General features: G+C 44.4%; 45 protein-coding genes and 1 riboswitch (1 of these 46 cut by a window edge). Of the genes, 7 read left to right on the top strand and 38 right to left on the bottom strand.

Annotated features, from left to right (window positions below):
• Window positions 1–663: 663 nt before the first annotated feature.
• The 28 genes from AB4027_RS05425 to AB4027_RS05290 all read right to left on the bottom strand — a co-directional run bounded on the left by AB4027_RS05425 (window position 664) and on the right by AB4027_RS05290 (window position 32822).
• Window positions 664–993: a YtxH domain-containing protein gene (locus tag AB4027_RS05425; protein WP_091487805.1), complete on the bottom strand. Its 330-nt coding sequence runs from the start codon at window positions 991–993 to the stop codon at window positions 664–666.
• 12 nt (window positions 994–1005) lie between these two features.
• Window positions 1006–2262, bottom strand: coding sequence for an aminotransferase (locus tag AB4027_RS05420; RefSeq protein WP_368646319.1), 1257 nt, complete (start codon window positions 2260–2262; stop codon window positions 1006–1008).
• A gap of 85 nt (window positions 2263–2347) precedes the next feature.
• Window positions 2348–3016: an endonuclease III gene (nth, locus tag AB4027_RS05415; RefSeq protein ID WP_368646318.1), complete on the bottom strand. Its 669-nt coding sequence runs from the start codon at window positions 3014–3016 to the stop codon at window positions 2348–2350.
• A gap of 23 nt (window positions 3017–3039) precedes the next feature.
• A complete protein-coding gene (locus AB4027_RS05410) occupies window positions 3040–3756 on the bottom strand; it encodes a DnaD domain-containing protein (protein ID WP_368646317.1) in 717 nt (238 codons plus the stop codon).
• A gap of 731 nt (window positions 3757–4487) precedes the next feature.
• The gene (gene asnS, locus AB4027_RS05405) at window positions 4488–5783 is read right to left on the bottom strand and encodes an asparagine--tRNA ligase (RefSeq protein ID WP_368646316.1); all 1296 of its coding nucleotides are present in this window, start codon (window positions 5781–5783) and stop codon (window positions 4488–4490) included.
• Between the two features lie 31 nt (window positions 5784–5814).
• A complete protein-coding gene (locus tag AB4027_RS05400; protein WP_091487798.1) occupies window positions 5815–6288 on the bottom strand; it encodes a DUF5590 domain-containing protein in 474 nt (157 codons plus the stop codon).
• A 77-nt stretch (window positions 6289–6365) separates the two neighbouring features.
• The gene (locus tag AB4027_RS05395) at window positions 6366–9254 is read right to left on the bottom strand and encodes a helicase C-terminal domain-containing protein (protein ID WP_368646315.1); all 2889 of its coding nucleotides are present in this window, start codon (window positions 9252–9254) and stop codon (window positions 6366–6368) included.
• A 21-nt stretch (window positions 9255–9275) separates the two neighbouring features.
• Window positions 9276–10484 (bottom strand): CCA tRNA nucleotidyltransferase, encoded by a 1209-nt coding sequence (locus tag AB4027_RS05390; protein ID WP_368646408.1) that lies wholly within the window; start codon window positions 10482–10484, stop codon window positions 9276–9278.
• Between the two features lie 65 nt (window positions 10485–10549).
• A complete protein-coding gene (locus tag AB4027_RS05385) occupies window positions 10550–10897 on the bottom strand; it encodes a nucleotide pyrophosphohydrolase (RefSeq protein WP_368646314.1) in 348 nt (115 codons plus the stop codon).
• A gap of 27 nt (window positions 10898–10924) precedes the next feature.
• Window positions 10925–11494 carry a ReoY family proteolytic degradation factor gene (locus AB4027_RS05380; protein WP_368646313.1) on the bottom strand — a complete coding sequence of 190 codons (570 nt, stop codon included), beginning with the start codon at window positions 11492–11494 and terminating at the stop codon, window positions 10925–10927.
• Window positions 11495–11535: 41 nt separating this feature from the next.
• Window positions 11536–12798 carry a tetratricopeptide repeat protein gene (locus AB4027_RS05375; protein WP_368646312.1) on the bottom strand — a complete coding sequence of 421 codons (1263 nt, stop codon included), beginning with the start codon at window positions 12796–12798 and terminating at the stop codon, window positions 11536–11538.
• A gap of 762 nt (window positions 12799–13560) precedes the next feature.
• Window positions 13561–14952, bottom strand: coding sequence for an MATE family efflux transporter (locus AB4027_RS05370; RefSeq protein WP_368646311.1), 1392 nt, complete (start codon window positions 14950–14952; stop codon window positions 13561–13563).
• A gap of 487 nt (window positions 14953–15439) precedes the next feature.
• Window positions 15440–15988, bottom strand: coding sequence for a hypothetical protein (locus AB4027_RS05365; RefSeq protein ID WP_368646310.1), 549 nt, complete (start codon window positions 15986–15988; stop codon window positions 15440–15442).
• Window positions 15978–16523, bottom strand: a complete 546-nt coding sequence (locus tag AB4027_RS05360) for a hypothetical protein (RefSeq protein WP_368646309.1) — start codon at window positions 16521–16523, stop codon at window positions 15978–15980. The genes AB4027_RS05365 and AB4027_RS05360 overlap by 11 nt, the downstream gene beginning before the upstream one ends.
• A complete protein-coding gene (gene pilM / locus AB4027_RS05355; RefSeq protein WP_368646308.1) occupies window positions 16516–17610 on the bottom strand; it encodes a type IV pilus biogenesis protein PilM in 1095 nt (364 codons plus the stop codon). Before pilM ends, AB4027_RS05360 begins: the two co-directional genes overlap by 8 nt.
• A 27-nt stretch (window positions 17611–17637) precedes the next feature.
• Window positions 17638–18393, bottom strand: coding sequence for an A24 family peptidase (locus tag AB4027_RS05350; protein ID WP_368646307.1), 756 nt, complete (start codon window positions 18391–18393; stop codon window positions 17638–17640).
• Between the two features lie 64 nt (window positions 18394–18457).
• Window positions 18458–18856, bottom strand: a complete 399-nt coding sequence (locus tag AB4027_RS05345) for a competence type IV pilus major pilin ComGC (protein WP_368646306.1) — start codon at window positions 18854–18856, stop codon at window positions 18458–18460.
• A gap of 206 nt (window positions 18857–19062) precedes the next feature.
• A complete protein-coding gene (locus tag AB4027_RS05340) occupies window positions 19063–20265 on the bottom strand; it encodes a type II secretion system F family protein (protein WP_368646305.1) in 1203 nt (400 codons plus the stop codon).
• Between the two features lie 38 nt (window positions 20266–20303).
• Entirely contained in the window at window positions 20304–21332 is a 1029-nt protein-coding gene (locus AB4027_RS05335) for a type IV pilus twitching motility protein PilT (RefSeq protein WP_368646304.1), read from the bottom strand.
• Window positions 21333–21345: 13 nt separating this feature from the next.
• Window positions 21346–22968: a GspE/PulE family protein gene (locus tag AB4027_RS05330; protein WP_368646303.1), complete on the bottom strand. Its 1623-nt coding sequence runs from the start codon at window positions 22966–22968 to the stop codon at window positions 21346–21348.
• A 20-nt stretch (window positions 22969–22988) separates the two neighbouring features.
• Window positions 22989–24479 (bottom strand): pilus assembly PilX N-terminal domain-containing protein, encoded by a 1491-nt coding sequence (locus AB4027_RS05325; protein WP_368646302.1) that lies wholly within the window; start codon window positions 24477–24479, stop codon window positions 22989–22991.
• A 5-nt stretch (window positions 24480–24484) separates the two neighbouring features.
• Window positions 24485–25000, bottom strand: a complete 516-nt coding sequence (locus AB4027_RS05320; protein ID WP_368646301.1) for a PilW family protein — start codon at window positions 24998–25000, stop codon at window positions 24485–24487.
• Complete coding sequence (locus tag AB4027_RS05315) at window positions 24933–25349, bottom strand: prepilin-type N-terminal cleavage/methylation domain-containing protein (protein ID WP_368646300.1); 417 nt, start codon at window positions 25347–25349, stop codon at window positions 24933–24935. The genes AB4027_RS05320 and AB4027_RS05315 overlap by 68 nt, the downstream gene beginning before the upstream one ends.
• Window positions 25350–25352: 3 nt before the next feature.
• The gene (locus tag AB4027_RS05310; protein ID WP_368646299.1) at window positions 25353–27065 is read right to left on the bottom strand and encodes a GGDEF domain-containing protein; all 1713 of its coding nucleotides are present in this window, start codon (window positions 27063–27065) and stop codon (window positions 25353–25355) included.
• Window positions 27066–27274: 209 nt separating this feature from the next.
• Complete coding sequence (locus AB4027_RS05305) at window positions 27275–28858, bottom strand: putative bifunctional diguanylate cyclase/phosphodiesterase (protein WP_368646298.1); 1584 nt, start codon at window positions 28856–28858, stop codon at window positions 27275–27277.
• A 516-nt stretch (window positions 28859–29374) separates the two neighbouring features.
• A complete protein-coding gene (locus AB4027_RS05300) occupies window positions 29375–30847 on the bottom strand; it encodes a DUF2254 domain-containing protein (protein WP_368646297.1) in 1473 nt (490 codons plus the stop codon).
• A 294-nt stretch (window positions 30848–31141) separates the two neighbouring features.
• On the bottom strand, window positions 31142–32284 hold the full coding sequence (locus AB4027_RS05295) for a DUF5667 domain-containing protein (RefSeq protein ID WP_368646296.1): 1143 nt from the start codon (window positions 32282–32284) through the stop codon (window positions 31142–31144).
• A 7-nt stretch (window positions 32285–32291) separates the two neighbouring features.
• Window positions 32292–32822, bottom strand: coding sequence for a hypothetical protein (locus tag AB4027_RS05290; protein ID WP_368646295.1), 531 nt, complete (start codon window positions 32820–32822; stop codon window positions 32292–32294).
• 64 nt (window positions 32823–32886) lie between these two features.
• Window positions 32887–32970, bottom strand: a riboswitch (cyclic di-GMP riboswitch).
• A gap of 515 nt (window positions 32971–33485) precedes the next feature.
• Here AB4027_RS05290 and AB4027_RS05285 point away from each other — a divergent pair.
• Window positions 33486–34091 carry a hypothetical protein gene (locus tag AB4027_RS05285; protein ID WP_368646294.1) on the top strand — a complete coding sequence of 202 codons (606 nt, stop codon included), beginning with the start codon at window positions 33486–33488 and terminating at the stop codon, window positions 34089–34091.
• A gap of 101 nt (window positions 34092–34192) precedes the next feature.
• Here AB4027_RS05285 and hflX read toward each other — a convergent pair whose 3' ends face one another.
• The 3 genes from hflX to AB4027_RS05270 all read right to left on the bottom strand — a co-directional run bounded on the left by hflX (window position 34193) and on the right by AB4027_RS05270 (window position 40288).
• Window positions 34193–35428, bottom strand: coding sequence for a GTPase HflX (gene hflX, locus AB4027_RS05280; RefSeq protein ID WP_368646293.1), 1236 nt, complete (start codon window positions 35426–35428; stop codon window positions 34193–34195).
• Window positions 35429–36370 (bottom strand): tRNA (adenosine(37)-N6)-dimethylallyltransferase MiaA, encoded by a 942-nt coding sequence (miaA, locus tag AB4027_RS05275; RefSeq protein ID WP_368646407.1) that lies wholly within the window; start codon window positions 36368–36370, stop codon window positions 35429–35431.
• Window positions 36371–37009: 639 nt separating this feature from the next.
• Window positions 37010–40288, bottom strand: coding sequence for an SNF2-related protein (locus tag AB4027_RS05270; RefSeq protein WP_368646292.1), 3279 nt, complete (start codon window positions 40286–40288; stop codon window positions 37010–37012).
• 194 nt (window positions 40289–40482) lie between these two features.
• Between AB4027_RS05270 and AB4027_RS05265 the strand changes: the two genes are divergently transcribed.
• A complete protein-coding gene (locus AB4027_RS05265) occupies window positions 40483–41124 on the top strand; it encodes a pentapeptide repeat-containing protein (protein WP_368646291.1) in 642 nt (213 codons plus the stop codon).
• Here AB4027_RS05265 and AB4027_RS05260 read toward each other — a convergent pair.
• From AB4027_RS05260 to xylA, 3 genes are all read right to left on the bottom strand, one after another.
• The gene (locus AB4027_RS05260; RefSeq protein ID WP_368646290.1) at window positions 41111–41425 is read right to left on the bottom strand and encodes a hypothetical protein; all 315 of its coding nucleotides are present in this window, start codon (window positions 41423–41425) and stop codon (window positions 41111–41113) included. The genes AB4027_RS05265 and AB4027_RS05260 overlap by 14 nt on opposite strands.
• Before the next feature lie 279 nt (window positions 41426–41704).
• Window positions 41705–43243, bottom strand: a complete 1539-nt coding sequence (locus tag AB4027_RS05255) for a glycoside hydrolase family 43 protein (protein ID WP_368646289.1) — start codon at window positions 43241–43243, stop codon at window positions 41705–41707.
• Window positions 43244–43921: 678 nt separating this feature from the next.
• Window positions 43922–45247 carry a xylose isomerase gene (gene xylA / locus AB4027_RS05250; RefSeq protein WP_368646288.1) on the bottom strand — a complete coding sequence of 442 codons (1326 nt, stop codon included), beginning with the start codon at window positions 45245–45247 and terminating at the stop codon, window positions 43922–43924.
• Window positions 45248–45452: 205 nt separating this feature from the next.
• Here xylA and AB4027_RS05245 point away from each other — a divergent pair, with 205 nt between their 5' ends.
• The gene (locus AB4027_RS05245) at window positions 45453–45659 is read left to right on the top strand and encodes a hypothetical protein (protein WP_368646287.1); all 207 of its coding nucleotides are present in this window, start codon (window positions 45453–45455) and stop codon (window positions 45657–45659) included.
• A 719-nt stretch (window positions 45660–46378) separates the two neighbouring features.
• Here the strand turns inward: AB4027_RS05245 and AB4027_RS05240 are convergent.
• The 3 genes from AB4027_RS05240 to AB4027_RS05230 form a co-directional block, all read right to left on the bottom strand.
• Window positions 46379–48265 carry a sialate O-acetylesterase gene (locus AB4027_RS05240; protein ID WP_368646286.1) on the bottom strand — a complete coding sequence of 629 codons (1887 nt, stop codon included), beginning with the start codon at window positions 48263–48265 and terminating at the stop codon, window positions 46379–46381.
• A 749-nt stretch (window positions 48266–49014) separates the two neighbouring features.
• Window positions 49015–50511, bottom strand: a complete 1497-nt coding sequence (gene xylB / locus AB4027_RS05235; protein ID WP_368646285.1) for a xylulokinase — start codon at window positions 50509–50511, stop codon at window positions 49015–49017.
• Between the two features lie 120 nt (window positions 50512–50631).
• Window positions 50632–52329: a glycoside hydrolase family 43 protein gene (locus AB4027_RS05230; RefSeq protein ID WP_368646406.1), complete on the bottom strand. Its 1698-nt coding sequence runs from the start codon at window positions 52327–52329 to the stop codon at window positions 50632–50634.
• A gap of 543 nt (window positions 52330–52872) precedes the next feature.
• Between AB4027_RS05230 and AB4027_RS05225 the strand changes: the two genes are divergently transcribed.
• The 3 genes from AB4027_RS05225 (at window position 52873) to AB4027_RS05215 (ending at window position 55590) form a co-directional block, all read left to right on the top strand.
• Window positions 52873–54051, top strand: coding sequence for an ROK family protein (locus AB4027_RS05225; RefSeq protein ID WP_368646284.1), 1179 nt, complete (start codon window positions 52873–52875; stop codon window positions 54049–54051).
• Between the two features lie 216 nt (window positions 54052–54267).
• Entirely contained in the window at window positions 54268–54747 is a 480-nt protein-coding gene (locus AB4027_RS05220; protein WP_368646283.1) for a YaiI/YqxD family protein, read from the top strand.
• A 6-nt stretch (window positions 54748–54753) separates the two neighbouring features.
• On the top strand, window positions 54754–55590 hold the full coding sequence (locus AB4027_RS05215; protein ID WP_368646282.1) for a DUF72 domain-containing protein: 837 nt from the start codon (window positions 54754–54756) through the stop codon (window positions 55588–55590).
• A gap of 766 nt (window positions 55591–56356) precedes the next feature.
• Here AB4027_RS05215 and AB4027_RS05210 read toward each other — a convergent pair.
• Complete coding sequence (locus AB4027_RS05210; protein ID WP_368646281.1) at window positions 56357–57319, bottom strand: aminopeptidase; 963 nt, start codon at window positions 57317–57319, stop codon at window positions 56357–56359.
• A gap of 166 nt (window positions 57320–57485) precedes the next feature.
• Between AB4027_RS05210 and AB4027_RS05205 the strand changes: the two genes are divergently transcribed.
• On the top strand, window positions 57486–57671 hold the beginning of the coding sequence (locus AB4027_RS05205) for a zinc-binding alcohol dehydrogenase family protein (RefSeq protein WP_368646280.1). The gene runs 843 nt beyond the window's last position; the window shows 186 of its 1029 coding nt (coding positions 1–186); its start codon is at window positions 57486–57488; the stop codon falls past the right edge of the window.

Here is a 57671-nt window from a genome sequence, read left to right as displayed (position 1 = left end):
CGCTGGTTTACGGGGCTTTTTTATTGCAGATTTAGTGTGATTAAGTGGAATTTCACGGCAAGTATTCTCAACACCTCTGTCTTCGATGTATTAACAGTATCCGACTGCAAAAACAAGCCGATCCTACCTCGACTCTGCTGATCCGTGGTTATGTTTGTAGTAACTCCTCTTCTATCTGTAATGGAGTTCATAGAACGGTTGAATTCTTTTATCAACTCCACCCCATACCTCTCATGACTTAATAAAAAATCGACCTTCTTTTATCAACTCTTCTGTTGAAAGAAGCGTAAGTTCAGATAAGAAGGGCTAAGTTTTCATAACTGTATGCCAGAAACCTCTTGAGATACTAAAAGATGCCCCTTCTTTTGATAACCCACTTCCCTTTGAGATTTCAGTTATATGAAGAAAGCCTGTTTTATAGCATCTCACCTGTCTGTTATTATTTGAGTTACTAAAAGACAGTCCATTTTCTAGTGACTCGAGTGAATGATGTAAACCAGTTGCTAAAAGCTGAAAAGGAAACAACTTTTACCCCTGGATCAAGTCTGAATAGACCGAACATTACTTAAAAATCAATAATGTAAGAGTCGGCTCGCTCCGACTCTTCCCAAAATCATAAAAAAAGAGAGAAGCGCGGGGCTTCTCTCTTCGACCTTATCCTTCTTATTCTTCGATAAAGACGTCTGGCGATTCTGTATACGTATCGGTATCAGTATAGGCATGCGCCGGTGCATCAGCCACGTTATCCGGTGTGCGTTCGTATTGAACGGGCTGATTGCGGATGTCTTGTTCAGATAACTGCTGATCCAGCCAGATTTCTGTTTCCATGACCGCTTCATCCATGCGAATGATGGCTTTATTTTTTGCATCTTTCACTTTCAGCTTCATATCATCCTGAAATTCCTGACCGGATTGCGGGGCCAGTAAATAAGCGGCAGCTGCACCTGCGAGTGCTCCCAGAGCTGCCCCTAATCCAAAACTTGCTTTTGACATGTTAACTCCTCCTTATAGACTTTCATATTTTTCCAGTGTAACCAACTCTATACAGACACACAGAGCTTCCATAGCGATCTCCAGATGGTCCAGCGTGGCAAAACTCGGAGCCAGCCGGATACTGTTGTCCAGCGGGTTAATGCCATACGGATAGGCCGCATTCGCTGGCGTTAGAGAAATACCGATGTCAGCCATTCTCTCTACGATCTTTGAGGCACAGCCTTCGTCCGTCGTCAGGTGAACGAAATAGCCTCCTTTGGGAGAGGTCCAGCTCACAAAGGACTCACGATCACCATGGAAGTAGGCAGACAAGATCGCTTCGATCCAGTCGAATTTCGGAGCCAGGATCTCGGCATGTTTTTCCATATGCGCCTCGATGGTTTCTCTGTCTTTCAGAAAAGCCACGTGCCGTTTCTGATTGATCTTATCAAAACTGATCAGCTGCTTGCCAAAGTGACTGGCCATTTCTGCAAGGTTAGCGACCGAAGCACCCATTGCGGCTACGCCAGCTCCGGGCAGCGTCATTTTAGATGTGGATACGAATTGAATGACACGGTCAGGATTGCCGGCAGTTTTGCTTGCTGCAAAGATGTCTTTGACTTCCACTTTTTCATCTCGCAAATGATGGACCACATAGGCATTGTCCCAGAGTATCACGAAATCCTCTGCAGCGGTATGCATGGTGGCCATTCTGTCGACCACGTCATCTGAAACGGATTCGCCCGTTGGATTGTTGTATTTCGGTACGACGAACATCCCTTTGATCGAAGCGTCCTGAGATACCAGTTTTTCAACCACTTCCATATCCGGTCCGTTACCTGTCAGCTCGACCGGGATCATTTCGATTCCTAAGTGTGCCAGCATGAACCAGTGGCGGTCATAACCGGGGCTCGGACAAAGAAATTTTATCGGCTTGTCCTTATCTTTATTCCATGCTTTTTCTTTTGTGTACATATGATGACTCAAAACGGCGAACATCAGCTGGAGACTGGAATTGCCCCCAACAAAGGTCTCTTCTACTGTCGTGTTGAGCAGTGACCCGAACAGTTCTCTGGCTTCTTTGATGCCGTAAAGACCACCGTAGTTGCGTATATCTATTTCGTCTTCACTCAGCCAGTCATCGATTTTGACATCATTGACCAGGCCTTCAGACAATTTCAACTGTTTCTTTGAAGGAATGCCTCTGGCAATGGTAAGATCCATCGGCCGTTCCTTATAGAGCGCGTATTGAGCTCTCACTATATCTAAACGCGTTTCTTTCTGACTCATATGGTGCTCCTCTCATAACTATAAACTTAATATCTATAATTATAACGTATATGCAAAAATTATGAAAACGTTACAGACATCAATTTTACTTTTCAGCTGCCTGCCTGTTCCTTTCGATGATATCGGTGACTTTCTGCACGCACTGGTCATGATCATGGGCGCGGGCCGGGCATTGATAGCGTCCGAAGAAGATCAGCCGGTGATGGGCGATGCTCCATAAGTCTTTCGGGAGCTTCTCCATCAACGTCTTTTCGACTTGAACCACTGTGGCTTTAGGATCAGCGATATTGAATTTTTTGCTGATGCGTTCAACATGCGTGTCGACGGCGATGGCTGGCTCGTCAAAGGCCACACTCATCACGACGTTCGCCGTTTTCCTTCCTACGCCAGCCAGGCTTTGCAGTTCTTTATGTGTGCTCGGTACTTCTCCGTCAAACTCTTCGACAAGCTGGGTGGCACACTTTTTCAGGAATTTCGCCTTGTTCCTGTAGAGACCGATCGTTTTGATCTTCTCCATGATATCTTCCACGTCGGCGTTCATCATGGCCTTTGGGGTCGGATATGCTGCAAACAGCTGCGGTGTCGCTTTATTCACCCCGACATCGGTCGTCTGGGCGCTTAAGATCACAGCGATCAGGAGCTCGAACGCATTTTTATGCGTCAGTTCTGCTTTCGCTTCGGGAAACAGCTCGCCCATCGCTTCGATCAATTCTGTGGTTTCTCTTGATGACAGTAATTTCGGTGACTTTGCCAAACTGATTTCTCCTCTTTCTCTTATTAATTATCAAATTTGTCTTTCAGCCAGTTATACATCGGCACGGGTTTCTCGTCCGGATCGGATTTCTCTTTCGTCTCATCATTAGATTGACTCTGTCTGAAACGTTTGGATTCCTTTTCCACTTGCTCTTTTGTCCGGATATTTTTCTTTTCCCAGCTTAGAAGGATCCGGTCGATATATTTCAGACTGTAGACCTGGTTCAGCACCGCTTCACGCAGCGCCATCTCGATTAGTTCCGGTCGGTAATGGTCCTCTTCGATCCACATGTTCAGCGTCTGGATCTCCATGGCCGACAAGCTGCGTCCGAATTCCTGCTCGAACAGCTGATAAAGATTTTTGGAAGCCAGGACTTCTTTTTCTGACTCCTCTTCCTTTATCGACTGAAGCAGCAGCGCAGACAGTTTTTCATAAAGCAGATCGAAGGAAAATTCATCGACCGTTTTGCCTTCTTCGTCTGCCCGAGTCTCGATCGTCAGTACTTTTTTGTTCATCAGCTGATGGATAGCCTTGAACGCGTCCTCACGAGAAACATTCAATCTGTCGGCAAGCAGCTGACTGTCTGGAAAGCGCTGGCCGTTTCCTACCAGCGAGAGTAGTTGAAGAAGAGTGACCAGATCGTCGTTATTCAGGCCGATTTTTGTGTAATACTTCAGTAAGTAGTTGGGGACAGCTGTTGTCCCGGCACTTATCCAATCAAATAGCGGATTCTTGTTCATTGTAATTCTCCTTCAGATCCTTGCATGGAATGAGGAAGCAATCGTCTGGCGATTGCTCACCTTCTCGTCTTTTCGTCGTTAATAATAATAACTTTTTGTGCCCTTCAGATGGTCGATTCAATGTCGAAAGGCACAAATAGTGTAGTTTTGTGCCCTTTACAAATGTCTGATCCTCACGAAGGGCAGATAACAGTCACTTTTCTACCCTTCGTGTCTTAAATTCCGGTGTAAAGGGCACTTATCCGGGACTTTTCTGCCCTTCATCTTGCCGCTTCTTTCATAAAGGGCAGATATATCGTGTTTATGTGACGTTCAGGCGTAAGTGTCACTCCTAAAGGTCACATAAGTCATGTTTTTGTGCCCTTTACAAATGTCTGATCCTCACGAAGGGCAGATAACAGTCACTTTTCTGCCCTTCATCTTGCCGTTTCTTTCATGAAAGGCAGATAAATCGTGTTTATGTGACGTTCAGGCGTAAGTGTCACTCCTGAAGGTCAGATAATAGTCCCATTTGTGCCCTTCACACATCAACCGTTTCAGTGAAAGGCACATATCACTTACTTTTGTACCCTCCACACGTCACTTTTCATCATGAAGGACAGATATCTTCCCTTTATACTCCTCCATTTCTCAATTTTCATAAGAAAGCAGAGTATTTCATTTCAGATACTATGAAAAAAGGACTGGAAGCCAGTCCCAATCCTTATTTCACAGTGGTGTAGTTAGTCGTTCTATGGATAAATACGATTCAGTAGACGTGGGAACGGGATCGCTTCACGGATATGTTCGGTTCCGCTGATCCATGTCACCATACGCTCCAGGCCTAAACCAAAGCCTGAGTGAGGCACGCTTCCGTATCTACGCAGATCGAGATACCATTCGTAATCATCCACGTTCAAGCCGAAGTCGACGATTTCCTGACGCAGGATCTCGTAGTCATCTTCACGCTGAGACCCGCCGATGATTTCGCCGTAACCTTCAGGAGCGATCATGTCGGCACATAAGACGACATCGTCACGTTCCGGATGTCTCTTCATGTAGAACGGTTTGATCGCTTTTGGATAGTTCACGATGAAGACAGGCTTGTCGTACTGCTCAGCGATAAAGGTCTCTTCCGGTGAACCGAAGTCTTCGCCCCAAGTCACGTCAAAGTCATTTTTCTGCAGCAGTTCCACCGCTTCGTCGTAAGACACACGCGGATACGGCAGTTCAGTGTATTTTTTCAATAGTTCTTTATCACGTTCTAAAATTTCCAGATCGTGATCGCAGTTGTCCAGTACGCTCTGTACCAGATACGCCACGTATTTTTCCTGAACTTCTAGGGAATCATCGTGATCCATGAAGGCCATTTCAGGTTCCATCATCCAGAATTCGATCAAGTGACGACGGGTTTTTGATTTTTCTGCTCTGAACGTTGGTCCGAATGAAAAGACGCGTCCTAAAGCCATCGCTGCTGCTTCCATATACAGCTGACCACTTTGTGATAAGAAGGCATCACGGTCAAAGTATTTTGTCTGGAAAAGTTCCGTGGTGTTTTCAGCCGCATTACCAGTCAAGATAGGCGGATCGATTTTAACGAAGCCTTCCTTGTTGTAGAATTCGTAAGTCGCACGAATGATCTCGTTTCTGACATGCATGATGGCATGCTGTTTTGATGAACGCAGCCATAAGTGACGGTTGTCCATCAGGAATTCTGTGCCGTGTTCTTTGGGTGTGATTGGATAGTCGACCGCTTCACTGATGACGTCAATGTCTTCGATATGTATTTCATATCCGAATTTTGAGCGGGCATCTTCTGAAATAGTCCCGATGACCCAGACAGAACTTTCCTGTGTCAGACTTTTCGCCTGTTCAAAGACACGCTCGTCTACCTCACTTTTAACAACGACGCCCTGGAAAAATGCCGAACCGTCTCGTAGGCTTAAAAATGCGATCTTTCCGCTTGAACGTTTATTGGCGATCCAGGCTCCGATCTTAACTTTTTCACCAACATGGTTTTTTGAATCTATGATCTGTATCTTCTTCACTGTGCAGTCTCCTTCACCTAAATAATTTCAATTATATATTATCGATGGTCCGCAACCATTCACCTGTCTTTAGGTGGATGATGTAGTAGCCCAGCCGATCATTTTCATTTTTATACGTGACTTCCCAGATGGGCGTGTCATTCATCAAACCGACTTTCGCATTCAGAATACGTTTGGGCTCTCTTGCCTCTCTTGTCACGCGTCGCGCTTCCTGTTCCGTAACGATTTCAGCAGCATCGAAGGTCACGATCGCTCCGCCTTCGGGTTGGACCATATAGAGCTTTTCTTCCTCTGCTTCATTGAACCCTCTCACAGTAAACGTCGTGACTTCACCATTATACCAGTAAAAGTCTTCGACCTGGTCTAGATCTGTCCGTTCAGCTAAAAAAGTGATCGTTTCATCTTCAGCCTGAGCATACGGTGCATGGGCGCTCTGATACAGGTAAATAGCTCCGACGATGACTACGCTGAGTGTCAGGACAAGTCCTATAATAACTTTCTTCACTTTGTTCTCCTCTTTTATTCTTTCCTAATCAACTCTCTCAGTATATCAAATTGACCCCGATAAATAAATAAGGCTTTTCAAGAATTCAGGAAGGCGTCATCCTCCGGTTGGTCTGTCTTGAAAAATGCAGACACTTCTTCGATGATCTGATTCAAAGGAAGTTCTCTGACTTCCAGATCGCCCGGCAGGGAATTCAAAAAAACAGAGGCGTAGCTGGCTTCAACGATTCGGCGGTCCAGAACGATCCAGACCCCTTTGTCTTCCTCACTTCGGATCAGGCGGCCCAGTCCCTGCTTGAACTTGATGACCGCACGCGGCAGGACATCATGCACAAAGGGATTGTCACCTCGCTCCCGCAGTTCCTGATGGCGTTTTTTCACCATCGGCATGTCAGGAGCATCAAAAGGCAGCTTGGTGATGATGACGATCTTCAGTTCATCTAAAGGAAAATCGACACCTTCCCAGAAACTGTCTGAGCCTAACAATACGCTTTGTTTCGCTTTTTTGAACTGCTTGGTGATCTTCGTCGCGCTCCCGGAAATATTCTGAGCCAGAATCGTCTTGTCTTTAAGACGACTGCGGCGGTGGAGCGCCTGATACACTCGCTGGATCATGTCATGCGAACGGAAAAGGACCAGACAGTTTTCGTCCGTCTGACTCAGCACCCGTTCGATCTGATCCGTGATAAAGGTCACCGACACACTCATTTTTTCATTCACATGGGTATCGACATCCGTCGTGACATACAGCTTGGCCTGATGGTCATACTGATAAGGCGACGCATACACAGCCAGCTCCTTGTTTTCGATCCCCAACTGTCTTTGCAGATAAGTCACCGAATCATTGACCGACAAGGTACTGCTGGTCAGGATCACATGCTTAGAAGCATTGAACTGGTTTAAAAGCTGTTCTTTCACTGCCTGATCAAAACGGAAAAAGGACAACGTCGAGAGCGGGTTCTTTGAATAGAACCGGACACTCGTCTGATTGGCCGTGTTTCCCGTCAAGAACAGATAGTTGAAGCGTTCCACCACCGTTTCAAAGTGATCCAATATGACTTTGATCTTGGACAACACCCGTTTTTCTTTTTGAGTCAGGCTGATTACCGGTTTCTTTTCGGCTGCCTCAACAAATGTCTCACTAGGTATCTCATTGGACGACCCTTTGGCCGTGTCTAAAACGTCCGTCAGTTGTCGTCCCACATACACTAGTTCTTCCAGATTTCGGCATAAAAACTTCGTGTCCCGCTTGATGTCCATTGGCAGCTGGGCATAATGAATGGTCTTCTCTTTCCATTCCACGATCCGGTCTTCATAAGAATCGGCGTGGATCAGCCAGTCGATCCATTTGCGACTCCAGTGTTCCCATTCTTCCGAAAACAGCTGAACAGTGGAATGCAGGGTATCGAGCTGATAGTCTTTAATACTGTCAGACGGTAAAAGCAGCTGACAGTCATTCAAAAGTGAGTCTTCTTTCTCCTTTGTACCCAGACGTTTCAGTTCATTGGTAATGGATCGGGTCGACAGCTTGACCGTCGCATTCTGATCCAGGACATCCGGCACATGATGCGCTTCGTCCAGGAGCAATTTCGTGTCTGAGAACCGGTCGGGCTGGTGCTGCCATTCAGAAAACAGGTAGGCATGATTCGTCACTAAAATAGAAGCCTGCTCCAGACGCTTTTCCCGTCGCGCCAAATAATCCACCTCTTCAAACTGTTTGAACTGCAGCTTGGCGTTCGGCACACTTTTAACTTCATTCCAGAAGGGGTGATGCAGGGTCTTGCCTAAACCGATCTCTTCTAGATCCCCTTCATCCGTTTCTGTGAGCCAGACAAGCAGTTTCATGCAGAACACCGCTTCTGTATCGCTGGCATCCACATTTTTCAGTTTCGTGTAAAAGGCAGACAAGGACATATAGTGGCTCGGACTTTTCATCAGTGCCACCGCCTTGTCAAAAGGCAGCACATCCAAAAGCTGCGGCAGACTGTCTTCGACCAGCTGGCGCTGCAGCAGTTTCGTGTAGGTCGACAGCACGATCTTTTCCTTTGGTGAAGCGATGTAGAGGCTCGGATACAGATAACCGAACGTTTTCCCAAGACCCGCGGGTGCTTCGATAAACTGGACGTACTCCGGCTCTTTCTGCTTGAAGTAATTGAACACCGTATTCATCATCAGGTTCTGACTTTCACGGTACTCCAATCCCACGGCTTCCATCTGTGCCAGTTTGTCATCGTCTTTATAGGGATATGTATGTTTTTCGCGATAATTGACCTGTTCATTCTGAGTAAAGGGTTTCTTCAAAGCCAGACCGTCGATGATGACCAGAGTCTCAGCCAGATCAGACGGCTCGTCTTTCATTTCATCCAGAGCCTGTCTGAAAAAGAGTGACGTATCTGCCGTGGTCGCTTCAGACAAGCGCGCCAGGGTCTCGACCGTCACTAAAGGCAGACTGCGCAAACGCTCGTCCAGCCTGCTCAGCAAATAAACCGTCGCCTGGGCATCGAACAAGGCATTGTGGGCGTTGTTCAGCGCATACCCTAAAGACGCGGTCAGTTCTTTCAGCTGGTAGCTGTCCTCTTTTGGAAAGAGGACCTGGGCCAGTTCGACAGTATCGATGGCCGGGATCGAAAGCTTTGGCAGGCCGATGCGTTCAAAGCACTCGTTCAAGAAGGCATAGTCGAATCCGACATTATGGGCCACAAATATGGTGTCTTCCAGCAGCCGGTGGATCAGCTGGGCGATGTCTTCAAAATAAGGCGCCGTCGCCAGATCTTTCAGAGAAATACCGGTCAAGTCGCGGATGAGCTTGCTGACTTTTCGGGAAGGATTGACAAATGAATCAAACGTTTCTATGACTTCGCCGTTTTTGACCAGCACGCAGGCAAACTGGATCATCCGTTCATTCTTGCCGATGCTGGCCCCCGTGGCTTCGATATCCACGATGGCATATAACTGGTCTTTCTTCATTTGTCTCCTCCTCTCATCCCGCTAAATATAGTCATGTTGCTTCAGATACGCCAGGATCTCTTTTGTATCGTTGGGGATCTCTGTTTTCAATACAGCCCGCTCGGCAGCGATCAGGGCCTGCCCCAGCCATTTCCCACCGCGCTGACTGGTTTTTTCCATAATGATCTTGCCGTTGATGTCCAGTTCTTTCCTTGAATGGATCGGCAAGTGGGCATCGATCGTCTCGACGGCTTCTTTATCGTAGGGCAGATCGAGCAGATACAGACACGTTTCCGCATCCAGTGCCAGCTCTTTTGTATAACGGTAAACTGTTTCATTGGACTGGCTGTAATGCAGGCGATACAAGAGCAGTTGATGCAGATCGGCACTCTCGTTGACCAGCTGATTGGACAGCTTCCAGTGCTTCAAGAAGGCACGGGCTTCTTTTTCTTCCTGAATACCCAGCTGATATAAAAGCAAGGCCCAAACCTGACGTTCACTTTGGATCGGCTCTTTCACTTTCACAAAATCCCTCAATGCTTCTTTGGCATGCAAAAGGCCCGGACAGTACATATAAAGGCGGGTCTCCACAAAGCCTGCGAATCCCTGTCTCAGGTACCTGCCCATCGCCATTTTTACAAATTCCACGCGGATACGCTCCACGGCAATGTTTTCCAGCAAGTGGGCGTTGACCACGATAGCATAGAAGGTGTCGGCTTCCAGATTGAAACCGAGCTGTGAGGCGAATCTAACGGCACGCATCATGCGCAGAGCATCTTCATTGAAGCGTTCCTCCGCTTTCCCGACAGCACGGATCACCTGGTTGTCAAGATCCTGTTCGCCGCCGAAAAAGTCCTGGATCTCGCCGGTCTGGTCCATGGCAAAGGCATTGATCGTCAAGTCACGGCGCTTCAGATCTTCTTTTAACGAGCGCACAAAAGTGACCGAATCAGGACGTCTGAAATCTTGATACGTCGATTCGGTCCTAAATGTTGTGACCTCATAACTTTCGCCTTCCAGTAAAACCATCACCGTGCCATGCTCTATACCTACATCCACCGTCTTCTTGAAAAGCTGCTTGATTTCTTCAGGGAAAGCAGATGTTGCGATATCCACATCATTGACCGCTTTGCCTAAGAGCGCATCCCGGACGCTTCCGCCCACATAATATGCTTCAAAGCCGGCAGCCTGTATCGTTTCCAGCACAGGCAACGCTTTTTTGAATTCCCCTGTCATCGGGACTTTTTTCATCATAGTGTCGAACATCCAGCGCTCGCTTTATAAACGGCCCTGATGTTCTTTCTCTCCTTTATTTCTCAACTTGATGCCTCGGAATCCGTCTGTCCATCCACGCGTTCAAATCGGTATTTGTCACGCGATTCGAATTTGTTCATCGTTAAATGAAAAGCTTCCGACAAATCGATATCCAGTGAATTCGACAGACTGATCAGAACGAACAGGACATCGGCGATCTCTTCTTCCATCGGTTTATGCGGCTCACTGGTTTTTTTCTGTTTCTCGCCATACACGTGATTGATCTCACGGGCAAGCTCACCGACTTCTTCCGATAAACGGGCCAACTGAACGAGAGGAGAAAAATAACCATCTTTGAACTGGCCGATATATTCGTCCACTCGCTGCTGCATGTCTTTCATTTCTGTCATCCGTTCATTCTCCTCATTCAGTTGGTTTTATGAAGGTGAAACTTCATTTTCAAGTTTCATTTCGATATCTTTCAGTGATTCAGTAAGTTCATAAAATTCTTCCCGGTTGTCTGATTCAAGGGCACGATCGATGTCATCGAGCAGCTGCTGCTTCTGTTCTTGCAGATAAAAGCTGTCGACAGCTTCATCCACCTGCTGATCCAGTTCATCCGGCATTCGGTCATTCCACTTCGCATAGGGATTGTCTTCCAGTACTTCTGCATATTCCGGTGACAGCCAGGATTCCTGAAACAACAGTTCAACGTAGAGGTCGGTATGCCAGTTGAGTCGGACTTCGTGAAAGGCCTGTTCAGGGTGATCATATTCCAGTCCGTCTTTATAAAAACGGAAGGCTTCATCATCCGTGCCTACAGTTCCCATTTTAATGCCTCGAGGAGTTTTATCCGCTTCTTCAACGAATTTCGTTTTATTCAAGACAATATCATGATTGAGTAAATAGTTTAAGATCCACATCGATTCTCTGCGTTTCATCTGATAGCGCTGTAAGAACCACTTCAGAAACTTTTTCTTGTCTTTTAACTGAACACGACTATACATGGATACTCCCCTCCTTTTTCCTTATTAACAGTATACCAAAATTAGTAAAGTTCTTCATTCTTAATCCACTCGACAACTTCCAGATCATCCGGCTTCAACGCGAGATAACGGTTAGCTTCTTTGATAAAGCCTGCTCTGTCGCCTTCTTCGCGAAGAAAAACGGCATATTCTTTAATAAAAGCCGGTGTATCTTTTAACGAATAATAGGCTTTTTCATAATTTTCACGGGCTTTATCATACTCTTCTTCCATATTATACGCCTTTGCGCTATTCCAGAAAAGCTGCGGGTCTTCTTCCCCGGTTTCCAGTTTCATTTCCATCAAGGATAAGGCTTCCTCATAGCGTTCCTGTTCGATCAAAAGATTCGATAGATGAAGGGTAATGGACAGGTTCTCCGGATCACGGTCCAGTGCTTTTTTGTAAAAGTCTTCGGCCGCTTCGGCATCACCTTTGGCTAAACTGGCTTCTGCGCCGATACTGTACAGCTGCGGGTTCTCCTTGTCATAATAGCGCCCTTCGTCAACGATCTCCAGCGCTTTGTCTTCGTCATGCTGTTCCAGATACCCTTTGGCCAGATACACATAAACCGACGTGTAGCTCGGATCAAGTTCCTTAACCTTGTTGAAAAGTTCAGTGGAGCGCGTGTAATCTTTTTTCTGATAATAAAGGTACCCAAGCTGGAAAAGATGGTCGCTCGTTTCCTGCATCTCGACTGCTTCATTCATGTAGTCGATCGCATTCTCCAAATCGCCGATCGCGCCGTACGCATTGCCGAGTCTGCCGTGTATACTCGTTCCGGCAAACTGTAAGTGGTGATTGGTCAGAAGGTTTTCGTAGTAGCCGATGGCCTCTTTATACTCGCCGCTGGCAAAAAGCAGTTCGCCTAAAGCAAAATCGATCACGGGTTCTTCCGGAAGCAGTTCTTTCGCTAACAGAAGTTTCTGTCTCGACACTTCCGGCAAGTCAAGTGTCTGGTAATAGTCTGCCGAGACTAAAAGGGCCTGCACGTAATAGGGACTTGAGGCATCGACATGATCCAGCCACTCAAAGGCCTCAAGCTCATTGCCTTCTTCGATCGCGATTTCTGCTAAAGTGAGTTTCAAACCGTCTTCTTCTGGGAACTGTGTGAGCAGATGGGTGACCACTTGTTTCGTTTCGTCTAAAAAGCCCAGATCATATAGCGTCTCTATCAGGGCATATAAATCTTCTTCCGTATCTTCGTCGATCGCTTTTTCAAGTAATGCATTCGCCAGATCCAGCTCTTCGTTCTGAATCGCTTCGATCATCTGTGTTGAATAGGACATTTCAAATCGCCTCTTTTTCTCGTGATTATTCTCTTATCTTAACATAGACAGAGAGGCATTTCACAAAAAATGTCAGACGGCTTCTCCTGCTGAGGCAATGGAAAATAACGTGTGAAAAATTTCCTGTCATCCCCTTTCTTATGCAATCGTTCATATTCACGCCGGATAGATAGTCACCACTGAGTAAAAGTTTATAAGTGACTAGACAAAAGTAAAAACACTTCAGCCCTCTGAGGACATTTTAAGTCTGACCAGGTCATATATTGGTTCAGTTTGGAAGACTCGATCTTGATTTTTTCTTGAACGGTAACTAAAAGCATGATGTATGACCCGCTCAGCTAAGTATTTATCTTGGGAGGTCATTTCAAGAGGCATCACGTGCCTTCTGAAGATTAAAAGGGTGCTGAGTGGTCACTATCATGCTTATTTACAGCCCGCTCAAACTTTAATTATTTTGGGAAGTCACTATTCCCTAGAACTATGACCTGCTCCAGCAAGAACGGACACCGAGTTAGCCAAACGAAAAATGATTATTCCTACTCAGTTACTTAAGACACTGCAGATTGACGAGCATTACTTCCTTTAACGTTCATGATAGGAAACTTTCCGGCAGCGGCCAGAAAGCAACAGCATTGAAAAATAAACCTATGGAAACAACATTTAATGAAGTTAAATTTTAACCATATCACTCAAAACAATAAAAAAGTCGTGTGAGAAATTTTAGTTACCTTTCTCACACGACTTTTTTAGTTTATTTTTAGTTTATCCGTTGACAGTTTGTTCCTCTTGCTGAGTAAGCAGGGGTTCATCCGGCAGCGGATCGATATAGGTTTGATAGATTACCCGCAGGAAATAGACACATAAGAGCGCTGAAGCCAGTTCAGATACTGGGTAGGACCACCAGATGGCCTCCACTCTTCCTGTCAAAGAGAACAGATAGGCCAGCGGGATCAGAACGACCAGCTGACGGGTGATCGATACATAAAGACCGAACATGCCCCGACCGAACGCCTGGAACACCGTACTCACAATGATGCTGAACCCGGCGAACAGGAAACTCAAACTGATGATGCGCATGGCTGGTATTCCGATTTCAAGCATCTCCGGCGACGCATTGAACATATTCAAGAGCGTGACCGGGAAGAACTGGAACAAGGCCAGGCTCAAAAGCATGATCGCCATCGCATACAGGATACCCAGACGGATCGCTTCTTTGATGCGTTCCTTATTGCGGGCACCGAAGTTGAACGCCACGATTGGGATCATCCCGTTGTTTAGACCGAACACCGGCATAAAGGCGAAACTCTGCAGGCGGAAGTACACACCATAAACCGCAATGGCGGTTGGTGAGAATTTCATCAGAATCTTGTTCAGTGAGAAGATCGTGACAGAAGTTATCGCGATCATAATAGATGACGGCACACCAACCATATAAATACGCTTGATGGTATCCAGATGCGGTCTGAAACTTCGGTACTGAAGCTTGATTTCATCGTTCTTGTAGTAGTTCAAAAGAACACCGATAAGTGCCGCGACCGACTGACCAAGGACCGTCGCAACTGCCGCACCTGTGACTCCCAGAGCCGGAAAACCGAACCAGCCGAAAATAAACAGCGGGTCTAAAATAATATTGATGATGGCGCCTGACCCCTGGATCCACATGGAATACACCGATTTACCGGTCCCCTGCAGGAGCTTCTCAAAAATGACCTGCAAAAAGAGGCCCAGCGAGAAAATCATAATGATACGCAGATACGATTCCCCCTGCGCTAATATTTCCGGATTACTTGTCTGACTTCTGAAAAAGAACGGCACGATCGTCAGCCCAAGGACCAGGATGAACAAATAATGGATGATGGACAAAAAGACCCCGTTGCTGGCGGCACTGTTTGCCTCTTCAAACTGGTTCTCTCCCAGCTTTCTTGAGAGGATCGCGTTCATACCGACACCCGTCCCCACCTGGATCGCGATCATCAGATTCTGGATCGGAAATGCCAGTGTCACGGCGGTCAGGGCATTCTCACTCAGCTGGGCCACGAAAATACTATCGACGATATTATAAAGCGACTGTACGATCATGGACAGCATCATCGGCAGCGACATACTGATCAAAAGCTTATTGACGGGCATGGTTCCCATTTTATTCTGTTTCATTTACAACTTCCTTATCTCTAAGTAATGACTCCACTCCATCCAAACATTAAGGCAGGAAGTCTTACCTTCCTGTCGGACAGAATGCCTTACATTCTTATATTTTTATGTGTTTAGACTGATATATTAGTCCAGCTAAACTCCTATCCATGATACCTGACTTCTTTAGGAAATGCTATAGGTAAAAGTGTGGAATGTGTCATGTTCTGGTTGTTTAGCTTTTATGAAGAACATACTCGCAAGCGTGCAAGTATGAACAGCATTAAAAAGGGCTCTTTTGTGTTTATTTGATACAAGTCGACTGTTTTTTCGCCTTCACTTGTATCGAGAACTTGTTATCGGTACAAGTGATCTATAAATTTATCCTCACTTGTTTCGAATAGCGGGTTGCGGAACAAGTGAAAACAAAATTGAGACCCACTTGTTCCGCAAAACGCAAAAAACAGCGGATTCTCGTATGATGACGAGATCCGCTGTTTGATTTGTAAGATTATTCGGTCGGTTCCATGTAGTAATAAATATTGAAGATAAGTGTCCCGGTGTAATTACTTCCGCCAGATTTTTCATAAGTAAAGGATGTCACGTTCCACACACGTTCTTCGGATACCAGGCGGTCCATGAGTTCTCTAAAATCCGCTGGTGACGTTCCTGTCATGTCCAGCTGATAACTGCTTGAGAAATAAGAATCCCCAGCTTCAGGAACCCCTTGACGGAAGCCGATACGTGAGACTTGCTCGATCTCAACAGATGACTGTCCAGCCAGTTCTTCCAGACGCACGATAGCTTCATTCGCCTGTTCGCCGATCGGCAGGAAAGCGCCGGTCTCTTCGTAAGCCGCTTCATACTCAGCCAGCAGATTTTCATCCGGTGGGTAAACCTCCATCAAGGCTTTCTGGTCATTCACGATGCTTGAAGAACTGTCGGCACTCTCCTGAGCCGGAACGACGAGAATTTGATTCCCGTAATAGAAAATACCGACCAGTATCATGATCAGTGTGAGTAAAATCAGAAAAGACTCCCGTGTCCATTTAATCGTCATCGGAAGACACCACCTCTCGCAAGCGCGTTTCGTTCATGTCGATCGTCAGTTCAAGCAGATACTCTTCATTGTTCTGACTTTCCAGACGCAGATAATTGACTTGACTGACATAGGGAAGGTCTTCCAAACGATTGACCAGTTCGGACCCCTCATTGACCGTCATATTCTCCAGAGTCAGAACGAACTGTGCAGGATTGGTCAGCTGGAAGGACACAACATTCTCTCCTTCATCAGGCACTTGAGCAGCGATCTCTTCTGTTATATAGACCATTGGATAGCGCTGACCGACAAGAGTATCCTGAGTGGAGATCGACTCATTCGTCAGGCGGTCGACCCCCTGCATCTGTCTGGAAAGTAACACGTTCTCGGTCTCCCGTTCGATCCAGGCGACATTCTCGGCTTCTGCTTGGATATAGTTTTCCTGCATCAGATAAAAATAAGTCCCCAGTCCGGCAAGCAGCAGGAAAAAGCCGGTGATCATCAGATACGGCAGCACGTTAACTTTCTTCTTCTCAAAGAAATTAATGTTAATCATTCACGACTGCCTCCTCCTGATTTTCAGGCACATTAACGCCTTCTTCATTTTTCTTTTTCTTTTTCTTGAATTTACTGAATTTCTGAGCTTTTTTCACTTTTTTCGCTTTTTTCGCTTTATCCTTCTTCTTCACGTCTTTAGCTTTCTTTTTAAGTGTTAAACCTAACAGAGCCGCATCAGTAGGTCCGATATCATCCGGCAAGGTTAAAGTGTGGATCGGCAGGGTCAAGCGGTCTATCAGTGCAGCTTTAACATGTTCCAGGTCTGGGTAGTATCCCGATAGAACGATGTGACTGATGCTGCGCTCCCCGTCCATTACGGTATACTGATAGAACTCCAGAAAGCGTTCCAGCATATTGATCTGTTCGTCCATGATGTCTTCCTGGGCCTCCTCAGACCCTTTCCACTCGTACTCCCCTGTTTCAGTAAGTCTCCACATATCAGCCAGACGCTGAGAACGTGTGTGGCGGTTGAACTGCGGGATGTCATCATTAAAGACTGTCATCGAGTAATCGGTTGGGTTCCACTGCAATAGAAGCAAGTGATCATCACTTTCAGTACTGATGCTCTCGTCACCATTTACCAGACGGTACAGACTAAGTGACGAGATGTCTGCGACGACCGGTTTAAGTTTGGCTTTTTCAAGAATCTCCTTCAAGGCAGAAATCTGCTCACTCGGATAAGCTACGAGAAAGACAGTTTGATTGTCTTCGGTCTGATTCGTCAGTTCATAATCGATCTTGGCATCTTCAAACGGCAGACGGATCGATTCATTGATATGTAGATTCAAGTACTCATCGACTTCCGCACGATTCAGCTGTGCCGGAATTTCTTCATTACGGATAGTCACTAAGTCATCCGGCAACATGATCGACACCGGTGCCTTTTTCCATTTCTTCTCTTTGACCAGAACTTCCAGACGTGTTTCAAGCAGCTGCTTGTTCACCACTTTCCCCTCCTGGATGATCGCTGAGTCGAAGACGATCTCATTTTTTTCAAGCAGTGACTTGTTCTGACTGTCCATAACGATGTAACGGATGCTTTTTTCCATGAACTGCATATACAGTGACGGTTTCTTTCCAAGCATTAGCGTTCCTCCAAACATTGATAAATTCTAAATAAAGAATTGACTGTACCAATTTAAGATCAATTCACCGACATAAAAGACCGTGAGTGCCGCCAGCCCGATCGAGGGACCAAATGGTATTTTCGTTTTACGGTTTCCTTTACTGCGTTTGATTGTAATGGCTCCGATAATAGATCCGTAAATGGTAGCTAAAAAGAATAAGAGCAGGAATAAATATGGACCAAATATAAAACCGAATAATGTAAAATATTTTAAATCCCCCATGCCCATCCCACCTTTTGACAGTAAGATGATCAGAAAGAGCAAACCGAAAGCTAAGACAGCTCCTATGATTGAAAAATACCAGGGAGACAGTGGATAAATTAAGCGGTATGTGATAAACAATGGCGCAAAAAACAACAACAGTTTGTTTGGAATGCGCTGATATTCCAGATCAGCTACAGTGACTGGGATAATAAGGGATATCACCAGTAAGCCTAAAACGGTCTGATGTCCCCATCCGTAATGGAAATATGTAAAAGCGAATAGTATTCCCGTTGCTAGTTCCATTATGGGATATAATGGTGAAATAGTTTCGTGACATGTCGCGCACTTGCCTTTTTGCCTGAGGAATGAAAATACTGGAATTAATTCTTTCCAATTTAACGTACGATTGCATGTATCGCAATAGGATCGTTCCTGCTTGAATAAGGTTCCGTTTGGTACTCGTAGTCCCACAACATTGAAAAAAGAACCAAAAACGAGACCGTATAATAAGGTAAAGGCTAAAATAAGTATATTCATAATAAGCTCCTATGTATGAAGAAAGACCCCCGGAGGAGTCTTTCTTCGAATTATATGTTTGTAATTAGGGTGTTCTTCCGCTATAAACATACTTGAATCCACTAGTACTATCATCAGCGACAATTCTTTCTTTAGTTACTGTGCCATCTGTAGCTGTTGGATTCTCAGTGTCTTCTTCTCTTAAATCAAGAAAACCTTTTTCAATCAATTCGGAAACGGCAACAGATGGAGTGCCACCTTCAGTAGTTGCTTTCATACCTACTTCTATATCATATAGTCTACCAGCATCTTCAATCAAAGCCCATTCTGCTTCACTCGAGCTTTTTTCCGCATTACTAATAACATTACCAATAGATGGAATAGCAATAGCTACAATAACACCCAAAATAACAATAACCGCCAAGAGCTCGACGAGTGTGAACCCTTCTTCTTTTTGCATCATCTGCTTGATCTTGTTTCTCATCTTTTTTCCTCCTTATAATTTTTTTATTCAACACTACGACAAATATACATACGTATACTAGTATGCAGGATTGAATAAATTTACATTGTGATGGTACAAGATTAGCAAATGGTTGAATTATGTATGATTGACTAACCTTGTATACGCATAATTATAAATGAAGTCGCTTTACTTTACAACTGAAATCACGAAGATTTGTATAATTTTTAAAAGGCTTCAAATAGGCTGAACATCGGTATGACGATCGACATAACGATAAACCCAACAATACCTGCCAGCAGTATGATCATGACCGGTTCGATCAAGGACTGCAGCTTATCCGAGGCTTCTTCTACTTCCTGGTCATAGATATCGGCGACCCGCTTCAGCATTTCATCCAGTGCCCCACTCGATTCACCGACGCGGATCATTTGAATGATAAGAGGAGGAAATACCCAGTGCCCTTCCATTGGTTTGGCCAATGACTCTCCTTTTTCCAGTGCTTTACCTGATTCTTCAAGCACTTCTTTTACGACCCGATTACTGACCACATTACTTGTCACTTCCAGAGCTTCAAGGATCGGTACAGAACTGTTGATCAGCGAACTCAACGTCTGAGTCATTCGTGCCAGGACAGCTTTTTGAATAAAGTTGCCAATGATCGGTATCTTCAGTGAGAGCTGATCCAGATAGTAAGCTGTTTTCTCGTATTTTTTGAACTGATTAAATGCGATGATCAGCAGGATAATAGGAATGATGAACAGCCACCAGAACTGCTGGACAAACTCACTGAAACTCAAAACAACTTTAGTAATCAACGGTAATTCTTCTCCAAAGGATGTAAACATGTCGCCAAAAATCGGTACGATGAATACCAACAGGAAAATCGTAATGATCATGGCGAAGGATGCAATAACGACTGGATAGGTTAAAGCCGTGGAAACTTTCTGTTTGATCCGGAATTGTTTCTCATAATAAGTCGCCATCCGGTCTAGGACTTCTTCCAGCTGTCCACTGACTTCACCGGTATTAATCATCTGAACAAGCAGTTCCGGAAAGAGTTTCGGGTACTGTTCCATCGCAACGGATAGAGACACTCCTTCTTTTACTTCAGAAGCAACCTGTTCTAAAGCTTCCTTGAGCGGTTTACTGTCTGTCTGATCGGCCAGCAAGTCGATCGACTCGACGAGCAGTAAGCCGGCTTTCATTAATGTGGAAAACTGTCTCAAAAACAACACAAAATCTTTCTGCTTTAAGGGACTGCCGATATAAATGTCTTTATATAGAAATGAATTCAGCGGTTCAACGTTATAGACGATGAGGTTCATCTGTGACAGTTCGTTGAGTGCCGAGCGTTTGGTGATGCTTTCCAGTTTCCCTTTTATGATTTTTCCGTCTTGGGTCTTAGCTTTATATGCATAAGTAGCCACGCGCTTCCTCCTTCACTTTTTATTTCATATCACGTATCTTATTTGTCAAAATAGGCTTTCATTTCCAGCTGACTGATTTTGCCTTCTTGAATCAGGCGCTTCATGCTCATTTCCATCGTATGCATCCCCTGATCTTTAGCTGTCTGCAAGACGTTTGGAATCTGATGCATTTTTTCGCTTCGGATCAGGTTTTTGATGGCTGAGTTATTTACTAAGAGTTCAGTCGCTGCCACACGGCCCTGCTGATCAAGAGTCGGGAATAAACGCTGAGACATGACACCGATCAATACGCTGGCTAGGATCGTTCGTATCTGGTCTTTCTGTTCTGCCGGAAAGACATCGATGATACGATCGATCGTTCCTGTGGTGTCTTGTGTATGTAACGTTCCCATGACCAGGTGTCCCGTTTCGGCAGCTGTAATGGCTGTCTGGATTGTATCCATGTCACGCAATTCACCGACTAGAATGACATCCGGGTCCTGTCGCAGGCTTGCTCTTAAACCATCTTTAAATGAACGGGTATCAAAGCCTATTTCCCGCTGGTCGATCACGGACTTATTGTGGGAGTGCAGATACTCGATAGGATCTTCCAGGGTAATGATATGTCTGTTCATTTCCATGTTCATATAGTTGATCATCGAGGCCAGTGACGTACTTTTACCACTACCAGTCGGACCTGTAACAAGTAATAGGCCGTAAGGTTTTCCAACCAGCTCTTTTAGTTTTTGCGGAATCTTCAGCTGGTCGATCGTCGGGATGTCTCTCGCAATGACACGAAAAGCCATGGCTACAGCTCCGCGTTGGTAATATATATTAACCCTGAAACGTGAGAGTCCGGATATCCCATAAGAAAGATCCACTTCTCTTTCTTTCTGAAACTTCTCCCAGACTTGATCAGAAAGAATCGAACGAGCCATTTCTTCAGTATCATCCGGCATCAGTTTTTCCGATTTTTCCATCGTCAGTTTCCCGTTTATCCGAAATACGGGTGGAACCCCCGCTGTAAAATGGATATCCGAGGCATCTTTATAAAATGCTGTGGTCAGTATCTTGTTTAGTCGTTCCATTTCATCCACCTTTCTATTCATTGACGGAGGCGACACGGAGCACTTCATCCAGTGTCGTCTGTCCTTTTCTGATTTTATTCAACCCGTCATCGATCAGGAAGCGGATGCCGTTATCTTTGACGTACTTTTTGATATCTTGAATCGACGCCTGGTTCATCAGCATATGCTTAATGTTCTCGTCGATCACGATCAGTTCATGGATCGCCATACGCCCTCTGTATCCCGTATTGCGGCAGCGGTCACAGCCGGCACCGATCGTCACTTCTTCGATGGATTGGCCGCGTCTCTTGAAGACCTCTTTTTCGACAGGGGTTGCTTCCCGTGTATAGGCACAATCCTTGCATACCCGTTTGACCAGCCGCTGAGCCATGATGCCACTCAAAGATGATACGACCAGATACGGCTCCACCCCCATGTCAAACAGACGAGGAATGGCTTCTATCGCACTATTCGTATGCAGAGTACTGAATACCAGGTGACCGGTCAGAGACGCTCGTATGCTGATTTCAGCCGTTTCAGTATCACGGATCTCACCGACCATGATGATGTTCGGGTCCTGACGCAGGATCGAACGCAGGCCGGCCGCAAAGGTCAAACCGATCGGCGCATTGACCTGGACCTGGTTGATGCCTTCCAGCTGATACTCGACCGGGTCTTCGACCGTGATGATGTTTTCTTCCGGACTGTTCAGTTCATTGATCGAGCCGTATAGTGTCGAGGATTTACCAGACCCCGTTGGTCCAGTGATCAAAATCAGTCCAGAGGGCTGCTTGATCAGGCTCTCAAAGTCTTTTAATGTATCTTCTTCTAGACCGATGTCCGCTACCTTTTTAAAGACATTGGACATATCCAGGATACGAATGACGATCTTCTCGCCGTACACTGTCGGTAGTGTGGAAACACGCAGGTTGATTCGTTTGTCTAGTACATCTATGCTGATTCGTCCATCCTGAGGCAGACGTGTTTCTGTGATGTTCAATCCGGCAATGATTTTGATGCGCGCCACCAGTGAATTCATGATGGATTTGGGCAGTGTCCGGTCATTCCTTAACACACCGTCGACACGGTACCTGACAGAAACCGAATGCTCTCCCTGATCCAAGTGGATATCCGACGCATGCATGGCCACACCGGTTTCAAGCAGCTGGTCAAAAATACGGACAGCCGGTGCATCTTCGCCTTGAATATCCTCGTCAGACAGTTCATTGTTGTCATACAAACGGTTAATGGTCTGCAGGATGTCATCCTTAGTCGAAATGACCGGCTGAACCGTATAGCCCGTCGATAATTCAATGTCTTCGATTGCATAAAAATCAAGTGGGTCATGCATCGCGACGATCAATGTATCATTATCCTTGTTTATAGGTAAAAGCAGATTCGAACGGGCAAAGTCTTTCGTCACTAAATGAATGAGAGACACATCGATGTCGTATTTAAACAGCGACACACTCTCAAGTTTCAGCTGGATCTCCAGAATATCGATCAGCTGTTTTTCAGTGATATAACCCTGATCGACTAGTGCATGCCCCAATTTCTGGTCGTTTTTCTTATAACTCTGGACTTCTAAAATCTGCTGTTCAGTCACAAGGTTTGCTTCTTTTAAAAGATCACCTATTTTTTTCTTTTTGTTCTGCATCACATCCACCTCCTTACATTTTAGTTCTCTATTCCAGGGTCTGATATGATAAGTTCACCTTCAGATGTTCCACCACCATCACCAGTCCCGTCTGATTCTTCTCCCGTACCATCACCCGAGCCACTACCTGTGCCGTCTCCAGTTCCATCACTATCAGGGTCAGGAAGATGCAAAGGAAAATTTTTCAAATAGTAATCATCGTATTCTAAAATTAGATTGTTTTTTAAAACAATATCATTTCCAACCATTATTCCTTTTATACTATTCTTGGAACTCTTATTATCATAAGTAACAGTAGCATATGGAGCAATAAATAATGTGTTTAGTGTTCCACCGCCCATTGAAACCTCATCGCCTCCAGTAATAAATAATCCAGTAAGTGTTAGAGTATTGCCGAAATCAATGTTTGCCTGTTTAGCAAACAAAGTTCCGTTAAAAATTGCGCTATTTCCCATGGTAACTGTTTGAATGCCCTTATAAAAGACTTGTAACTGTTCAGCATTCCCATCTGCATTAACAGATAAACTATTAGCTAGGTTTATTCCATTATTCACATATATATCAACCCGACCGTCTCCTTTTATACTTATATTAGAGGTCAGATTATCCACAATATATACTTTGTTTTTACCTTCTGTGTCAATGATCCCATCTGCTGGGAGCTCGTTTGCTACTGTAGGATAGTTGGGGAAATCTTTAATCATTTGATCATATACATCCCAATCTAAAGGAGTATCTCTATTTAAAACATCAATGTTATATGTCTTGTCATTTTTTGTGTTCAAAACGTCACTTATTACTGCATCTGGGTGAACATATACTTTCAAATTATCTACTTCACCTGTATCAGGGTTGACTAAACCTGCTTCGACATCGTCGTTTATTATCAATGAACCACTTTTAGAAGAGTCTAGATGGAGAGTACCGCTGATCTTGACATTATTTTCTATTAAAATACTATTCTTTGCTACTGTTGTAGTAATAGGTGGTATTGCTGATCCAGGTCCAGTATTTCCTTTCGCTATCCAAGTTACTTTAACATTTTTTTCAACAGTCCTTGTTCGCTGACCTATTTTACCAACAGATACTATCTTATAGTCTTTTGAATCACCGTTATCCATTATCTCTATCGCAATCGTGGCTTCAGGTTGTTCGCCAAATTGTGGTTCGAAAAAGCCATCACTATAGGTTTTCCCTTGAATTTTATTAGTACTTTCACTATTAAATAATTGATATTCAGCAGCTTCATAAAAACTAGTTTCGTTTGAATTGTTTTTATATGTATCATTTATAATAGTCTGCAGCTCATCATATGCCATATTTGCCCCAGCTTCTGCAATATAATAAGCAGAATTGTCATCCCGATTCACATCACCCAGTTTATAACTTCCGATCGTAATAGTCCCCAACGCTACTCCTAAAATTGAAAAAACCATTAGAGTCATTAAAGCTAAAACCAACCCACTGCCTTCGTCATTTTTTATCAGTTCAACAAATTTTTTAACTGTCATGGTGGTTACCTCCTGAAGTAGATGGTCGTCTGATATTTATTCGACTGATTCTGCTGGTTGCCTGTACTGGACAATATAATTGTGAGACTTTCTTTTTCAGCATCTTTCATATTGATGACAAATTCTGCATTGCTTACTCTACTGGACAGTACTTCGGAACCTTTTTTTAAATCGGTCCCCACGTGGGTGAACAATGCTGCATCGTTTATTAAAATCTGATTACTTGTTTCGTTAAGACTTACAGTGGCAGCCTCCTGCTTTCTTAAATCTCTTGACATGACAGACAAAGCATAAGTCAAGTCATTCGCCTGACTCGCTGATTCTGTCTGGTTCACGAATTGACGCTGACCGAAAATATGAACCGATCCGACGAGTAAAATAACGACTGACAAAATGGCCAGGGAGGCCAATAATTCAACTAAGGTGATGCCATCATCTTTCTTCCATATCATTCTAAGGGGTACTTTGTGCTTCGGTTTCTGTACTTGTAGCAAATGATAATCGCGTTTCCATTTGAGCACGTTTATTACCTCCTTCATAAACAATAACAATGACTTGATGTAAAGAAGAATTAGTGCTTTCAATAAATGATGGTTCAATCGTAAACCCTGCCTGAGTTAAGTCTAATTCAGCTTCTGTAGCCGCAACAGTATATCCCTCACTTGAGAAATGTGTGATTTCTTCCATTACTCCCTGTGCTACAAACGTCGCTTCATTGACTTCATTCGTCATTTTATTGGTATTGGCTGACTGGATGAAGAAGGCTAAAAATGAAGTGACGATGATGGATAGAATAGCTATGGCTGCCAGGAGTTCGACAAGCGTGGTGCCTTCTTCGTCGTGTCTGATTTTCAGTAGGCTGTTTTTCATGGTTTAACTTCCTTTATGTGCCATCGTCACCTTGTTACGACCTTTTTGTTTCGACCCCATATACATGGCACGGTCGGCCAAGGTAATCAGTTCGTTAACATCGCTGCAGTCTTCTGGGTATGACGCCACGCCCATACTTGCTGTCACTGAAACCTGCGCCGGTTCATCCGTCATGATAGATCGTCTGACTTCATAGACCGTCTGTTCGATTTCATCGCGAATATCCTCCGCCAGTTCATACGCTTTTTGCTTGTTCACTCCAGACAGTAAGATAATGAATTCCTCTCCACCATATCTGGCGATATAGACACCTTTTTTAATTTGTTTTTTCAAAATGTCAGCAACCTGTTTCAGGACATCGTTACCGGACTGGTGACCATGGGTATCATTCATTAATTTAAAGTGATCCAGATCCATTACGATCAGCGATACTGGTCCATCGCTGTTTTTCCTTGCTACGTGCTCGAAGTTTTTGGAGAACCCTTTCAGATTCGACAGTTCAGTCAGATAATCTGTTTCGTTTGATTCTTCCAGCTGTTCATAATGATAAGCATTTTCCAGTGCGATGGAAAAGTACTGATGGAAACCTTCCACGAGTGAGATCATCATGTCATCATACATCGATCGGGTCTGGTGCGTCAGAAGGATCACGCCACGCGTATGTTCTCTTATTTTCACAGGTAAGACCATAGCGCTCTCAGCTGAATAAGAAATATCCTGTCGGCAGTACTTTTTCCAGTCGCCTGAATTAGCGTAAGCGAGGATCGATTCCGACGTGGCAGCTTTATATAATATGGACTCTTTTCCAATTTTGAATACTTCATTTTGGCTGTCCATTCGGCCCTCTTTGGTATAGATACTTTCTCTGACCATCCTGTCAGGTTCTTTTATCGAAAAGTAAGACAGATTGTCTGCCGGGAAAATATGTATCAGTGATTCTAAAAATGCTTCCAGGACATTCTGGCTGTTCTTTTCGGCATTCAGTTCATGAGAATAAGCATTGACACGTCGCAGATAGACATTGTTGCTTTTGCTTTTGTAATAGAAGTTCGTCCCTACAGTGACTGTGAGGAATGGGAAAGCACCGATAATGATACCGGCTGTCCCAAGCGTCCGATATAAATAGATAAGGACAAACGTTAATGGAACGACGAACAGGCTCGTATAGAACTGGAACGTCAGGTTTTCATCAAAAAACCGCGTTTTTTTACGGTTGTAGAAGTATTTATCGATGACGAACATCGCCAGCTGATTTGCAATTAAATGAACAAGCATATAAACAGCTAAAGCAAAGATGCCGAACGGTTCATTGAAAAGTAAATACAGGAATCGATAGGTCAAGAAATAAGCGCCGGCAGATACAGCCGACAAAAAGTAAAACATAAGTAAATTCAAAGGATAACGGTAATGACGGTCCGGTCCGATATTCGCTTTCATCATCAGTACAATGAGAGCCACAGATGACAGGATGATTTCCGGGACAAACCCGAAAATGACTAAGGTAGCCAAGGAGATCCCGGGCGTCAGCACAAGAATAGAATCCTCAGTTTTGATCGGGAACAAGCCGACGAGTATGCCCAGCAGCAAAAACAAACCATAATCCACTGAAAGGAACGGTTCTCCGTGAACCTGTGTATAATAAGCTGAATATTTAAGTAATATACCGACAGGAATGTACATCAGCCAGATCAATTGTTTTTTAAATGTACTGACCATTTTTATAACCTCTTTTTATACATCTAGATTTTAATTATACAATACACTAAGTTTATCTTTATACATATTAATAGTCAATCATCTTTAATTGGAAATAGATAAATTGATATTCACGAATAGGCATGAGTCGTGAAAAGACTTTGTAAAACGGTTACAATCAACTCAGTTTAAAGACGTCCTGCATGATTCAGGAAGAAAACCATGAAGAGTCAGGCCCCTTCATGGTTAGTCTCTAAAACGATCGAAATCATGTCTTCCGAAGACAGCGGTTTGCTGTAATAATAACCCTGGCCGTACTCACAGTCGTTCTCCAGCAGAAAATCTGACTGTTCGGCTGTTTCGATACCTTCAGCTACTATTTCAAAGTCCAGACTCTTGCCCATTTGAATCATCGTTTTCACAAGAGCCGTCGTTTTATCCTGCTTTGTCACATGGTCAATGAAAGATTTATCGATCTTTACCATATCGATGAACATATTGTTCAGTACACTAAGTGAAGAATAACCGGTCCCGAAATCATCGATCGCCACGCGGATGTTATTGGTATGCATCTCTCTGATCACCGCTTCTGCGTATTCCAGATTCTGCATCACGCTTTCTGTGATCTCGACAATGAAATATTTGGCATCCAGTTCAAAAAGATCCAGAACGTTCTTTATGCGGCGGACGAGATACCGGTCTTCGAACTGAAGAGCCGACACATTGACTGCGATACTGATCTCTATCCCTTGTCTGTGCCATTCTTTCGTCTGACGGATAGCTTCATAAATGACCCAGTAGCCTATCTCATTGATCAGACCGGATTCTTCTGCGATCGGAATGAATTCTCCGGGTGACACAAGTCCCAGATCAGGATGACGCCATCTCAATAAAGCTTCTGCATCCTGGATTTTCCCCGTTTCCAACACCACTTTTGGCTGATAAACGAGAAAAAGTTCATTGTTGACCAGTGCTTCTTTCAGACCGAACTCGATCCGGCGTTTGCGTTCAGTGTGTACCGCGTCCTCAGGAAGAAAAATATGATAGTTATTTTTTCCCGCTTTTTTCACTTTAAACATTGCGATTTCCGCCTGTAGAAGCAGAGTCTCTATATCGTTACTCGTCTGCGGATAATGACTGATTCCCACACTGGCCGTGACATAAAAGGTCAGCTGATTGATCTTGAATGGTTCAGCGATGACATCGATAATATCCCGTCCGGTTTGTCGGCAGTGGGAATGACACGTATCATCTACAAAAACGTAAAGTTCATCTTCCCCTTCCCGGAAGATGAGAGCATTCTGTCCCAGTAGCGTATGGAGTCGTTCGACCACTCCCAAGAGCACCTTATCCCCGACTTTTCTCCCATACAGTTCATTGATGGAATGGAACCGGTCGATATCGATGTGATAGATTGCTTTTTCACTGATTTCGGATTTTACCAATGCCACTTGGAATTCTTCGATGAGTTTCATTCGATTAGGCAGTTGTGTCAGCGCATCAAAATAAGACAACTCATAGATTTTTTCGTCACTCTTTTTTATCCGTTTGATCAAACTGCTCTTTTTTTCTGTTAAGTATTTCCAGTTCGTTTTCAATGACTGACCCCATTTAAATAAATGATTAGTTGTCTTATCGGAAGATACATTTGAAAAGTCGTTAGTAGGATCAATAATGGAGTAGATGTAAGAAGGCTGACCCACTTTTTCACTGATCAGGTACAGTAAAAATATGAATAAACACACAGAAGTTAAGGTAGTACCAATCAGTGTGTAGAGGGTCGTGAAAATGTGTGAGAAATATGTATAATGCATCTAGAACAGCCCTCCTTAGATCGATTTGTTGCAGTTAACCGTCATGCACATGAATAATTTATTGTCTTATCAGGTTTAGTTTAACATATATCAGTTCTTTGCAGACTTATTTTTATAGATTTACTGAATAAAATCAAGAATGAACAGTTTAATTTGTTAGACTTTTTTCACATCTCAGATGGTCCCCTCACATATACTATTGCTTTTTTATTTAAAAACTCACGTAAAAAAGCAGAGTATGACAAAAAACGTTTAGCCCCGTAACTTCTAACGCATACCGTATCCGATAACTGCTGAATCAGTAACGGATACGGCAACTGGAGCGAATAAGCGCAAAATAATCGCAGATTACCGAGCATTGCACTCTGGGCTGTGCCCAAGTGTATCATATCTGTAAACGGCTAAAGCCATAACAGCTGTGACAAAGCGGACGGCGGGGCTGTTTTTTGGAGCACGCTTATAATAAATAATTCGGAGACGACAAAGAGGCTGGGACATTTGTCCTAGCCTCTGTCTTTAATCTTTATCTTCATTTTCGATTTGCTCTTCAGTGATCTCTTCCGGTTTATCATCTTCTGCTTCTTCTTTTTTTTCTTCAAACTCAGACTCTTTTTTCTTTAGGATCGTTTTGATGCGTTCATAATTATTTTCGATGATATTCTGATCAAAGGGCTGCTCAAAGTTACTGGAAGTCATATTATATAAATAATCATTGTACTCTTTCACAAACCCAAGATTATCTTCATGAGTCGAATAGGCAATCGTCTCGATCGCTTCAAAGAGTGCATTCACTCCTGAAATATCCTGCTGCATGTAAAAGACAAGCTGCCAGTAACCTGTGTGCAGATCTTCCGCAAAATCATTGTAACGATAAAACACACTGTTGGTGTATTCATTTTCTGACTTCTCTTTGTTAGCAGGTGTGTATTTTTCTTCTTCGATCTCTTCCAGTCTGACTTCATTTTCTCCCTCTTCTTCATCATTATGGAAAATAACATATTTCCCAGGCAGTCCAGCCAGTCGTTTTTCTAAAAGAGATTTATATTTCAGAATATGAATCGCAGTATTCGGGTCATTGATCCCCGGTGACACAGCTCTCAGTGCCACTTCAGTCAGTTTTGTCCGGGCAAAATCCGGATCATACATAGATGATTTCTCTGATTCATAGCTGAAACTGTCATTCACACGTTTGGTGATCGCGTCCATGTCTTCTTCCAGTTTCTGATTTGTTTTCAATTCCATTACCGGCTGACCTTTCGTGACGAAGTGCCCGACGCGAATTGACACAATGACATTCGATTCAGTCTCGTCTGCAATGGCTTTTAAAGTATCAAATGAAATATGTTCGATATAGGCACTTTTCGTTGCCTGAACTTCATAGGTATACATAAAGGACATGTCAGGCAGATGTTTCAGTGTCGGATAATCTTTGAAGCGCTGGATATAATTATCAAACACATCTGAAGCTTCTTTATACAGACGATGAATCAGTTTTTCGAGCTGGACATATTCAGAACTCGTATAGATAAAGCGAGTGAAGGAAATAACAGCTCCAAATGCGTAGACTAAGGCGACTGTTGCAGAGACGACCAGAAATTCGTCTTCAGAACTCCTCATGAAAAATAGGGACGCCAGAGAGTAAATGAATCCGCCTAAAAAGATACCCAGAGTCTGCATCGATGTTCGGTTAAGTAAAAAGTTTTCAGTTGCCCGTGGACTGAAATTTGATGTATATAAGGTAATGATCGTCAGCATCGTTGAAAATGTAAAGGTGGCGACAGTGAGCAGCGAACCTGCGAGCAGACTAAGTATTGCTCTGGCCAGGTCTACACTAGTGAGTGCCCAGTTAGGAACATAATCCACTGCTGCAATGATCCGCGTGTCCAGTAAGATAACGAGAACAGCTAACAGGAATGAGAACAAAATACTCCCGCCTAATGATATCCAGATCCGTTTTTCTTCAAAACTCAAATTCCATTTTTCCGTCATATCTATTCCTCCGACTAAAGGATAACCTATCCTTTTGCGTATGTAGTGTATTTTTAGTTTAACATACGACCGCCGCTTCTACCGATTGTTTTGATTAGCAACTATTATCTTTTTAAAGTAACACAGGCTGACTGACTGGTTTGTTAATGACTCAAGATTACGTGTTTCAGGTAGTCAATATTTTAAATGTCACCTGATGAGCCGGATCAGTAAAAAAATAAAAAAGCCGAGACACCAGATTCGATGTATCGGCCTTTATATAATATAGCATTTTAATCACTATGAACAGACGACTTAATTGCCTTTACCTTTATTTCTCTTTTTACCTTTTGGTTCGTCGTCGTCATCTTTTTCATCTTCGTCTTCTTCTTCTAAATCATCGTCATCATCGTCTTCTTGTTCTTCACGTTCTTCTTCCGCACGTTCTTCAGCTGCTTCTCGTGCTTCTTCTTCACGCTCCAATGCCTCTTCGCGTTCCTCTTCGGCACGTTCTTCGGCTTCTTCACGCTCGTCTTCTTCCTGTTCACGTGCTTTTTCCAGGGCTTTCTGTGCTTTTTCCTCTTCTTTTTCTAAACGTTTTTCTGCTTTTTCTTTCGCTTTTGTTTCACGTTCTAAAGCCTTTTCTCTAGCTTTTTCTGCACGTTCTTCAGCTTTTTCCTGCTGCTTCTCTGTGCGTTCATCGGACTCTTCTTCTGGTGCTACTGTTTCAGCCGCCACAGCTTCCACATCGTCATCCAACTCTTCATCTAACTCTGCACTGTCGCTCGATTCAACTGTTTCAGCACTGGCTTTACGATTGTTTCTGATTTCTTTTCTCAGTGCTTTTGCCTCTGCTCTATTTTTCTCAGCTTCAGCTTTGAATCGTGTATTGATCTCTTTCATTTCACTTTCAAACTCTTCTTCAGTCAGTTCTCCAGCGGCCAGTCTGTTTTCCAGAACCAATCGTTCTTCCGCGCGCTGCAGAATGATTTGAGCGTGTTTCATTGCTTTAGCAATACCGATTTTAGCTGCTTCAGGTAGATCTTCACGTTCCAGAAGGGTCTGCATTCTAGCCGTACGTTCGGCAACACTTTCTGCCAGGGTCTTTTCAACTTCTTCTACCGATTCATCTTCAGTTTCAATGGCTTCATCCAAATCTGTTTCAGCCTGATCAGCGCTTTCGTTGGCTTCTTCCAAAAGCTCTTCCGCTTTTTCTTCGTCACCGGTTTCCAGGGCCAGTTCCGATTCTTCCAAACGCTCATTGGCATACTGATCCTGTAGAAGTGCTTTTTCTCCTGCAGTTTCAGTGAGTTCGTACTCGATCTCTTCCATTACTCGTGTGGTCTCATACAATTCTGAATCAGGACTGACGACTTCCTCTGCTTCTGCAGCCAGTACGTGGCCTCCGCTTACGATCAATCCTGTTCCTAATACTAAGCCAGCAATTCTTTTCTTCATCTGATCACTACTCCTTCTCATTGAAATGAATGTTATTCAAAAGACTTTCAACCTTGGGCTGGTTATCTTCAAATTCAGATGTCTGTGACATAAAGGTGATTATGTAGTTTTTCAACTCATCCTGCTCTTTGAAATAGACATCTGTTCTGACTGCGTTTTTCAGTTTTGACTTGTAGGACAAAAAGTCGTCGGATTCTGAAAGAACAGTCACGTTACCAGCTCCTTTGATCAGTTCCTTTTTTATATCTTCAAAGGTGTTGCTTGCTGAGACGGAAGACACCAGTGCGGTCAGCGTATCGTCATTCAACACAACATTTAAATTATCTGTTTCCTTTTCTGATTCCAGCTGCCAGTCCATATTTTCTGAGATGGCTAACTGGTAGTCCTCATTCTCATAAAGGTAAGATACCTTAACTACCGAACTGGTTTCTGACTGACTGCTTTCTATTTTCGTGTCCGCAAGGGGTTCCTCATTACATCCAGCTAAGAACAGAGCCGATGTTAACAGGATCGGTATTAGACTCTTCTTCAAAGACATAATCTGTGTTCACCTCCTTCTAATAAAAAAGCACACTCCCGTCTACAAGGAAGTGCACTCGTATAACGGCAACTGGCAGGCGTAGACAGTGTCCTTAGCCCCTATAGCTTTGCGTCCCGACTTTTCAGAAGGTTTGCCTTTTTCAGTTAGTGTATCTTTTCGATTTATGTAATAGGTTATTCTTTGTGCAGATATGAATAGGTATGAGTAAAAATACATTTCTTCATAATTTATTCATACTTTTATCTTAACAGATTTTCATGAATCGGCAAACATTTTTTCGTAAACTCTTACATTTTTTTATTAAGGAATGAACCTTTTACAGGAGCACTGCGCAATCATGTCTTAAATGAATCTATGATTGATGTTTATGCATGTATGCAATTCCGGGAACAGACCCGATCAAATGAGTGCCTTCTTAGAATCCTCCTTTAAAAGCTCTGTACAAAACGTTCCTATCTGGTATATAATCAGTTTCATGGCCACTCGTTGTATGCTGTTCATAGCATCAAAGATACCCTGACCATTGAGAGACCTTTATCCCCTTCTTACCGCATCGTTCAATACAGAAAAGGCCCCCTCAAAAGAGAAGTCACGGCTTACCATTCAGCTGATGACCTGAAAGTTTAAAATAAAAGTTAATGCAATTGAGAGGGAATCACTATGCCTATCGTTTATCTTATAGAAACTAAAAATCATACTGTGCTAAGTCACGGTATCCGTATGTTCAGCAAATATCCGTTTAATCACTTATCCATTTCTCTGGATGCCACTTTATCCGAAGTCTACAGTTTTGGCAGGCAGCAACCTTTGAATCCACTTATGGCCGGCTTTGCTAAGGAAGACTTCAGTCATCCGTTTTACAAAGACTCCTTTGGCCGCGTCTATGCTTTGACTGTCAGCGAAGAGGAATGGATTACTATACAGATGGAGCTGCATACGTTTGAATCGGACGCTTTGGACTGGCATTACAATCTTCTTGGTCTGGTGCCTGCATATTTTCATTATTCGTGGGATCGGCCCGACCATTTCTTCTGTTCAGAATTCATTGCCACGCTTTTGCAGACGGCAGGCATCCTATCACCTGATTGTCGTCCGAGTCTAATGCATCCCAAAGATGTGATCGCAGCCGTTTATCCGACCTGTGTGTATGACGGCAAACTCCAGCAGTACCCTGAACTGGTCCACCCCTTTCTGTCCCATACATACCCGGACAGCCGGCGTTATCTCAAACCGATCCGCTATGTTTACCGGCAGCTGAACCCTTAACTGAAAAATCTTATTTCATAAAAAAAGTCGACACCCTGCTCAGATGAGTGGGAATCGACTTTTTGTTTTTATTATTATTGGCTAGTCTGTTTAAACGACGGTTACTGGTTCACCCATTTCGATTCCGGCTTGGCGTAGCCTTCCACGAAATAGACCTGCTTCTCTTCATCAAACAGCTGGCGTTCAAGGAGGGTCTGCTGCCGTAGTTCGATGAGCTGGTCCCCGCGGTGGCTTTCGATCTCCAGCTGATAGTGTCGCATGTTTTTCTTCATTTCACTTTCCAGCTTGTCGCGCAGAGCATCGACATCCTTTTCGTCTTGTGCCGAGATGACGATATTCGGATAAAGCGTGGACGGCACGGGGCCTTCAACGAGATCCCGCTTGTTATAGACATGCAGGGTCGGGATATCGGCCATTTCGAGTTCCTTCAGCAAAGACAGCACCGTCTGCTCGTGCGCTTTTAGATTGTCTGCAGAAGCATCGATCACATGCAGCAGCAAATCCACATCTTTGGATTCTTCCAGTGTTGACTTGAATGCTTCGATCAATTGCGTCGGCAGGTCCTGAATAAAGCCAACGGTGTCTGTGATCGTCACCTGCATCCCTGACGGCAGTTCGAACTTGCGCGTCAGAGGGTCCAGGGTCGCAAACAGCTGGTTCTTCTCATAGGTATCCGCTTCCGTCAGTTGGTTCAAGACGGTCGACTTACCGGCATTGGTGTAGCCGATCAGGCCAATCTGGAAGACATTGCTGTTCTTGCGCTGCTCACGGCTGCGTTCCCGGTGAGCGGCGAATTTCTTCAGTTCGCGTTTGATGTCGGTCATCTGGCGCTGGATATGACGGCGGTCGGTCTCCAGTTTCGTTTCACCCGGTCCACGCGTCCCGATCCCGGCACCGAGCCTGGACATATTGACACCCTGACCGGCAAGGCGCGGCAGGATATAAGAAAGCTGAGCCAGTTCCACCTGCAGCCGACCTTCTTTACTTCTGGCACGCAGGGCAAAGATATCCAGGATGACCTGGATGCGGTCGATGACTTTTGTTTCGATGACTTCCTGGATATTTCTGACATGACTCGGCGAAAGCTCCTGGTTGAAAACAACGGTCTGAACGTCCAGTTCCTCGACCAGGTTCTTGAGTTCATTGACTTTCCCTTTACCGATCACGGTCTTGTGATCCGGCCGCTCGCGTTTTTGAGACAGTCGGGCCACGACTTTTCCGCCGGCATTTTCCACCAGCTGTTCCAGTTCGTCAAAGGAATACTGGAAGGCCTCTTCTTCATGCTGCTTCTCGATCCCAACGATTATGACTTTTTCATATACTTTTTCTTCGTCCACTTAATCACCCTCTATAAAATTTTGGATGTTCATTTTTACTTCGTGTAAATTTTCCGGCTGTTTGACCAGGTCCGCCCACTGGTTCACCTCAAAGCGGTTCCTGAACCAGGTCAACTGGCGCTTGGCATAATTCCTTGAATGCTGCTTGACCTGTTCCACCGCTTCCTCCAGTGGCTGATGGCCTTCAAGATACGGCTTGAACTCTTTGTAGCCGATGCCTTTCTTGCTCTGGATATTACCAGGATAATTCTCATACAGCCACGTCACTTCCTGAAGCAAATTATTCTCCAGCATCAGGTCGACACGCTTATTGATACGGTCATACAGGACGTCGCGATCCGTGTTAAGGCCGATCACATAGGCATCATACACCGGTTCTTTTTTCTTTTCATCCTGATAGTCGGAGAATTTCTTGCCTGTTTCATAAATCACTTCAAGCGCCCGGATCACCCGCCTCACGTTGTTCATATGGATGGCTTCTGCTGCTTTAGGGTCCTTGTCTTGAAGTTTCTGATGCAAAGCTTCCCGTCCGTTTTCACGGGCAAAGCGGTCCATCTTTTCCCTGAAGTCGGGATTTGGTTCGGCTTTTCCTCCATGACTGACGTTATAAAGCAGTGATTCGATATACAAGCCGGTCCCGCCGACCACGATAGGCAGTTTTCCTCTGTCAGCAAGTTCGATGATTTTTTCTCCGGCATCTTTTTTGAAATCCGACACGGCATATGGTTCTCCTGGCGACTTGATATCGATCAGATGATGCGGGATACCGTCTTTTTCATCTTCCGTCACTTTGGCGGTCCCGATATCCAGTCCCTTGTAGACCTGCATCGAATCACCATTGATGACTTCACCGTCAAACGCCTTGGCCAGATCGATGCCTAACTGCGTTTTCCCTACCGCTGTAGGTCCTACAATAACGATTATCTTATCTTTCACACAAATCCTCCACTCATTCGCTCTCTTATCCAGTATAGCACAGAGCAGCCGGGATGATAAAAGACATCCACTGACGGATCCGGTCTTTTTTACACTGATTTGTTTAGAAATATTGCCTGCTCAGTCTGCCTTATGAAGCGAGTATGTAGAACAGAAATCTATTGGGCCAACTCAGAATGATCTTACTGTGAGCGGCCGCTAAAAAGGCTTTCTTGTGACAACTGCGTATTGAAAAGTCATTGAACGGATAGTAAAAGTCACGGGTAGTGACCACTCATCTTTATTTTAAAAATTGGTCGGTACTAGAAGTGGCTTCTGGTTCAAACTGAGAATTTCTTAGGCTCTGAACGGTCACTACAAGGGTAATTTAATGACTGCCATAACGTATTTAACTACGAGCGGGCAGAACACCCTCTCTTTATTAGCCGCTCACGTCTTGTCTCACACTCAGATGGACGAATCCTTTTTTCTTCTACCCGCTCATTTCCTCTCTAGTTTAAGTAGCCAGTAAAAAAGCTCTTGATAAAGGTGATGTCGGCCGGAATGCCGACATCTGCCTTATAATCCTATAAAAAAACTGCCTGACGCGTTTAGTCTAAACGCATCAGGCAGTCTTGTCGTAATTGATTATTTTTTTAAATAAGTTTAGTCTTCGTAAAGCAGTTCCAGAATCTCTTCTGTCGACAGGCTGGTGACGGATTCTTTATTGCCTTTGGTGATGACCGAATCGATCAGCTCGCGTTTCTTCTCCTGCAGGTCATTGATACGTTCCTCGATGGTCCCTGTGGTGATGAAGCGGATGATCTGGACCGATTTCTTCTGTCCGAAACGGTGGACACGGTCGGCTGCCTGGTCTTCGATCGCCGGGTTCCACCAGGAGTCAAAGAGGATAACGGTATCGCCACCCGTCAGGTTCAGCCCCGTGCCACCGGCTTTCAGCGAGATCAGAAACAAGTCTTTCTCGCCTGTATTGAAGCGGGTCGTCAGTTCCAGACGCTGTTCGTTTTTAGTCTGGCCGTCCAGATAGTGGTAATCCACATCGATCTTGTCCAGACGTTCGCGGATGATCTTAAGCATCGACGTGAACTGGGAGAACAGGACGACGCGCTTGCCGTTTTCTCTGGCTTCTTCCAGGTATTCCATCAGACGTTCCAGTTTGGAGGATTCGCCTTCATAGTCCGGCATGATCAGTCTCGGATCACAGCAGATCTGACGGAGGCGCGTCATGCCCGCCAGCACTTTTATGCGGTTGGAACGCAGCGTATCCGCATCAACAAGCTCTTTCAGTTCCTGCTTGATGGCTGCACGCTGAGTCTGATACAGACGTTTCTGCCCTTCGGAGAGTTCGATATATTCCGTGGTCTCTGTTTTTTCAGGCAAGTCGTCCAGTACATCACGCTTGAGTCGTCGGAGGATAAACGGCTTGATCTTCGCAGCGATCCGCTCGTGTTCCATCGACTGAAAGGCCTTCTTGTTTCTGAAAAGACCCGGCTGAATGATCGTAAAGAGTGACCACAGTTCACCGAGATGGTTTTCGATCGGTGTCCCCGAAAGCGCCACTTTCGTTTCCGAGTTCAGTCGTTTCACTGCTTTGGTCGTCTTGGCGGCACTGTTTTTCACGTTCTGTGATTCGTCCAGAATAATGGTTTTAAAGACGTCTTCTTCATACAGATCGGAGTCGCGCTGGATAAGCGGATAGCTGGTGATCCAGACAGAAATGTTCTTGTCGATCGCTTCCTGACGCTTCGCCTGACGTTCTTCCTTGCTTCCGGAGATGATGATCGTTTCTGTGTCGGGGACGAATTTGTCCCATTCGTGCTGCCAGTTGAACAGCACACTTGACGGACAGATGATCAGATATTTGCCATCTTCCTGTTCGATTTTTGACTGGATAAACGCAATGGTCTGGATCGTTTTACCCAGTCCCATATCATCGGCCAGGACCCCGCCGAAGCCGTAATGATCCAGGCTCTTCAGCCATTTGAATCCGGTAACCTGATACGGACGCATATGCGCGTTCAGTTTCTTCGGCAGTTCAAATGCCAGATCTTCAGGAGTAAACAGCTGCTTGACGAGTTCCTTGAAACGTTTCCCAGTCTGGATCGTGTCTTCTTCCAGCGCTGACAGTCCCTGGAACACCGAAACCGTCATGTCTTTTTCGATCTCGTCATCTTCCAGATCCAGTGAGTTCGTGGCACGTCGCATCGCCTGAAATGCGGGGTCTTTCAGGTTGACGATCTGGCCGCTCGACAGTCGGTAATACGACTGATTCTTCTCAAGTTCTTTGAGCAGGTCTTTCAGTTCGTCTGTGGAAATGTCTTCCGTATCAAATGAGATATCCAGAAGATTGGAGGACTCTCGCATCTCCATCGTGATCTTCGGCTGACGAGACGGACTGTAAAGCAACCCGCGCGCCGACTGGGACAGGAAAATCTCCATATAGTCCGCTAAAGCCGGCAAGGCATCATACAGAAAGTTACTGATGGTGTCTGTCTGCGTCAGCTCCCACATGTCCCCTTTACGAGCAGGCAGCGGGATCTCTTCGAATAAAAGCCCGAGGACTTTTGATTCTTCTGCCCACTGTCGGACAACGATAGAATCATCACTGTCAGACACGGCTTCTTCAAGCGGGTAGATCGTGACGTTCCCGTACGTAAAGACCGGTCGGATCAGAAGATTGTCATTCGACGTATCCATATACAGCTGCGCTTCAAACGGCGCCTGATACAGCAGTGACTGGACCTCTTCATCCATCGTGACATCGACGATCTGTTTGAGCTGACTCAACGTCACTGAAAGGAAGGTCTCCAGTTCTTTTCGGCGCATGACCAAAGTATCCGAACCCGATTCCTTGAGCCCTTCAATGATCTGTTTGATCAGTTCATAATGCGGTGATTCAAAAAAGTAGAAGGCATGCTTGTATTCGACCATTTTAGCCTGATCATGAAACGACATGCCCTGGATATTGGTCGTTGCCTCTGTGAGTTTAAAGTGGAACAGATTATCGATCTTATCGATGCTGAAGGACAGATTAAGCTGAGACAGATCATCTTCGATCATCAGCGCTTCGCCTCTATCAGCCTGAGACAGCTGTCTTGGCGGACGGCCGAAACGCACAAAGGCACCCATCGTTTTATCCAGGAGAGACAGGATTTCTTTGATATAGGATGGCGGCAGAGTGAAACTGTCCTTGTTCAGAAACTGGTTCTCGTACCCCATCGGAAGTACAGATTTGATGACCGTCTGGATCTCGCTCAAGCGGTCAAAAACCTTCTTGTCTTCCGGCATCAGAGCATAGTCTTCGGTATTAAAGGTGAAGTTCTTCCCAAACACGATATCCTCTTCGTTCACGATATCGTCGATGAGCTGTGAGCTGTTCTTGATGACATACAGATAATCCTTGCCCATTTTAAAGTACAGTTCGTACACAGGATTGGCTTTCGTCCCGCTGACATTCAGCATATACTCCACATAAACCGGCTGCTTGTAAAGGATATCCGTCTGACGGGAGATCTCTTTTTTCGAATAATGGATCAGCGCATTGATCGCTTTTTCACTCTTTTTATACGAGAACATCGATCCCTGAGACGCATTTTTGGCGGCCGTCGACTCCGCTGTCAAGTCATCGGCATCCAGGTCATTCAGGTGCATCATCGAAGCCACGACATGGCGGCAGGCCCCCGTATTTTTTTCAAAGGCCTTACATGTACAGTGGTACTTGCGCGCTACACCGTTCGGGTAAAAGCGCAGATGGACAGTCTGGAGCTGTTTATCTTCCACAGATGTCTGAATGGTATTGTTCTTCTCATCGGCTTTCAGATTCGTTACTTTTCCTTTTTTATAAAGTTCTTTACCCTGCAGAAAAGTCGGATAATTACTTGCCAGACTCGTCAGTGTCATTTCCGGAAAGGTTTGTTTTTTCATAAGGTTTTGTCAGTCCTTTAACCTATAATTTGTTGAAAAATGCTGCTATATAAATAAAAACGTTTCTGTCGTTAGACGTCAAAAGTTCATCTATCTATTATAACAAAGATTTGCCGGAAATAGAAAAATCTTTCTATATTCTTATAATTAAACCATCCGGCATGCTATACTTTGAAATAAAGGAGCGGTTACATATGAAAAAACGCGTCGATCCTCAAGTACCAAAACACCTGGACCAGCAGACCTTTGATGACAGTTTTGACCTGGAAGATCCCTACATCGAATATGTGGAGATCAGAGACTGCGTCATCCCGATGCATGACATTCGCCGTCTGGAGTTCAAAACGGTCCGCTTCATCAATGTTCAATTTGAAGCAGTCGATCTGGAAGAAGGCTATTTCAGAGATGTCATCTTTGAAAAGTGCCAGTTCATCAATGCGGTGTTTTCTCATGCGATATTTAAACAAGTCACTTTTAAAGAGTGTCGACTGAACGGAACACTGTTCAACGATTCCAAACTGGAACACGTGCTTTTTGACGACTGTGTCATGGATCTCTGCAGTTTCGGCTTCAGCTCATTGAAGGTGTGCGAATTCAGCAAGTCTCGGTTGAACGAAGCTGATTTTTTAGAGCTTAAGTGGACGGACATTCTCTTTAGAGAATGTCTTCTGAACGAGTCCCGGTTCACCCGTACGTCACTTAAAGGCGTCGACATCAGCACGTCGACCTTCGATTCTCTTTCCATCGAGCTGGACGCATTGAAAGGTGCCGTCGTCAGCCAGTCCCAGGCACTTGCCTTTCTGGACTTGATGGGCATGGAGATCAGAGATGACTGATCTGTTTAAATGAACGGGTTGCTTTTTTGATCAGTGACACACTCAATGTTTGAAAGTCTTTCAGTCTGACATCCGAGTATCGATATGACAGACTCAGCTTTCGTTTAGACCTGACTTTGTCATTAATGTCTGGAAACGACAAGCCCATTCTAGATTGTTTTTCGACCTTGTCGTTTTGAGCGTCAAATGACAAGGTCGTTGTGTAAAATGTTTTCAGCTTGCTGTTTTCTGGAAGAAATGACAAACTCGCTTGATTGTTATCGCTGACTTTGTCGTTTCGAAGTAAAAATGACCAGCCCAATTCGTAATCCTTTCTGACTTTGTCGTTTTGGTACTAAAATGATAAAGTCAGATTTATTTTATTTATGAGTCTGTCATTTTACTCACTTTTTAACCAGCTCACGGATGATTAGCGTGAGTCGTTCTTTGAATAGAAAATTGAGACAGTAATTTGGTATATGCTTTTTCAAAGAGGGTCATACTCGTCCGTATTGGCGAGTATGGTCACCTCAAACCTATATAAACTGAAAAAACCAGACTGTATCGGATGGATCTTCCGATGCAGTCTGGTTTCTCTTATTTATTGATTGATTTTCTGTAGAAGCCAGTTGAAGTCAGCGTAATCGCCCTTATTATCAGAAGTGACATACAGTCCCATCGTACAGCCGACAAAACCGCCGGCGACTTCTGTACTCAAGTAATGCGTGTCGATATTTTCCGCAACGGTGTCTTCTCTGCCGCTTTCAATATCTTTAACCAGCGCTTTGACCTGCTGCCCTTCGCCGATGAAAGATAACTCCAGAAGCGCACCCATACCGGTCACTTCTCCAACCACTTCATCCACTCCGTCGATGGTGGTGATCTTCCGAACAGTAAAGCCTTCTTCAAAGGGAGAAGCGACCAGACGGATCGCATACCGGTCATTCTGAACCACTGCCAGTCCGACTTCCGCTTTATCATTGGCCAAGGAACTCGCATCAAGCTGAGTCGTCAGCGTGTAGTTCATGGCCTGCTGACGAAGACCCAGATAAGTCGGTGATGAAAGATCCTTAAGCGTCTCAGACGTGGCGTGCAGTCTCAGCCAGCCGGCTCTGCTTTCACGGTCATAGTTTTCCATTTGAGGATGTCTCAGATACATAAAGGCCGGACTGTCTTCTGACAAGTCATACTGCTCCTGCTGTTCGACTGGAACCATCGGCAAAGAATGTTCCTGCTCTGCCAGAAGTCGGCCGATACCTGGATTGACGACCGGCCAGCCGTCTTCCCATTCGACTTTTGCCAGGAAGGTTTCCCGCCCCAGATTACTGTACCCATCAAAGATACGGCTCGCCAGACATGTGAGGAACCACTGGCCATCTGGCGTCTCGACCAAATCGCCATGCCCCACATTATGCACGGGAAATGCCTTCCCTAAGTGGCGGTGAGTCAATATCGGATTGTTTTTATAGCCTTCATAATGACCATCGATTCTTTCACTGCGCGCAATGGTGATGGAATGGTTATAACCGGTGCCGCCTTCAGCGATCATCACGTAATAGTAGCCGTCTTTCTTGTAAAGATGCGGACCTTCCGGCCAGATAGCATTCTTCATCGCTCCGGCCCATATTTTCGTGCTGACACCTGTCAGCTGCATGGTCTCCAGATCAAGTTCCTGCAGCCAGACTTCCCAGTCCCCATTGTATTTAGGTCCCTCAGGATTCGGGCGTGTACCGGTATAGTAGCATTTCCCGTCATCATCAAAGAACAGACTCGGATCGATACCGGGCGCATCCTTTAGCCAGTAGGGATCAGACCATGGTCCTTCAGGCTTTTCAGCTGTCACGATAAAGTTCCCGCCGTGATCCACGTTCGTTGTGATCATGTAAAACATACCATTGTGATAACGTAGTGTCGGCGCAAAGATCCCCCTGGAATGGCCGGCCCCTTCCAAAGGCAGCTGCTCTTTCCGGTCCAGGATATTGCCGATTTGTTTCCAGTTGACCAGATCTTTACTATGGTAGATCGGCACTCCCGGGAAATAACTGAAGGTGGAAGTGACAAGATAATAATCCTCGCCTACTGCACAGACAGACGGATCTGGTGAAAAACCTTTTAAAATCGGATTGGTAAACATTGACATTTAAGTAAGCTCCTTTAAACTTATTACTATTCATTTCATGCTTTAGACAGCTGTTTCTGCCACTTCCAGCATTTTTTCGTAACGCTTAATAAAGGCATCAAAGGTTTCTCTGCCCTTTGAAGTCGGATCCAGTGACGACGCTTCCTGATTACTGAACACTTCATCTGAGAGATACTCTTCCAGTGACTCATCTGACTTGCTGTTATTGACCGATATAAGGGGTACTCCAGCGAAAAAATGGTAGTCTACTTGCTGTTATGAGCTCGTATAACAGTAACTCAAGACAAACACCTCATCTGAATTGAGGCTATTAAGCGATTTAGTGAATACTCAATGTTAGAATAGCAACTGAGTACCCCTTATCGACGCCTATAATGGGTAGTCGATACTACATTGGTAAATGACTTCCCATTATCAGATTATATATAAGGAAGTCAAAGAATGACTGGCTTCTGAGTTTCTTCTATTACTGAGATTAAACGTTTCTGGCCGGCAAGAATGCAGTGGCCGAATAATGAGTATATTAAAAGTGTGAGCGCCATTAAGGGCTCACACTTTTCGTATTTAGCTTAATTATTATAGGGGGAATAATCAAACCTCTTAATACACGTTCAAAGCTATAAATGGTAGAAATTTAAAACCTATTTGCATTCATGCCATTCCAGGATCATATGGAGATTATTTTGCAAGAGTTGTTACAATGTACTGGTTCAGGATCGACTTGATAACTTCAACGTTTCCAGATTCGTGTTCGATCTTATCGATACCGAATGCGTAGTCTTGAAGTTTCTTGAAGTCAGTGTTTCCGCTGACGATTTCTTTACCGACACCGTCATTGTAAGAGCTGTAACGCTCGTCAACGATGTTTTCAAGTGCTTTGTCGTCTAATAGACGCTGAGCAACTTTAGCACCGATAGCGAAGCTGTCCATACCTACGATATGAGCTTTGAATAGATCTTCCGGTTTGAATGATGTACGACGAACTTTAGCATCGAAGTTCAAGCCGCCTTTGTCAAGACCACCATTTTTAAGGATCTCATACATAGCTAGTGTTGTAGAATATAGATCTGATGGGAATTCATCAGTGTCCCATCCTAAGTGTGGATGGCCCTGGTTAGCATCGACTGATCCTAACATGCCATTGATACGTGCATAGTGCAGTTCATGTTCGAATGTGTGTCCTGCAAGTGTTGCGTGGTTTGCTTCAATATTGAACTTGAATACGTCTTCCAGACCATATTTTTGCAGGAATGCAAAACCGTGAGCCACGTCAAAGTCATATTGATGTGAAGTAGGTTCTTTTGGCTTAGGTTCGATCAGGAATTGTCCTTCGAATCCGATTTCTTTCGCATAGTCATTTGCCATGTGGAAGAAACGTGCCAGGTTGTCCAGTTCTAGACCCATGTTAGTGTTCAAAAGGCTTTCGTATCCTTCCCGTCCGCCCCAGAATACGTAACTTTCTGCGCCTAAACGTTTAGCGACTTCCAAACCTTTTTTAACTTTAGCAGCTGAATAAGCAAAGACGTCAGCATTGTTTGAAGTAGATGCACCGTGAACGAACATTGGGTTAGTAAAGTTGTTTACTGTGTTCCAAAGCAGTTTCACTTTGCTGTCTTTCATGTGGTCTTCGATCATGTCTACGATGATGTCCTGATTTTCTAAAGTTTCTTTCAGGTTTTTGCCTTCTGGAGCAATATCATAGTCATGGAAACAGAAGTAAGGAACTCCTAATTTTTCAAAGAATTCAAAGGCTGCTTCAACACGTGCTTTAGCTTTTTCCATTGGGTCTGAATACTTGTCCCAAGGACGTTGAGCTGTCCCGACACCAAATGGATCGCTTAGATCTTCAGTAAATGTGTGCCAGTAGGCTACGCCGAAACGCATCAATTCCTCCATTGATTTACCGTTGATCTGTTCTTCTGGGTTGTAAAATTTAAATGCTAAAGGATCCTTTGATTGTGCCCCTTCATATTTAATTTTACTTATGTTGTCAAAATATGCCATGTATACTTGTTCTCCCTTCGTTAAGTAAAAATGTTAGTTGGTTTAGCTTACAAACTAACTATAACCCATTGTGTAAACGGTGTCAACGTTTTTTGTAAAATTTATGTTTTTTCCTGCCACTACTTCTGGTTTAATCATATTGGAAGCGTTTTTTAAATTCATGTGTTATACTTTTATTATTAACTGATGAAAGGAGTTTTACAGTATGAGAAATCAACCTCATTCAGCGCGCAATCCTGCCCTTCCTGCTGACGCTGCGGCAGCTAAAAATACGAGAGACGGTTTACCGAAAGCAGAAGGTGAATTAGATAAAACTGAAGCTGAAAAAGAACAGGAAACATCTCCAGAGGATAAAAAACCGTTTGATGTCGATAAAGCGGACGAAGTAAAAGCCGATAACGAAGATAAATAGTCCAATAATGTAGTTAAAACTGCCGGATGAGTCTCAAGACTCATCCGGCAGTTTTTTAAGTTTAGCATTAAATGGAATGAATGAACGACTCCTTTTATAGCAGAGACAGAAATGCCAAGTATTCTCTGCCACTATAAAGTGAGTTTATTATGAAAGAGATCGAAGATTTTCGATCTCTCTCCTTTAAAGCGTTGGATAAGGAAAAAACGAGGCCTAAGCCTCGTTTCACCCCTTTTATTTAGAATCGGGGTCGTCTACTCCTTCGGTTTGTGTTACTGGTAAATGATGTATAGGTGACGAAACGTCGGCTCAAGCATGTGGTTAGGCGTAAGTGAACAGTTTTTAGGCGTGAATGTCGCACTCACCTACCAGGAGATGGATGAGTGAACAGTTACCTCTCGAAAAGTGTTCACTCATGAAAGACAGAGGTGATGAGCGAGCACTTTTGCTGGAAAAATGTATCAGTCACGCTGGATACAGAGCACGAGCTGACACTTTCAGTCCCGGCATGTATCACTCGCAGCATTGCCGACTCATGACTGAACATTTTTCTTCCTGAATTGTCGTACTCATCGAAGTCCTGATCCACGAGTCGACACTTTCAAGCTTAGAATGTCGCGCTCGAGCCAGTGACCGTTTACGACTGAACATTTTCTACGAAATGGTTACATCTGTACATCCAGTTATTACACCAAGCTGCTGGTTTTATATAGTTACTATTAAAGTGGATACGTAAACGGCAATAGAGGCAGATTCGTTTCTGAATCAAAGACGAACCCTTGTGGATCGTTCCGCCAGGCATATCTGATTTCCGTCACTTCATCCATTTCTGTCATATCAATCGAACGGATCTGAACCTCATTCTCATTTATCTCACTGATATGAACCTCCACCCAGTCACCATTCACACTGACTTCAATTTCAGGTAAGGTTTCTGTTAGTTTAAGATCACCTTTAAGACCTTTTACCTGCAGAGTAATAGAATCAGCTGATCTACGGGCAGCCTCAATTTCCAGGTTTTCATACATCTCTTCGACACCGTAGTCTCGACTCAAAGCCACATGTGCGAGCCTGTGAGCCAGTGTTTTTTTATCATGCGGATGCAGTTCATAAGAGATCCCGCAGTCATAAGCCGGGATCATCTCAGATTTTTCGATAAGGAGACGGGCACGGTCCTGTTCGTAGCGGAGCTCAGCCCACTTTTCATCATCGACGCCTACAGCCGGATCCACATAATTGGCCAGCTGAACATAATAAAACGGCAGGTCTCTATTAAAGAGCTGTCTCCAGTCATGAACCATTCGTTTCATCAGTTCCTTGTAGCCGACCGGCTGTCCGGTATTCGATTCGCCCTGATAAAAGAGCGCCCCTTTAAAGGCAACATCCTTTAATGGATACAGCAGGCCTTTATATTCTGAAGCCGGCTTATAGTGCAGGAACAGCATCGGTGCGATCGTTTCTTTCTGATAGCCGACTTTGTAGAGCCACTCGCCTTCCAGATCGATCGTGTCGTCGTCCAGTTCAAGCTGATACGGGAACGTCGGGATAAACCCACCGTTAGCGGCATCGATCATCAGACGGACGACCAGTGTATTCGTTCCTTCTTTTAAGTCTTCTTTTTCCAGTACATATTTCCGAGGTGGATAGCGGTACTCGGTGACCCCTACTTTCTGACCATTCAGATACGTTTCATCCCCATTGATCAGAGACCCCAGGCGCAGTCTGAAATGATCAGAATCCAGCTGATCTCTAGACACATGGAATGTTTTTCGGAACCAGACAACGCCTGAAAAGCCAGACAGTTCTGTATCTTTGAACATGACAGGCAGATCCAGTCTGGACCAGTCTGACATATCTGCGTCTTCTTCCATCCACTGTGGGGAGTCCGATAACCCTCTATCGTTTTTAGACAGGTCGGTATACCAGATCTCTGTGTTTTTCAGATCTTTTTCAGTCTCTTGTGCAACATTCTCAGGTTTCTTCCAGTAGGCGATCTCTTTATCATAATCGCCCAACTCGTGCAGGGTCTCTTCACTCATCCAAGCTTCGATGGGTGTGCCCCCAACGGCTGTATGATAGATCCCTATAGGTAAAGCCAGTTTTTCCTGAAGTTTTTTCGCATAGAAAAAGCCTAACGAAGAAAGATCCTGGATATGTTTCTGTGTGGCTGTTTTCCATTTCCCCTGAGTCATCCACTGTTTAGGCTGATCAAACACAGGGTCTGCCTCCAGATGAAACTCTCTGATCAGGGGATGATCCGCCGCATCGATTTCTTCCTTGAATTCGTCATAGGTGCGGTTGACAGGCAGTTCCATATTTGACTGACCGCCGATCAGCCAGACTTCACCGACGTAGACATCCTTTATTTCTCTTTTTTCTGATCCATTGATTTGCAGGGTAAATGGCCCTCCTGCTTCTCTTTCAGAAAAAGTCACCGACCATGAGCCGGTATCGTCCGCTCTCGTACGGACTGTTTCTTCGTTAAACGTCACACTGACTTCTGTTCCTTCAGCGTCTTTCCCTTTAAAGACGATCGGCTCGTGACGCTGCACGATCATCCCGCCACTGATGTAGCTGGGTAAAATCATCGTTTTATCACTTGTCATAGTTATTCCTTCTTTTCCTGTATAGGGTTAGCGTTTCGTTCTGTTCTGGTTACGTTTAGTATTCCTGTTCGGATCCAGTCTCCATCATATCAGATAATCACCGATGGCTCTTCAAGTATTTCTATTAATATATCGGGTGATTTTATAGTTGCTTTTTTCAGTCCTAACTGCAGATCTCCCACAGTACGCTTCACACTTTTATTTTCATTGTCTCAAACAAAGATCGACAGCAATGTTTCTTCATCAATAAGAAAGCAATCACTTGACGATTGCTTACATTATGAGAGTTCTTTAGTTCTTGTTTATCTAATGAGACTTTTTGTGACCTTCAAGTCTCGACGATTCAAGTCAAGGGTAAATATTCGCTGCCTTTGTGCCCTTCGTTTCTTGTCTGATCTCCTGAAGGGCACATATCCGTCACTTTTGTGACCTTCGTGTATCCTCCAACTTCCTGAAGGGCACATATCTGCCTTTTTTGTGACCTTCATGCTTCGACAGTTACTGTGAGAGTCACATAAATGCCCTTTTTGTGACCTTTGTACGTACCTTGATTAGCTAAAGGGCACATATCCATCACTTTTCTGCCCTTCAGGCCTCGCCAGTTCAAGCGAAGGGCACATATCCGCTACTTATTTGCCCTTCGCTGACTCAAGACATTCATGAAAGGCACAAATAGCAGCACCCCACTCACTTCCCTTACGCCAAAGAAAAAGCTATGATAGCCATCATAGCTTTTCGGTATCTTTCTATTAGTCGTTATCGGTCACTAATTTATGAGAAAGGTCTTTGATTGTCGGATACACTTCTTTGTAGTTGGCGTATACTTTATTGTATTTAGACACGGCTTCCGGATTCGGTTTGACTTCTGACTTATAGTTCACGAAGACTTCGGAACACGCTTCAAAAGAATCGAACCAGCCGGCACCTACAGCAGCGATCATGGCTGATCCCATCGCCGGTCCCTGTTCGGTTTCCAGTGTAACGACGGGTGTACCAAAGATATCGGCCTGCATCTGGAGCCAGTCCGGATTCTTCGCTCCACCACCGACAGAAACGATCTGCTTGAATTCTTTATTTGAATGTTTTTTCATCAGTTCAAATGAATCTCTCAGTGAGAAAGTGATTCCTTCCAGAACAGCACGGGCAAAATGATCGCGTGTGTGTGCGATATCCATGCCCAAGAATGTTCCACGGATATTCCCATCTGTATACGGTGTACGTTCACCTGAGATGTATGGTGCAAACAATAGTCCATCCGCTCCCGGCTTGATGTCTTTTACGCCTTTTAATAGTTCTACAAAGCTTTCATTCGGTGCAAAAGTTTTCTTGAACCAGTTCAGACTGCTTCCTGCCGCAAGCGTCACGCCCATCGTATAGAAGGCATTCGGTACGACATGGTTGAAGTAATGCAGGTGTCCATTGTAGTTTTTGTCTCCTGTTTCTTCATAGGACAGGAACACACCTGATGTCCCGATACTTGCCATTCCCTGGTCAGGACGGACGATACCGGCTCCGACTGCGGCACATGGGTTGTCAGCTCCACCTGAAAAGACAGGCACTGTATTTTTCAGGCCTAGTTCTTCAACTAATGCAGGATCCAGATCACCGATTTTAGCCTGTGACTGAACGAGTTCAGGGAAGATGGCTGTCGGTACATCAACAGCTTTCGCCACTTCTTCACTCCAGTCACGTGATTCAACATCTAAAAGTAATGTTCCCGCAGCGTCGGAATATTCCATCTGCTTGCTTCCAGTCAAACGGAAGCCTAGATAATCTTTCGGCAATAAGAAGGTGCTGACTTTTTCAAAAATATCCGGTTCATTGTCTTTTACCCATAAGATTTTTGGCAAAGTAAAGCCTTCGAGTGCCTTATTTTTTGTGATGCTGATCAAGTTTTCTACTTTGTCGGTAATAAAGTCACACTGTTTCGTCGTACGGACATCATTCCACAAGATAGCGTTACGTAAAACGTCATCTTTTTCATCCAGCAGGACCAGTGAATGCATCTGTCCGGAAAAGCTGATGCCCTCCAGTTTCTCTTTCGCATCTGAAGTCGATCTGAAGATCTCCTGCATCACTTCTTTTGCAGCTCTGAACCATTCCAACGGGTCCTGTTCACTGAACCCGCGTTTTGGTGTCAGCAGAGGATATTCTGAAGACGCCTCATCGACGATCTTACCTTCTTTATTGACTAAGATTCCTTTCAAACCGCTTGTTCCCAAGTCTAAACCTAATACATAACTCATAATGCCACATCCATTCTCTCGATTTTTTAAATTAAAAGACCGGCAAAGCGTAAAGCACCCATCTGCGTTATCGATTTTGGCTTTACCTGCTTGACCGGTCTCCTCTTTTTTTTTAGATTATTATTTTGATGTACCTGTCTTACCTAAGGCTGTTTTACTTCTGCCAGTACTTTTTTCTTCATTATAATGTCTAGTCTGTGTCCAGTGGTCTCGTGTGTCTTCCTCTTCTTCATAGCGGAAGTATTCAAAGTCCGCTGCCATACGCATACCACTCGTGTCGATACAGCTCATACCTACAAAAGCGCCAGTGAAAAAACCGGATTCCTGAATGTATTCATCCGATAACTTCCATGAATCAAAGACGACAGGGATCTCATTCCAGTTCTCGCCGTCAAAGGAATAGCTGTACTGGTACGTATACTGATCGACGTTCACTTTGAACCAGACGGCCTCTGCTTCGTCAGGCACTTTTATGGTATCGGCACCTAATGGATTGGATACGTTGTTGCGCTCTGACACATACAGGTCGATGATCTTGCCTTTTTCTTCGTCCCAAGTGATATGAAGACTTGTCCAGTTTTTCGTGTTGTAGTAGTTCACTAAGCCGGCCTGCTGCTGGAAAGTTACAGGGTCTGCTTTGACTTTTGTTTCGGCTTCGAATTCAAAGGCCTGCCAGCGACGGGCAACAAGTGCCTGTTTGTGTAAGTTTGAAAATCCACCAGCACCGTATAAACGCAGGTGTCCAGGGTTGTCAGTCAATGAAGCAAACTGAGTATATGGAATACGCAGCGTCTGCCACTGTCCACCGAGTTCTTCTGAATCAAACTGATCGACTACTGGGAAGTCATCATCCCATTTCTGTTCAGGCAGATCAGGCGCTTCGACCATAACTTTTGGATAATTACCGTCCACGACATATGGCCAGCCGTCTTTCCATTCCAGTTTCTGGATCGCTGTTTCACGCCCCAGCTGGCAGTAGCCGCGGTCCATTAACAGAACATCGCCAGGCGCTTTTGTCGGACGACCGGTCAAGTGAGCCAGGTACCATTCGCCGTTCTGTGTTTCAACGATCGAGGCATGTCCGGCTTTCTGTAAAGCCAGTCTTGGATGTCCCCATGATGAAATCAGTGGATTATCCGGATGTGTTTCATAAGGACCATCGATATTTTTAGAACGGGCTAAGGTTGCATGATGTTCATACATCGTACCGCCTTCAGCTGTAAGTAAGTAATAATATTCATCGATATGGTAGAGATGCGGGGCTTCAGTCAGACCGACATCTGTTCCTTTGTATATGATTTTGCGGTCGCCGATCAGTTTCTTCTCATCGTGACTGTATTCCTGCAGGACGATCCCGCCAAAGTCGTGATTGCCGACACGGTGATCCCAGACCATATTCACGAACCATTTACGGCCGTCTTTGTCATGGAACAAGGATGGGTCAAAGCCGGACTGGTTCATATAAACCGGTTCGCTCCACTCCCCTTCGATCGTTTCACAGGTCGTCAGATAGTTGGTCACGTCTTTGTAAATGCCGCCGGTCACTTTGACATCTGAATAAATAAGATAGAACTGGCCGTCTGCGTAGCTCAGCTGAGGCGCCCAGACACCGCCGGAATCAGGGTTGCCTTTCATATCTAAAAGTTCTACACGGTTCAAAGGACGTGCCACTTGACGCCAGTTTCTCATATCAGTTGAATGATAGATAACGACTCCAGGGAACCATTCAAATGTCGAGACGGCGAGATAATAATCATCACCGACACGCAGCATGCTTGGATCAGGGTTGAAACCTTTCAGTACGGGGTTTTGAATCATTGACATAATTGAATCCTCCTAATGAATTAAATTAGTTACTGAGATATTGTTCTTTACTGATTGTGGTATTATGGTAATTAATAAAGCATTTAAAGTAATCCAGTCATATATCTTAACTCACCTAAAATACTATCTATTAAAAACAATGAAAACCGGACATTTCATAAGCAGCACTATTTTCCACTTACAATTCCAATTTGATCATAAGGATTAAGTAGTTAGTATCCCTATCAAGTAATGAGTACTTTGTATTTCCTAATTTGTGAAAAATGTTGTAACATAATTATAGAAGAAACCCTTAACTTTTTAATGTTTTTTTCTATAATCAAATGTGTTAAACTGTATGTAATTCTAGTTTGTTAGTTTAATCAACCAACTTGCAGTATAACTATAGCGAATCTCGTTTTTATTGTCAAGCGCTTCCATTTTTTGAAATAGAATTAACGACTTATTTATACTATCCTTTTCACTTATTATTCGTTTTTTTATTAGCACCGTTATTTGAACAACAAGAATTTATCACTATTAGAAGCGGGGAATATAATGTTTAGAATGAAAAACAACATCAGAGAAAATAACAGCGTTCTAGTCTTGTCAGAGATTATGAACCGGCCGGAAATTTCACGTGCCATGGTTTCAGAAGTCACCGGTCTTAACAAAGCGACAGTTTCTGAGATAGTCAGGAAACTGATACAAGACGATTATGTTATCGAAATCGGACCGGGAAAAAGCACCTCTTCCGGCGGACGTCGCCCCATCCTGCTCACTGTAAATAAGAAAGCCGGAGTCTCCATCAGTTTCGATGTACGTTATGATCGTATCAGCTATCTCATCACTTACCTAGACGGAGAAAAAATCGAGTACACTATAGAAGAAACTGGAATCACCAAAGAGAATATCGTTGACTATATAACGACTGTAGTCGATAATTTCCGCTCCAACATGAAAGAGACCCCTTTCGGTATCATTGGTGTAACTATCTCCATCCACGGTATCGTCGATAACAATAAAATCGAGTTTACTCCTTATTTTAACCTTGACCAGTTGGACCTCGTTACTCTTCTGCAAGAAAAACTCGACTTGCCGATTCATATCGAAAATGAAGCCAATTTGTCTGCACTAGCTGAATCAGCCTTTGATACCGAACATAAAAATCTCATATCCTTCAGTGCACATACAGGTATCGGTGCCGGGATCATATTAGATGGACAGCTTTACCGTGGTTTCAAAGGCCGAAGTGGTGAGATCGGGCATACCGTGCTTTATCCGAACGGAATCAGCTGCCCTTGTGGAAATCAGGGGTGTCTGGAACAGTATTCCTCGATCAAAGCCTTGGTGCATAAATTTCAGCTTTTAAAAGGCGATACGTCTTTAACTTTCGATGACCTGGTCACTGCCTATCATCAGAAGGATTCGTCGACAATCAACATAATCCTACAGTTTGCCAAAGACTTCGGTATCGGTTTGATGAACGTCATCGGTAACTATGATCCTGAAATCGTTTATATCAATTCTGAGATCTTGGAAGAAATCCCGGAGCTCATCAGCCTGCTGAGACATTACCTGAGCATGACGATTTACAAAAATGTACCGATCGAACAGTCAACGCTTGGACGGAAGGCCAGTCTATACGGAGCTACTGTTTTGAACCTGAAAGAATTCCTCCACGTCGATAACGTCGGATTCAATCTAGATATGGAGAAAGTACTGGAAGTCGAATAGATCTTAATTAGAATAGTAAGAGACATGAGTTGTCATTAATTCATGTCTCTTTTCAATATCTCTTATTTATAAGTAAGCTTTTCTGTAAACGATGTCAACGTATAACCATAGGTCGAAGTTGTAAATAGAGATGTAAATTTTTTGTGTTCCTCCCTCCCTTTATTCATGTCTCAAATGTTTGGACTGTGTTAAACTGGTAAGAAAGAGAACGAAAGGATGATGACCGTGAAAATAATCATCGATGCCGATGCCTGCCCCACAAAAGAAGAGACCATTGCCCTGGCAAAGCAGTACGGTCTGGAAGTAGTACTGGTCGCCAGTATCGCCCACTTTTCAACAAGAGAAGTCCCCGATCACGTCAGACAGTTATGGGTCGAACGCGGCAGTGATCAGGCGGATTTCAAGATCGTCGCCATCGCCCAACCCAACGATATCGTCATTACACAAGATTACGGCCTGGCTTCCATGCTGCTGCCAAAAGGGTGCCGAGTCCTGCATCATGACGGGTATGAATACACTGACAGTATTATCCAGCAGCTTATCGATGGCCGGCATCTCTCAGCCAAAGAAAGACGGACGTCAAAACGCAGTCGCCGGGTCAAGTCCCTCCACCCCTTTGCTGATCAGACGCAAAAGGATTACGTGGACTTGCTGGAAACGGTTATCGAAGAAATTCAAAATCAGCGAAAGGATTAGAATGGAATGATCACAATAGGATTGACCGGCTGGAGCGACCATCCTCTCATCCAGCGCAGTACGAATAAAAAACTGATCGAATACGCCGGCCATTTCCCGATCGTGGAACTCGATACCAGTTTTTATGCCATCCCTAAAAGCGAGACGATCGAGAGCTGGATAGAAAAGACGCCCGATATCTTCCAGTTTTTTCCAAAAGCTTACGGTGTCATGACTCTACATAAACCGTATCATGAAGAGTTCACGACTATGGACGAAGCCTTTGCAGCCTATCTGGATGCCTTCCAGCCGATGCTTGAACAGAAAAAGATCAAAGCGTTTCTCTTTCAGTTCCCTCCTTACTTTGACTGTGTAAAAAAACACGTCAATTATCTCCGCTACGTTAAGAAGCAAATGAAGGAGCTGCCTGTCGCTGTCGAATTCCGGCATCCCAGCTGGTTCAGCGATACCAACAAAGAGCGGACGCTTGCCTTTTTGAAGGATCAGGGCTGGACGAATGTGGTGGTCGACCAGCCACAAACTCCGAATAATAGTGTGCCCCAGGTCCCTGAAGTCACCGCACCCTCTTTAAGCGTTCTGCGTCTCCACGGACGGAATTATGAAGGCTGGCTCGGTGAAAACGTGACCGACTGGCGTGCTGAACGGACGCTTTATCAGTATTCAGAGGATGAACTGAAGGCATTTGCAGATTTAGTGAAGCAGCTTGAGGTCAACGCCGAAGAAGTCTGTGTGATCTTCAATAACAATTCCGGCGGTCATGCGGCCCAGAACGCCAAAGAACTGCAGGACCTGCTGGGACTTGACTTTACTGGTCTTGCCCCCAAACAGCTCGACTTGTTTTAACTGTGTTTCTAAAGAGGGTCATACTCGCTGAATGGCGAGTATGGTCCCTTTTATATTTAAATGAGGAATGATCAGGCATCACGCCTGATCAGAACCTTATTAAAAAAGCTTATAGTGATTATATATTTAATTTTTAAGTTTCACGATTCGTTTAGCACATCTCGGAGTTGAGTTGGTCTGACGTATACTGAAGTTAGAGTCGTATCGACGTTCTCACAATCGACTCACCTTTGAGTTACCCCACGTAACTCCTATATCGGCATGCCCAAATCCTATTTCATTTGACTTGGCCGAGATCAGCCTTACATCGACGTGCTCACGATCGACTCGCCTCTGAGTTTACTTACATAGCCTCTACATCGGCATGCCCAAATCCTATTTCGTTTGACTTGGCCGATATCAGCCTCACATCAACATGCTCACGATCGATGCACCTCTGAGTTTACCGACATAGCCTCTACATCGGCATGCCCAAATCCTATTTCATTTGACTTGGCCGATATCAGCCTCACATCGACGTGATCAGTATCGACTAACCTTTGAGTTTACTGACGTAGCTCCTATATCGGCATGCCCAAATCATATTTCGTTTGACTTGGCCGATATCAGCCTCACATCGACGTGATCAGTATCGACTACTCTCTGAGTTTACCGACCTGGGATTACTTTCAAAAAATGCGCTAGATCCCCAGAACAGAGTCTTTCTAAAAGAATATAAAGAAAAAAGGCTAAGACAGATTGAGTCTTAGCCTTTCCTTTTATTTTATTAAACGGAAGGGAGATCCGGATTCAGAACTCGTCCTTTTTCCATGACTTTTTCACCGTCGATATAGAAGGTCGGTTCCTTGACCACACAGTCGATGTGTACACCGGCTTCTGTCACACCACCAAAAGGTTTATTTGAACCAAAGGCTATGTGGATCGTTCCGAATACTTTTTCATCTTCCAGTACGACTCCTGTGATACGGGCAGTCGGGTTTGTGCCGATCCCAAATTCGGCGATGGTTTTTCCGTCTTCCGTCCCAAGGAGCTCGAGCAGTTCTTTACCCTGACGGCCAGTCGCATCGACAAGTTTGCCGTTTTCAACAGTTAACGTCACCGGATGATCCACTTTACCAATCTGTGCGATCGATCCGTCAACAATGATTTTTCCGTTGGCTGAATCTTCAAGCGGTGCAATGAAAGCTTCGCCTGAAGGGACATTCCCGGCCTGTCCTTTTTCGCGGAATATACCGGTACTTGGGATCCCTTTACGGCCATTGATTGAAAAGGTCAGGACTTCTCCGTCTTTTTCGATCTTCACTTCACTGGAACGTTCCAGCAGGTCAGTAAAATAACCGGTCAGTTTCTGAACGGTATCCGGGTCGGCTTCGATCGCCCCTTTTTCCAGCATCGCTAAAGTGATCCCTGGCATCGTTCCGATACGTGTGCCGGTAGCCGCAGCTTCTTTCTTGGCACGGGTATGCGTCAGACTGGCTGTCGTCACACACAAGGCCACATCCGCATCCTTCATTGCCTGCGCGATCAGAGCCGGAGGTTCTTCACCAGATTTATATATCGCAGGAAACTGTGAAAAGACCGTTTCGTTCCCCTTGATACAGGCAGCTTCATAAAACGGTATGGCAACATCGCGCATGCGGTCATCGGTGATAATCACCACTTTTTCCTCTTTCTTTAAATCGAAATTATTCTCGAACACTTTCAGAGCGTTATCTATATAATTGGTCATGATTCTTCTCCTCTTCTATTAAACGTCTACATCTATCATATCGAAAAATGCCCCTATAAAACAATAAATAATTTTAAGCGAATCATTTCACACATTAAAATGATTCGTAGTTGTTGTTTAAAATCAGAACGTGTACACTTAAGAAAAGACTGAAAGGATGACAGATATGACTGAAAAAATGAATGCCTATGGCTTTTATGATCCTCAAAAAGAAAAAGATCTTCCTACATTTGAGAAGGTTGTTCTGGATAGACCGGAACCCAATAAACGTGAGATCCTTGTCGAAGTGAAAGCGGTAGGACTAAACCCCACGGATTTCGCGACATGGATGATGAAAAAGGAAACAGACGAC

The organism is Alkalibacterium putridalgicola, assembly GCF_040959045.1.
Lineage (GTDB): Bacteria > Bacillota > Bacilli > Lactobacillales > Carnobacteriaceae_A > Alkalibacterium > Alkalibacterium putridalgicola.
Note: the sequence above shows the minus strand (reverse complement) of the source record. Positions and strands in the feature narration are given on the sequence as shown.

What these genes read in the sequence shown, in the direction of transcription:
- AB4027_RS05380 (WP_368646313.1), bottom strand. Translation starts at nt 11,494, where the DNA reads ATGTATAGTCGTGTTCAGTTAAAAGACAAGAAAAAGTTTCTGAAGTGG.
- AB4027_RS05420 (WP_368646319.1), bottom strand. Translation starts at nt 2,262, where the DNA reads ATGAGTCAGAAAGAAACGCGTTTAGATATAGTGAGAGCTCAATACGCG.
- AB4027_RS05245 (WP_368646287.1), top strand. Translation starts at nt 45,453, where the DNA reads ATGAGAAATCAACCTCATTCAGCGCGCAATCCTGCCCTTCCTGCTGAC.
- AB4027_RS05315 (WP_368646300.1), bottom strand. Translation starts at nt 25,349, where the DNA reads ATGAAAAACAGCCTACTGAAAATCAGACACGACGAAGAAGGCACCACG.
- AB4027_RS05240 (WP_368646286.1), bottom strand. Translation starts at nt 48,265, where the DNA reads ATGACAAGTGATAAAACGATGATTTTACCCAGCTACATCAGTGGCGGG.
- AB4027_RS05225 (WP_368646284.1), top strand. Translation starts at nt 52,873, where the DNA reads ATGTTTAGAATGAAAAACAACATCAGAGAAAATAACAGCGTTCTAGTC.
- pilM (WP_368646308.1), bottom strand. Translation starts at nt 17,610, where the DNA reads ATGCTTGGAAAGAAACCGTCACTGTATATGCAGTTCATGGAAAAAAGC.
- AB4027_RS05270 (WP_368646292.1), bottom strand. Translation starts at nt 40,288, where the DNA reads ATGAAAAAACAAACCTTTCCGGAAATGACACTGACGAGTCTGGCAAGT.
- AB4027_RS05335 (WP_368646304.1), bottom strand. Translation starts at nt 21,332, where the DNA reads ATGGAACGACTAAACAAGATACTGACCACAGCATTTTATAAAGATGCC.
- xylB (WP_368646285.1), bottom strand. Translation starts at nt 50,511, where the DNA reads ATGAGTTATGTATTAGGTTTAGACTTGGGAACAAGCGGTTTGAAAGGA.
- AB4027_RS05395 (WP_368646315.1), bottom strand. Translation starts at nt 9,254, where the DNA reads ATGAAGAAAGACCAGTTATATGCCATCGTGGATATCGAAGCCACGGGG.
- AB4027_RS05360 (WP_368646309.1), bottom strand. Translation starts at nt 16,523, where the DNA reads ATGATTAACATTAATTTCTTTGAGAAGAAGAAAGTTAACGTGCTGCCG.
- AB4027_RS05300 (WP_368646297.1), bottom strand. Translation starts at nt 30,847, where the DNA reads ATGACGGAAAAATGGAATTTGAGTTTTGAAGAAAAACGGATCTGGATA.
- xylA (WP_368646288.1), bottom strand. Translation starts at nt 45,247, where the DNA reads ATGGCATATTTTGACAACATAAGTAAAATTAAATATGAAGGGGCACAA.
- AB4027_RS05410 (WP_368646317.1), bottom strand. Translation starts at nt 3,756, where the DNA reads ATGAACAAGAATCCGCTATTTGATTGGATAAGTGCCGGGACAACAGCT.
- AB4027_RS05305 (WP_368646298.1), bottom strand. Translation starts at nt 28,858, where the DNA reads ATGCATTATACATATTTCTCACACATTTTCACGACCCTCTACACACTG.
- AB4027_RS05385 (WP_368646314.1), bottom strand. Translation starts at nt 10,897, where the DNA reads ATGACAGAAATGAAAGACATGCAGCAGCGAGTGGACGAATATATCGGC.
- AB4027_RS05365 (WP_368646310.1), bottom strand. Translation starts at nt 15,988, where the DNA reads ATGACGATTAAATGGACACGGGAGTCTTTTCTGATTTTACTCACACTG.
- AB4027_RS05325 (WP_368646302.1), bottom strand. Translation starts at nt 24,479, where the DNA reads ATGACAGTTAAAAAATTTGTTGAACTGATAAAAAATGACGAAGGCAGT.
- AB4027_RS05290 (WP_368646295.1), bottom strand. Translation starts at nt 32,822, where the DNA reads ATGTCTTTGAAGAAGAGTCTAATACCGATCCTGTTAACATCGGCTCTG.
- AB4027_RS05345 (WP_368646306.1), bottom strand. Translation starts at nt 18,856, where the DNA reads ATGAGAAACAAGATCAAGCAGATGATGCAAAAAGAAGAAGGGTTCACA.
- AB4027_RS05295 (WP_368646296.1), bottom strand. Translation starts at nt 32,284, where the DNA reads ATGAAGAAAAGAATTGCTGGCTTAGTATTAGGAACAGGATTGATCGTA.
- AB4027_RS05425 (WP_091487805.1), bottom strand. Translation starts at nt 993, where the DNA reads ATGTCAAAAGCAAGTTTTGGATTAGGGGCAGCTCTGGGAGCACTCGCA.
- AB4027_RS05350 (WP_368646307.1), bottom strand. Translation starts at nt 18,393, where the DNA reads ATGAATATACTTATTTTAGCCTTTACCTTATTATACGGTCTCGTTTTT.
- AB4027_RS05370 (WP_368646311.1), bottom strand. Translation starts at nt 14,952, where the DNA reads ATGAAACAGAATAAAATGGGAACCATGCCCGTCAATAAGCTTTTGATC.
- AB4027_RS05285 (WP_368646294.1), top strand. Translation starts at nt 33,486, where the DNA reads ATGCCTATCGTTTATCTTATAGAAACTAAAAATCATACTGTGCTAAGT.
- AB4027_RS05330 (WP_368646303.1), bottom strand. Translation starts at nt 22,968, where the DNA reads ATGCAGAACAAAAAGAAAAAAATAGGTGATCTTTTAAAAGAAGCAAAC.
- AB4027_RS05220 (WP_368646283.1), top strand. Translation starts at nt 54,268, where the DNA reads ATGATGACCGTGAAAATAATCATCGATGCCGATGCCTGCCCCACAAAA.
- AB4027_RS05375 (WP_368646312.1), bottom strand. Translation starts at nt 12,798, where the DNA reads ATGTCCTATTCAACACAGATGATCGAAGCGATTCAGAACGAAGAGCTG.
- AB4027_RS05310 (WP_368646299.1), bottom strand. Translation starts at nt 27,065, where the DNA reads ATGGTCAGTACATTTAAAAAACAATTGATCTGGCTGATGTACATTCCT.
- AB4027_RS05230 (WP_368646406.1), bottom strand. Translation starts at nt 52,329, where the DNA reads ATGATTCAAAACCCCGTACTGAAAGGTTTCAACCCTGATCCAAGCATG.
- AB4027_RS05265 (WP_368646291.1), top strand. Translation starts at nt 40,483, where the DNA reads ATGAAAAAACGCGTCGATCCTCAAGTACCAAAACACCTGGACCAGCAG.
- AB4027_RS05215 (WP_368646282.1), top strand. Translation starts at nt 54,754, where the DNA reads ATGATCACAATAGGATTGACCGGCTGGAGCGACCATCCTCTCATCCAG.
- AB4027_RS05255 (WP_368646289.1), bottom strand. Translation starts at nt 43,243, where the DNA reads ATGTCAATGTTTACCAATCCGATTTTAAAAGGTTTTTCACCAGATCCG.
- AB4027_RS05390 (WP_368646408.1), bottom strand. Translation starts at nt 10,484, where the DNA reads ATGAAAAAAGTCCCGATGACAGGGGAATTCAAAAAAGCGTTGCCTGTG.
- AB4027_RS05210 (WP_368646281.1), bottom strand. Translation starts at nt 57,319, where the DNA reads ATGACCAATTATATAGATAACGCTCTGAAAGTGTTCGAGAATAATTTC.